55 protein-coding genes (2 of these 55 cut by a window edge) are annotated in these 57,671 nt (G+C 46.3%); 42 read left to right on the forward strand and 13 right to left on the reverse strand.

What is annotated here, in order from left to right:
• A protein-coding gene (pucR, locus tag BLL41_RS08600) for a purine catabolism transcriptional regulator PucR (RefSeq protein ID WP_071577515.1) crosses the window boundary here: on the reverse strand, positions 1-1,547 show its 5' portion. It extends 49 nt beyond the left edge of the window; only the first 1,547 of its 1,596 coding nucleotides appear in the window; the start codon lies at positions 1,545-1,547; the stop codon falls past the left edge of the window.
• Positions 1,548-1,721: 174 nt separating this feature from the next.
• Between pucR and BLL41_RS08605 the strand changes: the two genes are divergently transcribed.
• From BLL41_RS08605 to yunB, 7 genes are all read left to right on the forward strand, one after another.
• Entirely contained in the window at positions 1,722-3,062 is a 1,341-nt protein-coding gene (locus BLL41_RS08605) for an allantoinase (RefSeq protein WP_071577516.1), read from the forward strand.
• A 96-nt stretch (positions 3,063-3,158) separates the two neighbouring features.
• Positions 3,159-3,506: a YunG family protein gene (locus BLL41_RS08610; protein WP_071577517.1), complete on the forward strand. Its 348-nt coding sequence runs from the start codon at positions 3,159-3,161 to the stop codon at positions 3,504-3,506.
• Between the two features lie 37 nt (positions 3,507-3,543).
• On the forward strand, positions 3,544-4,392 hold the full coding sequence (locus BLL41_RS08615; RefSeq protein ID WP_071577575.1) for a DUF72 domain-containing protein: 849 nt from the start codon (positions 3,544-3,546) through the stop codon (positions 4,390-4,392).
• 17 nt (positions 4,393-4,409) lie between these two features.
• Positions 4,410-5,237, forward strand: coding sequence for a sulfite exporter TauE/SafE family protein (locus tag BLL41_RS08620; protein WP_071577518.1), 828 nt, complete (start codon positions 4,410-4,412; stop codon positions 5,235-5,237).
• A gap of 11 nt (positions 5,238-5,248) precedes the next feature.
• Positions 5,249-6,637 carry a bifunctional metallophosphatase/5'-nucleotidase gene (locus BLL41_RS08625; protein WP_071577519.1) on the forward strand — a complete coding sequence of 463 codons (1,389 nt, stop codon included), beginning with the start codon at positions 5,249-5,251 and terminating at the stop codon, positions 6,635-6,637.
• Between the two features lie 64 nt (positions 6,638-6,701).
• A complete protein-coding gene (locus BLL41_RS08630; protein ID WP_015251300.1) occupies positions 6,702-7,007 on the forward strand; it encodes a YunC family protein in 306 nt (101 codons plus the stop codon).
• Positions 7,008-7,079: 72 nt separating this feature from the next.
• Entirely contained in the window at positions 7,080-7,847 is a 768-nt protein-coding gene (yunB, locus tag BLL41_RS08635) for a sporulation protein YunB (RefSeq protein WP_071577520.1), read from the forward strand.
• Positions 7,848-7,874: 27 nt separating this feature from the next.
• On the opposite strand, the gene lytH is transcribed toward yunB, so the two are convergent.
• Positions 7,875-8,855, reverse strand: a complete 981-nt coding sequence (gene lytH, locus BLL41_RS08640) for an L-Ala--D-Glu endopeptidase (protein ID WP_071577521.1) — start codon at positions 8,853-8,855, stop codon at positions 7,875-7,877.
• A 235-nt stretch (positions 8,856-9,090) separates the two neighbouring features.
• Between lytH and lipA the strand changes: the two genes are divergently transcribed.
• Positions 9,091-9,987, forward strand: a complete 897-nt coding sequence (gene lipA, locus BLL41_RS08645; protein WP_003222888.1) for a lipoyl synthase — start codon at positions 9,091-9,093, stop codon at positions 9,985-9,987.
• 15 nt (positions 9,988-10,002) lie between these two features.
• On the opposite strand, the gene BLL41_RS08650 is transcribed toward lipA, so the two are convergent.
• The gene (locus tag BLL41_RS08650) at positions 10,003-10,635 is read right to left on the reverse strand and encodes a YhcN/YlaJ family sporulation lipoprotein (protein ID WP_071577522.1); all 633 of its coding nucleotides are present in this window, start codon (positions 10,633-10,635) and stop codon (positions 10,003-10,005) included.
• Between the two features lie 113 nt (positions 10,636-10,748).
• Here BLL41_RS08650 and BLL41_RS08655 point away from each other — a divergent pair, with 113 nt between their 5' ends.
• Genes BLL41_RS08655 through nucF form a run of 3 tightly spaced genes read left to right on the forward strand, consistent with a single transcriptional unit; the run spans position 10,749 to position 12,281 of the window.
• The gene (locus BLL41_RS08655; protein WP_003228682.1) at positions 10,749-11,024 is read left to right on the forward strand and encodes a YutD family protein; all 276 of its coding nucleotides are present in this window, start codon (positions 10,749-10,751) and stop codon (positions 11,022-11,024) included.
• A 23-nt stretch (positions 11,025-11,047) separates the two neighbouring features.
• A complete protein-coding gene (locus BLL41_RS08660; protein WP_071577523.1) occupies positions 11,048-11,482 on the forward strand; it encodes a DUF86 domain-containing protein in 435 nt (144 codons plus the stop codon).
• A 28-nt stretch (positions 11,483-11,510) separates the two neighbouring features.
• Positions 11,511-12,281 (forward strand): 5' nucleotidase NucF, encoded by a 771-nt coding sequence (gene nucF, locus BLL41_RS08665; RefSeq protein WP_071577524.1) that lies wholly within the window; start codon positions 11,511-11,513, stop codon positions 12,279-12,281.
• Between the two features lie 26 nt (positions 12,282-12,307).
• Here the strand turns inward: nucF and BLL41_RS08670 are convergent, their stop codons facing one another.
• Positions 12,308-12,808 (reverse strand): phosphatidylglycerophosphatase A family protein, encoded by a 501-nt coding sequence (locus BLL41_RS08670; RefSeq protein WP_071577525.1) that lies wholly within the window; start codon positions 12,806-12,808, stop codon positions 12,308-12,310.
• Positions 12,809-12,960: 152 nt separating this feature from the next.
• On the opposite strand from BLL41_RS08670, the gene cotNH reads away from it, so the two are divergent.
• The 5 genes from cotNH to BLL41_RS08695 all read left to right on the forward strand — a co-directional run bounded on the left by cotNH (position 12,961) and on the right by BLL41_RS08695 (position 19,547).
• Positions 12,961-13,980 carry a spore coat-associated protein CotNH gene (gene cotNH / locus BLL41_RS08675; RefSeq protein WP_071577526.1) on the forward strand — a complete coding sequence of 340 codons (1,020 nt, stop codon included), beginning with the start codon at positions 12,961-12,963 and terminating at the stop codon, positions 13,978-13,980.
• 200 nt (positions 13,981-14,180) lie between these two features.
• On the forward strand, positions 14,181-15,482 hold the full coding sequence (locus BLL41_RS08680; RefSeq protein ID WP_014477878.1) for a homoserine dehydrogenase: 1,302 nt from the start codon (positions 14,181-14,183) through the stop codon (positions 15,480-15,482).
• Positions 15,482-16,540, forward strand: a complete 1,059-nt coding sequence (gene thrC / locus BLL41_RS08685; RefSeq protein ID WP_071577576.1) for a threonine synthase — start codon at positions 15,482-15,484, stop codon at positions 16,538-16,540. The genes BLL41_RS08680 and thrC overlap by 1 nt, the downstream gene beginning before the upstream one ends.
• A complete protein-coding gene (gene thrB / locus BLL41_RS08690; RefSeq protein ID WP_071577527.1) occupies positions 16,537-17,466 on the forward strand; it encodes a homoserine kinase in 930 nt (309 codons plus the stop codon). The genes thrC and thrB overlap by 4 nt, the downstream gene beginning before the upstream one ends.
• 107 nt (positions 17,467-17,573) lie before the next feature.
• A complete protein-coding gene (locus BLL41_RS08695) occupies positions 17,574-19,547 on the forward strand; it encodes a S9 family peptidase (RefSeq protein WP_071577528.1) in 1,974 nt (657 codons plus the stop codon).
• A gap of 42 nt (positions 19,548-19,589) precedes the next feature.
• On the opposite strand, the gene BLL41_RS08700 is transcribed toward BLL41_RS08695, so the two are convergent.
• Entirely contained in the window at positions 19,590-19,925 is a 336-nt protein-coding gene (locus tag BLL41_RS08700; RefSeq protein WP_010886606.1) for a NifU family protein, read from the reverse strand.
• Positions 19,926-20,022: 97 nt separating this feature from the next.
• On the opposite strand from BLL41_RS08700, the gene BLL41_RS08705 reads away from it, so the two are divergent.
• Complete coding sequence (locus BLL41_RS08705) at positions 20,023-20,349, forward strand: YuzD family protein (protein ID WP_021480530.1); 327 nt, start codon at positions 20,023-20,025, stop codon at positions 20,347-20,349.
• Between the two features lie 223 nt (positions 20,350-20,572).
• Here BLL41_RS08705 and BLL41_RS08715 read toward each other — a convergent pair whose 3' ends face one another.
• Positions 20,573-21,640: an NAD(P)/FAD-dependent oxidoreductase gene (locus BLL41_RS08715; RefSeq protein ID WP_014665237.1), complete on the reverse strand. Its 1,068-nt coding sequence runs from the start codon at positions 21,638-21,640 to the stop codon at positions 20,573-20,575.
• 262 nt (positions 21,641-21,902) lie between these two features.
• Here BLL41_RS08715 and BLL41_RS08720 point away from each other — a divergent pair, with 262 nt between their 5' ends.
• The 6 genes from BLL41_RS08720 to paiB all read left to right on the forward strand — a co-directional run bounded on the left by BLL41_RS08720 (position 21,903) and on the right by paiB (position 26,368).
• Positions 21,903-22,139, forward strand: a complete 237-nt coding sequence (locus BLL41_RS08720; protein WP_003222913.1) for a YuzB family protein — start codon at positions 21,903-21,905, stop codon at positions 22,137-22,139.
• A gap of 135 nt (positions 22,140-22,274) precedes the next feature.
• Entirely contained in the window at positions 22,275-23,489 is a 1,215-nt protein-coding gene (locus BLL41_RS08725; RefSeq protein WP_071577529.1) for a NupC/NupG family nucleoside CNT transporter, read from the forward strand.
• 126 nt (positions 23,490-23,615) lie between these two features.
• On the forward strand, positions 23,616-24,470 hold the full coding sequence (gene dapF, locus BLL41_RS08730; protein WP_071577530.1) for a diaminopimelate epimerase: 855 nt from the start codon (positions 23,616-23,618) through the stop codon (positions 24,468-24,470).
• 78 nt (positions 24,471-24,548) lie between these two features.
• On the forward strand, positions 24,549-24,911 hold the full coding sequence (locus tag BLL41_RS08735; RefSeq protein ID WP_071577577.1) for a HesB/IscA family protein: 363 nt from the start codon (positions 24,549-24,551) through the stop codon (positions 24,909-24,911).
• A gap of 291 nt (positions 24,912-25,202) precedes the next feature.
• Complete coding sequence (gene paiA, locus BLL41_RS08740) at positions 25,203-25,721, forward strand: spermidine/spermine N(1)-acetyltransferase (RefSeq protein ID WP_071577531.1); 519 nt, start codon at positions 25,203-25,205, stop codon at positions 25,719-25,721.
• 23 nt (positions 25,722-25,744) lie between these two features.
• Positions 25,745-26,368, forward strand: coding sequence for a protease synthase/sporulation negative transcriptional regulator PaiB (paiB, locus tag BLL41_RS08745; protein ID WP_071577532.1), 624 nt, complete (start codon positions 25,745-25,747; stop codon positions 26,366-26,368).
• Between the two features lie 73 nt (positions 26,369-26,441).
• On the opposite strand, the gene guaC is transcribed toward paiB, so the two are convergent.
• A complete protein-coding gene (guaC, locus tag BLL41_RS08750; RefSeq protein ID WP_071577533.1) occupies positions 26,442-27,422 on the reverse strand; it encodes a GMP reductase in 981 nt (326 codons plus the stop codon).
• Positions 27,423-27,700: 278 nt separating this feature from the next.
• On the opposite strand from guaC, the gene BLL41_RS08755 reads away from it, so the two are divergent.
• Complete coding sequence (locus BLL41_RS08755) at positions 27,701-27,841, forward strand: hypothetical protein (RefSeq protein ID WP_003228723.1); 141 nt, start codon at positions 27,701-27,703, stop codon at positions 27,839-27,841.
• Positions 27,842-27,879: 38 nt separating this feature from the next.
• On the opposite strand, the gene yumC is transcribed toward BLL41_RS08755, so the two are convergent.
• Positions 27,880-28,878, reverse strand: a complete 999-nt coding sequence (yumC, locus tag BLL41_RS08760; protein ID WP_071577534.1) for a ferredoxin--NADP reductase 2 — start codon at positions 28,876-28,878, stop codon at positions 27,880-27,882.
• Positions 28,879-29,209: 331 nt separating this feature from the next.
• Here yumC and BLL41_RS08765 point away from each other — a divergent pair, with 331 nt between their 5' ends.
• From BLL41_RS08765 to spsC, 4 genes are all read left to right on the forward strand, one after another.
• Positions 29,210-30,430 carry an NAD(P)/FAD-dependent oxidoreductase gene (locus BLL41_RS08765; RefSeq protein WP_071577578.1) on the forward strand — a complete coding sequence of 407 codons (1,221 nt, stop codon included), beginning with the start codon at positions 29,210-29,212 and terminating at the stop codon, positions 30,428-30,430.
• Between the two features lie 172 nt (positions 30,431-30,602).
• Positions 30,603-30,746, forward strand: coding sequence for a YuiA family protein (locus BLL41_RS08770; protein WP_071577535.1), 144 nt, complete (start codon positions 30,603-30,605; stop codon positions 30,744-30,746).
• Between the two features lie 53 nt (positions 30,747-30,799).
• Positions 30,800-31,120 carry a YuiB family protein gene (locus tag BLL41_RS08775; RefSeq protein WP_071577536.1) on the forward strand — a complete coding sequence of 107 codons (321 nt, stop codon included), beginning with the start codon at positions 30,800-30,802 and terminating at the stop codon, positions 31,118-31,120.
• A 102-nt stretch (positions 31,121-31,222) separates the two neighbouring features.
• The gene (gene spsC / locus BLL41_RS08780) at positions 31,223-31,879 is read left to right on the forward strand and encodes a stationary phase survival protein SpsC (protein ID WP_080488032.1); all 657 of its coding nucleotides are present in this window, start codon (positions 31,223-31,225) and stop codon (positions 31,877-31,879) included.
• 29 nt (positions 31,880-31,908) lie between these two features.
• On the opposite strand, the gene BLL41_RS08785 is transcribed toward spsC, so the two are convergent.
• The gene (locus BLL41_RS08785) at positions 31,909-32,385 is read right to left on the reverse strand and encodes a divergent PAP2 family protein (protein ID WP_071577538.1); all 477 of its coding nucleotides are present in this window, start codon (positions 32,383-32,385) and stop codon (positions 31,909-31,911) included.
• A gap of 157 nt (positions 32,386-32,542) precedes the next feature.
• Between BLL41_RS08785 and BLL41_RS08790 the strand changes: the two genes are divergently transcribed.
• Positions 32,543-34,045, forward strand: a complete 1,503-nt coding sequence (locus tag BLL41_RS08790; RefSeq protein ID WP_071577539.1) for a leucyl aminopeptidase — start codon at positions 32,543-32,545, stop codon at positions 34,043-34,045.
• Positions 34,046-34,188: 143 nt separating this feature from the next.
• The gene (locus BLL41_RS08795) at positions 34,189-35,517 is read left to right on the forward strand and encodes a Na+/H+ antiporter family protein (RefSeq protein WP_071577540.1); all 1,329 of its coding nucleotides are present in this window, start codon (positions 34,189-34,191) and stop codon (positions 35,515-35,517) included.
• A 70-nt stretch (positions 35,518-35,587) separates the two neighbouring features.
• Here the strand turns inward: BLL41_RS08795 and BLL41_RS08800 are convergent, their stop codons facing one another.
• The gene (locus tag BLL41_RS08800; RefSeq protein WP_071577541.1) at positions 35,588-36,190 is read right to left on the reverse strand and encodes a biotin transporter BioY; all 603 of its coding nucleotides are present in this window, start codon (positions 36,188-36,190) and stop codon (positions 35,588-35,590) included.
• 101 nt (positions 36,191-36,291) lie between these two features.
• Here BLL41_RS08800 and BLL41_RS08805 point away from each other — a divergent pair, with 101 nt between their 5' ends.
• The 8 genes from BLL41_RS08805 (at position 36,292) to BLL41_RS08840 (ending at position 50,167) form a co-directional block, all read left to right on the forward strand.
• Positions 36,292-36,888: a sulfite oxidase-like oxidoreductase gene (locus BLL41_RS08805; protein ID WP_071577542.1), complete on the forward strand. Its 597-nt coding sequence runs from the start codon at positions 36,292-36,294 to the stop codon at positions 36,886-36,888.
• A 213-nt stretch (positions 36,889-37,101) separates the two neighbouring features.
• Positions 37,102-37,971, forward strand: coding sequence for a ferri-bacillibactin esterase BesA (gene besA / locus BLL41_RS08810; protein ID WP_071577543.1), 870 nt, complete (start codon positions 37,102-37,104; stop codon positions 37,969-37,971).
• Between the two features lie 192 nt (positions 37,972-38,163).
• A complete protein-coding gene (locus BLL41_RS08815) occupies positions 38,164-38,949 on the forward strand; it encodes a 2,3-dihydro-2,3-dihydroxybenzoate dehydrogenase (protein ID WP_071577544.1) in 786 nt (261 codons plus the stop codon).
• 25 nt (positions 38,950-38,974) lie between these two features.
• Positions 38,975-40,171, forward strand: coding sequence for an isochorismate synthase DhbC (gene dhbC, locus BLL41_RS08820; protein WP_071577545.1), 1,197 nt, complete (start codon positions 38,975-38,977; stop codon positions 40,169-40,171).
• 31 nt (positions 40,172-40,202) lie between these two features.
• A complete protein-coding gene (locus BLL41_RS08825) occupies positions 40,203-41,834 on the forward strand; it encodes a (2,3-dihydroxybenzoyl)adenylate synthase (protein ID WP_071577546.1) in 1,632 nt (543 codons plus the stop codon).
• A gap of 14 nt (positions 41,835-41,848) precedes the next feature.
• Positions 41,849-42,787 (forward strand): isochorismatase, encoded by a 939-nt coding sequence (locus tag BLL41_RS08830; protein WP_071577547.1) that lies wholly within the window; start codon positions 41,849-41,851, stop codon positions 42,785-42,787.
• Positions 42,788-42,806: 19 nt separating this feature from the next.
• Complete coding sequence (gene dhbF / locus BLL41_RS08835; protein ID WP_071577548.1) at positions 42,807-49,943, forward strand: non-ribosomal peptide synthetase DhbF; 7,137 nt, start codon at positions 42,807-42,809, stop codon at positions 49,941-49,943.
• 14 nt (positions 49,944-49,957) lie between these two features.
• On the forward strand, positions 49,958-50,167 hold the full coding sequence (locus BLL41_RS08840) for an MbtH family protein (RefSeq protein ID WP_071577549.1): 210 nt from the start codon (positions 49,958-49,960) through the stop codon (positions 50,165-50,167).
• Between the two features lie 42 nt (positions 50,168-50,209).
• On the opposite strand, the gene BLL41_RS08845 is transcribed toward BLL41_RS08840, so the two are convergent.
• The 3 genes from BLL41_RS08845 to adeR all read right to left on the reverse strand — a co-directional run bounded on the left by BLL41_RS08845 (position 50,210) and on the right by adeR (position 53,507).
• Positions 50,210-50,887: a YukJ family protein gene (locus tag BLL41_RS08845; RefSeq protein WP_071577550.1), complete on the reverse strand. Its 678-nt coding sequence runs from the start codon at positions 50,885-50,887 to the stop codon at positions 50,210-50,212.
• A 113-nt stretch (positions 50,888-51,000) separates the two neighbouring features.
• Positions 51,001-52,137, reverse strand: a complete 1,137-nt coding sequence (gene ald / locus BLL41_RS08850; RefSeq protein ID WP_071577551.1) for an alanine dehydrogenase — start codon at positions 52,135-52,137, stop codon at positions 51,001-51,003.
• A 101-nt stretch (positions 52,138-52,238) separates the two neighbouring features.
• Complete coding sequence (gene adeR / locus BLL41_RS08855) at positions 52,239-53,507, reverse strand: sporulation transcriptional activator AdeR (RefSeq protein ID WP_083427964.1); 1,269 nt, start codon at positions 53,505-53,507, stop codon at positions 52,239-52,241.
• Between the two features lie 509 nt (positions 53,508-54,016).
• On the opposite strand from adeR, the gene BLL41_RS08865 reads away from it, so the two are divergent.
• The 4 genes from BLL41_RS08865 to essC form a co-directional block, all read left to right on the forward strand.
• Positions 54,017-54,310, forward strand: coding sequence for a WXG100 family type VII secretion target (locus BLL41_RS08865; RefSeq protein ID WP_003220661.1), 294 nt, complete (start codon positions 54,017-54,019; stop codon positions 54,308-54,310).
• A gap of 69 nt (positions 54,311-54,379) precedes the next feature.
• The gene (yukD, locus tag BLL41_RS08870) at positions 54,380-54,619 is read left to right on the forward strand and encodes an ESX secretion system protein YukD (protein ID WP_071577553.1); all 240 of its coding nucleotides are present in this window, start codon (positions 54,380-54,382) and stop codon (positions 54,617-54,619) included.
• Between the two features lie 14 nt (positions 54,620-54,633).
• The gene (gene essB / locus BLL41_RS08875) at positions 54,634-55,977 is read left to right on the forward strand and encodes a type VII secretion protein EssB (protein ID WP_071577554.1); all 1,344 of its coding nucleotides are present in this window, start codon (positions 54,634-54,636) and stop codon (positions 55,975-55,977) included.
• Between the two features lie 60 nt (positions 55,978-56,037).
• Positions 56,038-57,671 carry the 5' end (the start) of a type VII secretion protein EssC gene (essC, locus tag BLL41_RS08880; RefSeq protein ID WP_071577555.1) on the forward strand. It continues 2,854 nt past the right edge of the window, so 1,634 of the gene's 4,488 nt are visible here — the first part of the coding sequence; its start codon is at positions 56,038-56,040; its stop codon lies beyond the right edge, outside the window.

Genomic DNA, 57,671 nt, shown 5'->3' on the forward strand with positions numbered 1-57,671 from the left:
GTTTCAGGATCTTTTAAGCTTTTCCCCAGTAGCTCTTCGCATTTTTCAAGACGGTAGATGACCGTATTGCGATGAACGTACAGACGCTTTGCCGTCTCTGAAATTTGGCAGTGTGTCTCTAAATAGACGGAAAGCGTATGAAGCAGGCTTTGATCCTCCTGCTGTTTTTCAGCGAGGCTCTGAAGCGTAGAGTTGTAAAATTTCTTCAAATCCTCAACCGGGAGCAAGCGCAGAAGCTCAGGCACATCTTTGGCGTGATACACCTGGATAAATGCGGTGCTTCTTGACAAATGCCCCGATTGCAGAGCATCAGAAGCTTCTGTGAAAGCGTCGGGAACATCAATGAGCTTTTGGCAGATATTGCTGATGCCAAAGGACACGGTTCGTTTAAATTGAGTGCTGACCTGTGTTTGGAACTGTTCTAAAAAGCTGATCACCGAGGCGTGCATTTCACTCCAGCTGTCTGTTGCCTCGATGAGAATAATGCCGACATTTCCTTTCATAAAGAAGTGAGGCGGAAACGGGAAGGCCGATAATTCACCTTCGAGAAATTCGAATACGCTGTCGGAAGCGAGCTGATTTTCTGTAAAGCTGATTGATTCGTCATTCCGATCGAGTTTGCCGGCAATGCACATGTATTTTTGATCCCAGCGCAGCTTGAATTCTTTTGCCCGATTTTTGATTTCGTCGTTTGAAGAAAATGACCGCTCAATAAAATTGTTAAAAAACTCATTGCGCGCCCGCCGGCTGAACTGCTTCAGCGCATTTTCCTTCAGCAGTTCAAAGGAAATGACGTTGGCCGCTTGTTCAATTGTGAGGATCAATCCTTTGTCGCCGGCCTGCACCATGTTGGGTATCAGCAGGTATCCGCAGTTTTTTTCGTGGTTATAAATGGGCAGGACAGAGTATGTTTTCTGATCTGAGATTGTAGAGAAACAAGTGAAAAACGGCCCGGATACGGTATTCAGGGTGCCTTTCAGCTTTTCGGTTTCAACTGAAATTTGATGAGACGCTGACAGCATTTTAGCATGCTGGTCTAGAAGCAGCACGGGAAGCTGAAGGAGGTCTGACACCTTTTTGAGCAGAGATTGCAGTCCCTTTCCGCTCATAATGTGGTTTGTGAATTTTTTGTGCGCGTAAATGGCTTGCTCCAGCTCGTTAGAACGCATATCAAGAATATGGCTGAGTGTGGCATTCACAATATCGCCGAGGCGGATGTGTTCCGGAAGTTCAATGATCGGAAACGCATATGAATCGGCCAGTTCGATGATTTCCTTCGGGATATCTTCCAGATAGCGCTTTGTTTTAATGCCGAGGCCCGCGCAGCCGCGTTTTGCCATTTGCCGAATCAGTTCAGATAATTGATGCGGGTGATCCTTCAGGTGATAGGCGGTGGTGACGAGCAATTCATTCTTATGCAAAAAGTCTGCGATATCCGGAGCGTCCATCATGTTGACATGCTGAATCTCTCTTTCTCCTCCTGCTTTTCCAGCGATTAAATTGGCGTTTTCAAAAGCCGGTATTTTCATCACATCAAAAATATTCATAGCGCATTCTCCTTTTCTATAAAAACATTGGTTAAGATGAATAATTTTCAATAGGAATTCTAGCGGTTTTGCTGATGTAATACGATCATAGTAGCAGTAAACTGTTGAAAATAGAACTGGTTGTGTGACATAAACTGACATGAAAAATCGTCATCCTTACATGGGGGGATCAATATGGCTTACGATATGGTGATAAAAGGTGCGAAGGCAGTTACGCCAGATGGCGTTATAGAAGCTGATATTGCAGTTCAAAACGGTGTCATTGCCAAGATAGGTTCTGACATTGAAGCAAGTGGGACGGAAATAATCCAGGCAGACGGGACATACGTGTTTCCTGGCGTGATAGACTGCCATGTTCACTTTAATGAACCGGGCAGGGAGGATTGGGAGGGGTTTGAAACAGGTTCTCAAATGATGGCCGCAGGCGGCTGCACCACCTATTTTGATATGCCGCTCAACTGCATTCCATCAACCGTGACGGCAGAGCATCTAGTTGCAAAAGCTGAGCTGGGCAGGCAAAAATCAGCCGTGGATTTTGCGCTATGGGGCGGTCTTGTGCCAGGCCATATCGAGGACATCCGCCCAATGGCTGCAGCGGGAGCGATCGGGTTTAAAGCGTTTTTATCAAAGTCAGGCACTGATGAGTTCCACTCTGTTGACGAACGGACATTGCTCAAAGGCATGGCGGAAGTCGCAGGTGCAGGAAAAATCCTTGCTCTTCACGCAGAAAGCGACGCGATCACAAGCTATTTGCAGATGGTTTTGGCCAATAAAGGAAAGGTGGATGCGGATGCGTACGCTGCCTCCCGCCCGGAGGAAGCCGAAGCTGAAGCGGTGTATCGCACCATTCAGTATGCGAAGGTGACAGGCTGTCCGGTTCATTTTGTCCATATCAGCACGGCGAAAGCGGTCCGGCTGATCAGAGAGGCGAAACAGGAAGGGCTTGATGTTTCGGTCGAGACATGCCCACATTATGTCTTGTTCAGCCATGAAGATTTACGGGAAAAGGGCTCTGTTGCAAAATGCGCGCCTCCGCTCCGGTCACCGCAATCAAAAGAGACGCTGATCGAGGCGCTCATTGCCGGGGACATTGACATGGTTTCCTCAGACCATTCCCCATGCCGTCCATCCTTAAAACGGGAGGACAATCTGTTTTTATCATGGGGCGGAATCAGCGGAGGGCAGTTCACTTTATTAGGCATGCTGGAACTGGCGCTTGAGCATCAGATTCCGTTTGAAACCATCGCAGAATGGACAGCGGCTGCCCCTGCAAAACGATTTGGCCTTCAGAAAAAAGGACGGCTCGAGGCGGGGTGTGATGCGGATTTCGTCCTCGTCAGCATGGAGCCGTACACTGTTACAAGAGAATCGATGTTTGCAAAGCATAAAAAAAGCATTTACGAAGGACATACATTTCCCTGCAGCATTTCGGCCACTTACAGTAAAGGCCGGTGCGTGTACAATGATGGGGAGAAAGTCAGCGGAATTGACGGAGCGCTGGTCGTTCCTTCGTAAGCCCGGCGGATTTTACCGCCGGGTTTTTTGATTTCTGCCGTTCTTGTTTTTAAAATTTCATCAACGTGGTATCTTTTTTTAAAGGAGGGGGAGGCAGTGGAGCATGTCAAATACATACTTAAGCAATCTTGGTCGCGCCATACGAGCTCTAAATGGACGGAAGAAAGCCCGTCATGCGGCCAATGCGGTGTGACGGCACTGGTGATTCAGGATCAATTCGGCGGCGCCATTCTGAAAACAAAAGTTGGTGAGAGCTGGCATTTTTATAACAGCATCAATGGTGTGATGTACGATTTTACGAGTGAGCAGTTTCAGGCGCCTATTGAATATCAGCATATTCCTTCCTCCAGAGAAGAGGCGTTTTTAGATACGAATGAGGAACAATATCAGCATCTTCGTTCGGCATTTTCCCGCCATATGAACAGCATTTCCGAGGAAACCTGAAAACACGTGTGATAAACTGGAAGAGAGGTGAATGAGTGTGATTTATATCGGACTGACGGGATGGGGGGATCATGACAGTATCTATCCGCCGAAGACGGCCAGCCAGAAAAAATTGCAGGCCTATTCCTCCCATTTCCCGATCGTGGAATTAGACGCGAGCTTTTACGCGATTCAGCCGGCTCGCAATAATGAAAAGTGGGTCAAGGAAACACCCGAAACCTTCCAATTTATCGTGAAAGCATACCAGGGCATGACAGGGCACCAGCGCGGTGAAATTCCCTTTGACTCAAAAGAGGAGATGTTTGATGCGTTTAAGGTGTCTTTAACGCCATATTTACATAGCAACAAGCTCGCCATGGTGCTGTTTCAATTTCCGCCGTGGTTTGACTGCAAGAAGGAGAATGTCGCCTATTTGAGATGGTGCAAGCACCAAATGGGAGATATTCCTTGTGCGCTTGAATTCAGAAACCGTTCCTGGTTCTCGCCGCCGTTTTATGAGCAGACGCTTTCCTTTATGAAAGCGGAAGGCTGGATTCACAGTGTCTGTGATGAACCGCAAATCGGAGAAGGCAGCGTTCCGACTGTGCTGCGCGCAACCGATGAAAACAAAACGCTCGTCAGGTTTCACGGACGCAACAAGCAGGGCTGGATGAAGCCTGATGGAGGGAAAAACTGGCGCGAGGTCAGGTACTTATACCGCTACAACCAACAGGAGCTGGAGGATTGGAAAAAGCACCTGAATGAATTGCAGCAGCAATGTAAGGATGTTTTTGTCCTGTTCAACAATAATTCCGGCGGTGACGCCGCGGATAACGGCAAGCAGATGCTTGAAATGCTTGATATCGAGTACAGCGGACTTGCTCCGAGACAGCTCGATTTATTTTAGAAAAGAGGTTTTTACTGATGGCGTTTGTGATTTTGGTCGTCCTGGGATTAATCGCAGGTACGGTAGGAAGTCTGATCGGGCTTGGCGGCGGAATTGTCATTGTGCCGTCTCTGATGTTTTTAAGCACAGTGACGCAGCTGTTTCAGGATGTGACGCCGCAGGTTGCGATTGGAACTTCGCTTTTGGTCATTATTTTTACGGGTCTTTCTTCAACTTTGGCTTATATTAAATATAAAACCGTTGATTATAAGAGCGGGCTCATTTTCTTTATCGGTTCAGGTCCCGGCAGCATTATCGGGGCTTACGTGTCAAAGCTGTTCAATTCAAACTCGTTTTCCGTTTGGTTTGGCATTTTTATGATTCTGATTTCATTATCCTTAATGCTGAAAGCGAAAGCCCGGCCAATCAACAAAGCGCACAGAGGAATTATCCGGACATTTCAGGATGATGCTGGTGAGCCTTATACGTACTCATATCAGGCCCCTGTCGGTATTGCTATTGCCTTTGTTGTCGGTTTTTTAGGCGGGCTTTTCGGAATAGGCGGCGGATCACTGATGGTTCCGGCGATGATGCTGTTATTTTTGTTTCCGCCGAAGGTTGCGGTGGCAACATCCATGTTTATTATTTTCCTGTCTTCTATGACAGGGTCTGTTTCACATATTATTTCCGGGCACGTCAATTGGCTGTACGCCCTCGCGCTTGTGCCCGGCGCTTGGTTCGGCGGAAAGCTTGGCGCCGCCATCAACAGAAAAATGCAGACGAAAACGATCGTTATGATCATGCGGATCGTATTGATTTTGATCGGCTGCCAGCTCATTTATGAAGGCATTTTCAGCAACGATTAGGGAGAGATATTATGAAGGAGAAGCTCCGCTTATATCATACAAATGATTTGCACAGCCATTTTGAAAACTGGCCGAAAATTGTAGATTATATCGAGCAGAAAAGAAAAGAGCATCAATCAGACAGCGAAGAGACGCTCGTATTTGATATTGGCGATCATCTTGATCGTTTTCAATTCGTGACAGAGGCGACATTCGGAAAAGCGAATGTCGATCTCTTAAACCGCCTTCACATTGATGGAGCGGCGATCGGAAATAACGAAGGGATTACGCTTCCGCATGAAGAGCTTGCTGCTTTATATGATCATGCTGAATTTCCTGTTATCGTCTCCAACCTGTTTGATAAAAACGGAAACCGTCCGTCCTGGGCGGTGCCTTACCATATCAAATCATTGAAAAACGGTATGTCCATTGCTTTCTTAGGCGTAACTGTGCCGTATTATCCCGTTTATGACAAGCTGGGATGGACAGTAACGGATGCCCTTGAAAGCATAAAGGAAACCATTCAGGAAGTGAAAGGGCAGGCTGATATCATCGTCCTTTTGTCGCATTTAGGCATTCTTGATGATCAGGCAGTGGCTGAAGCGGTACCTGAGATTGATGTCATTCTCGAATCGCACACCCATCATTTGCTTGAAGACGGACAAGTGGTGAACGGGGTATTGCTTGCCAGCGCTGAGAAATACGGGCATTATGTCGGCTGTGTAGAAATCACGGTAGACAGTGTACAGCGAAGCATCATCAGCAAAACAGCGTCTGTGCAGAATATGGCGGAATGGACAGGAGAATCCGCAGAAACAAAAGCGTTTCTCAATGAAAAAGAACGTGAAGCCGAGGCGAAGCTCTCCGATGCTGTTGCGGAGCTTGCACAAGATGCTGAGGTGAAGTGGTTTGAAGAATCAGAGCTGCCTTTGCTTTTGGCGTACGCCTTAAAGGAATGGTGCGAGACGGACATCAGTATGGTCAATTCAGGTGTCATTCTCGGTCCGCTGAAAGCAGGTCCTGTGACAAAGCTGGATCTGCATCGCATCTGTCCGCATCCGATCAACCCTGTGGCTGTCCGCCTGACGGGAGAAGAACTGAAGGAAACCATTGTGCATGCCGCTTCCGAACAAATGGAGCAGCTTCGGATCAAAGGGCTCGGCTTCCGCGGAGAAGTGATGGGGAAAATGGTGTATGCCGGCGTTGAGGTAGAAACGAAACGGCTCGATGACGGGATCTCGCATGTCACCCGCATCACGTTGAACGGGGAAGATATTGAAAAACATAAACAATACTCCGTTGCGGTGCTTGATATGTTTACGCTCGGCAAACTGTTTCCGTTGATTCGCGACGCTGCAGAAAAAGAATATTTCATGCCTGAATTTTTGCGGGATCTGCTTGCTTGGAAGCTTGCGCAATAAGGAAGTCAGCCCACAACAAGCTGTGCCCTTCATCATAAAGTGATGAATGAAGGGAGTGGTTGACGTGGTAAATCTGACACCGATCATGATAGAAGGACAGCCTTTTACAGCTGTGACAGTAAAGCTTCCCAAAACGAATTTTATGGCCGTCGCCAATGATCACGGATACATTATGTGCGGCGCGCTTGATGTGGCGCTGCTGAATGAAAAATTAAAGGAGCGCGGCATCGTGGCGGGGCGGGCAGTTGGTGTCCGCACCATTGACCAGCTGTTAGACGCACCTTTAGAATCCGTCACGTACGCTGCGGAAGATCTTGGCATTCAAGTCGGCATGAGCGGCAGAGAAGCGCTGTTAAAAATGGTGAAATAAAATAAATTGGCCCCGGCTATTACTATGTCCCCTCTTACAAGCATACATTGTGATATGTAAGGGGGGATTTTCTTGCCAAGATATCGCGGCCCTTTTCGCAAGAGAGGACCTTTGCCTTTCCGTTACGTGATGCTCCTGTCAGTTGTCTTTTTTATCCTGTCAACAACGGTCAGCCTTTGGATGATCAATGGCTCGATCAAACCTGTTTTAATGGACATCGGCGAGATGGAAACGAAGCGTATAGCGACAGAGGTGATCCAGGATTCGATTGAGGACTATATGTCTGACAGTGAAAATATGAAAGATATGTTTCAAATGAATTCTGATGAAAACGGAAACTTAACGACAATCGATTTTAATACACAGGTTGTAAACAGTGTAAAAACAAAAGTGACAAAGCAGCTTCAGGCTCATCTGAAAGAGATGGAAACCCATACCGGACACAGCGGCGCCAGTGAAAACATTATGATCAATATTCCGCTGGGACAGGTAACCGGCAATAGCCTTCTTGGAAACCTCGGGCCGAAAATCCCGGTCCGGTTCAATTTAATCGGTGACGCTTTTACAGATGTCAAAACCAAAATCAAGCCTTATGGCATAAATAACGCACTTATTGATATCAGCATCTTTGTCGAAATTAAAGTGAAGGTCATCATTCCATTTGCCAGCAAAACCGCTGTCGTCACAAATAATGTTCCTGTATCGATTAAAGCAGTGCAGGGCGAAGTGCCGCAGTTTTATAACGGAAGCGGCGCCTCGGGTGTCACGCCTTCTGTCCAGCTTCCGAGCAGCAAAGAAGAAGACGGTGCCGATTCAAAAAAAGAAAAAAGCAGCAAATAAGCCGCCTGTCGAAGAGGCGGCTTTTTGTTACTTCTTTTTTTGGTATTCATATCGCTCCCACGCCCTCAAATGCGGGTATGGATCAAATGACCATTCGGTTCTTCCGTTGTCTTTGTACATGCCATAGTGCAGATGCGGCGGGAACTTCCCGGCGGTTCCCGGAGGGCCGTATCCGGAGCTTCCGACTGATCCGATCACTTGGCCGGGCTCAACGATTTGACCGGTTTTAATCCCTTTGGCAAACCCATTGAGGTGGGCAAAATAATGATACGTATTGTTAATGTCCCTGATGCCGATTCTCCATCCTCCGAAGCGGTTCCAGCCCTTCATTTCGACAACGCCGTAACATGTGGATTTGACAGGAAGGCCGTAATGGGCAAAGATATCCGTACCTTCATGGATCCGTCTTCCTCCGAAGCCGCGGGCATCTCCCCACGTGCTTCGATAGCTGTAATCGGTTCTGATCGGAAGCGGGAATGCATGCTCGCCCAGATCAATATGGCCGTAGGCTTTAAACAGCTTCATGAATTCAGATATGATCCCCACTGTCTGATCGCGCCGGTAATAATGCCAAAGCCCGATGCGGATGTTGTCCTCATCTGTGCCGTACGACAGCAAGTATTGGCTGAACGTATACAAAATATCTTCATCGTTGCTGACCTCTGCCTTCCCGTCTCCATCGCCATCCATTCCGATTCCGTCAAACACTTTAATGCTTAACGGCGCATCGTCTTTCGGATTTGGGTTTTCAGGACCGCTCCAGATTTCATCGGGTATATGGATGCTGATGATTCCCGCCTTGTCGGGCAGATCTTTCCGGTTGCTCCTCACATTTTCCTCGTATTGATCAATAGCGGCGAGCGCATACCAAGGGATCTGCGTCACAGCCTCGATTTTATGATATAATTCCATCCGTTTCGACAGCACTGGATCTGAAAGCTTTTTTCCAGACGCAGAAGGCTCAAATGCAAACAAAAGGAGAAGAAGAGCGGATAACAAAACTTTCACAAAATAATCTCCTTTCAAATTGAATACACATAGTTTGCAGCAACCCGGCTTAAAAATGTCAGTAATCATCTTCCCTTGTCGAGAAATTTTTCCTATGTTAAAGTGTCTAAAGAAAAGACTTTCTTTAGTTAGAAAAACATTATTTTTGTTGCAGAAATTAAAACCTGCACCTTTCTCGTTTTCAGAATGTTTCGTGTCAGAAATTGAGTATATTGGATATTGGAGATGATGGGAATTGGCAAAGAAAGACGAACACCTCAGAAAGCCCGAATGGCTCAAAATCAAATTAAATACAAATGAAAACTATACAGGGCTCAAAAAACTCATGCGGGAAAACAACCTGCATACCGTATGCGAAGAAGCAAAATGTCCGAATATTCATGAATGCTGGGCGGTCAGACGTACAGCGACATTTATGATTTTAGGTTCTGTTTGTACAAGAGCATGCCGTTTCTGTGCTGTCAAAACAGGCCTTCCAACTGAGCTTGATCTGCAAGAGCCGGAACGCGTAGCGGATTCAGTCGCGCTTATGAATCTAAAGCACGCGGTCATTACGGCTGTTGCGCGTGACGATCAGAAAGACGGCGGGGCAGGCATTTTCGCGGAAACCGTCCGTGCAATTCGCAGAAAAAGCCCGTTCACAACAATTGAGGTGCTGCCGTCTGATATGGGCGGAAACTACGATAACCTAAAAACCTTGATGGATACACGCCCAGACATCCTGAATCACAATATCGAAACGGTTCGCCGCCTGACGCCAAGAGTCCGCGCGCGTGCGACGTACGATCGTTCATTGGAATTTTTGCGCCGTGCGAAGGAAATGCAGCCTGACATTCCGACGAAATCAAGTATCATGATCGGACTTGGCGAAACCAAAGAAGAGATTATTGAAGTAATGGACGACCTCTTGGCGAACAACGTGGATATTATGGCAATCGGCCAATATCTGCAGCCGACGAAAAAACACTTGAAAGTCCAAAAATATTATCACCCTGATGAATTTGCAGAGTTAAAGGAAATCGCGATGCAAAAAGGCTTCAGCCATTGCGAAGCCGGTCCGCTTGTCCGCTCCTCTTACCATGCGGATGAACAGGTAAACGAAGCATCTAAAAAGCGTCAAGCACAAGCGTAATGCCAAAACGCCAGATCATCTGGCGTTTTTGTCATTCCTATCGAGTTTCATGTCCTGATGTGTTTCTCCGTTGGCATTTTCATCCTCTGAGACGGGGCTTCCTTGCGGGGAGGTTTTCATTTCTTGAATCGTCCCCGACATGATCTCTCTAATATCTCTGGAACCAGAGCCGAGATTGCTGTAATTTTCGATGGACTGCATATGGTTTGGATTATCGGAAATATACACATGATAGTATCGCGGTATGACAGAAGCCGCCGTTTTTTTGACCTGATCGGCGGTCAGCTCGCGGTTTTTAGTATCGGTTTTGTATACGACAAGCGCTTCTCGGTCAGTCACCAATGTCGCAGCATCTTGAATATGGGGGAGCTGAACCGTTAAACTTGTTATCATGTGAGCGGTTTCTTCCCGGTTCATCACCGGCGTTTTCTGCTGTCCGCCGTCAAATTTTTCTTTTTGATAGCGGACATAGCCAAATTGTTCGTTTTCATCATGCCTGTTAAAAGCCTCGTTGCGATCCGACACATGAATGGGTTTGGTTTGATTCTGTGTCTGATAGCGGACATTCTGGGCATGATCCAATCCTGCGCCTCCGCATCCGGATAAAAGCCCGGTCAGCAGGCAGAGGCTGATGGCAGTTCGTTTCATTTATCAATCCCTCCTCATGTGTAGGGTAGCCAAATCGCATGATTTATTCTTTAGCAATTGATGGGGACGGGGCAATGAATTATGATAGGAATGAGTGAAAAAGAGGTGAAATCATGATTCTTATTCAAAATGCCGAATTTGAATTGGTGCACAATTTCAAAGACGGCTTCAACGAAGAGGCTTTTAAAGCTCGCTACTCAGATATATTAAATAAATACGATTATATTGTGGGAGACTGGGGATACGGTCAGCTTAGGCTCAAGGGCTTCTTTGACGACCAGAATCAAAAGGCAACCTTCGAAACGAAAATCAGCACATTAGATGAATATATTTACGAATACTGCAATTTCGGCTGTGCGTATTTTGTCTTGAAACGGATCAGAAAATAAATATACACAAAGGGGATGCTGTCATGTATTTTGTTGACAGAAACAAAATAGAGAAAACACTGGGGTTCTTCGAGCACCAGCTGGCGCTATTTAACTCACAAACAGACTGGCAGTCTGAAATCGGGGCACTGGCGCTTCAGCGTATAGGCCATCTGTTGATCGAATGCATTCTTGATACAGGCAATGATATGATTGATGGTTTTATTATGCGGGACCCGGGCAGCTATGATGACATTATGGATATACTTGTTGATGAAAAAGTTGTCACTGAAAAAGAGGGAACTGAGCTCAAGAAATTGATCGCCTACCGCAAAACATTGGTTCAACAGTACCTGCTCGCTGACAGCGACGAGCTTTACAGTCTGATCAAGGCGCATCAAACAGCTCTTCAAGACTTCCCGAAACGGATCAGAAGCTATTTGGAAACAGAGCTAGGACCTGTTTCCGCGTTTAAATAACAACTGGAAAGCCACAGGAGTGTAGATAATGAAAACATATAAAGGGTATTTAATTGATTTAGACGGAACGATGTACAATGGCACGGAAAAAATCGAGGAAGCGTGTGAATTTGTCAGAACACTGAAAGATCGCGGCGTTCCTTATCTTTTCGTGACAAACAACTCTTCTCGCACACCGAAGCAAGTGGCGGACAAGCTCATGTCTTTTGATATTCCGGCAACAGAAGAGCAGGTCTTCACGACAAGTATGGCTACTGCCCAGCATATTGCCCAGCAGAAAAAAGACGCTTCTGTATATGTGATTGGGGAGGAGGGAATCCGCCAGGCGATTGAGGAAAACGGCCTGACATTTGGCGGAGAAAACGCGGACTTTGTCGTTGTTGGTATCGACCGTTCCATTACATACGAAAAATTTGCTGTCGGCTGCCTGGCAATCAGAAATGGCGCCCGCTTTATTTCCACTAACGGAGATATTGCGATTCCGACTGAAAGAGGGCTTCTGCCTGGAAACGGCTCACTGACATCTGTGTTAACTGTATCTACAGGTGTACAGCCTGTATTTATCGGCAAGCCGGAATCAATCATTATGGAGCAGGCGATGCGCGTTCTCGGCACAGATGTGTCTGAAACACTCATGGTCGGCGACAACTACGCGACTGATATTATGGCCGGCATTAACGCGGGTATGGATACGCTGCTCGTTCACACGGGTGTAACGAAAAGAGAGCATATGACAGACGAGATGGAAAAACCGACTTACGCCATTGACTCTCTCACCGAATGGATTCCATACATTTGAAAAAAGGGCGCCCCAAAAGGGTGCCCTTATTCTGTGTGCCGCGCGCGGTGTGCGAGCCTGCTTGAGGCCGCGGCGGAAATCGCGCCGACGATGTCATCCAGAAAGGTATGGCATTCGCCGGTTGATTTATCATTTAATCGTTTAAGGATTCCGGGTTTTTCTTTGTCGATGTAACCGTAGTTCGTAAACCCGATCGATCCGTAAATGTTTACAATGGAAAATGCCAGAACTTCATCTACTCCATATAGGCTTTCATCTATTTCCAGCATCGTTTGCAGCGGTTCAGACAGTTTTTTCTGCTCAGCAAGAACATCCAATTCAATGCCCGTTAAAATCGCATTTTGCACCTCGCGTTTTGCGAGAACACGATTGACGTTCAGCGTGCATTCATCAATGGTCAAATCCGGATGATATTTTTTCTGCAGAAAAAAGACAAGCTCAGCAATGTCTGATACCTCAACGCCGCGCTCCTTCATCCGTGCTCTTGCTTTAGCTTCCATCTGACTGATTTGTTCGTTTTCTGACATCAGCTTCACCCAATCTTTTTTACTAGTTTATACAAAATGTTTGAGAAGTTTACGACTTTTTCTTGCGCCTTGTTCGGATTAAAATATGTATTCATAATTCCGGCTGTGTATGACTACGATGTGAGGAGCCCTAATTCAACAGGCAGGTGATCATGGTGAAAGGTACAATAAAAGAAAAATACGGCATTCACATCAGGCAGCTCTCCATGTACCAGCACACATATCAATGCTTTCAGACGCCTAATTCATTCTTTCTGATTATCCCCGTTTCCCAATTCTCAGATACAGAGCTGGCGGAGCTTTATTACATGAGTCAGTATTTACAAGAACAAAGTGACCCATACGTTTCGGTTTTTATCTTTACAAAAGAAGGCGAGCTGACATTTGAACATGAAGGAAAAACGTACGCTCTGCTGAAGGCGGCCCCCCCTTATTCAAACAGGGCGTTCTCCATTGGAGCGGAGCTGGCGGAATTTCACCGAAAAGGCCGAGGGTATCCGTATGAGGTGAAGGCAGCCGGAAGAATCGGCCAGTGGAAGGATCTGTGGGGAAAACGCATTGATCAGCTGGAGGCGTTTTGGCAGCGAAAGGTTCATAGCCCTCCTCACGAGCCATTCGATAAAAAAATGATCGAGTCATTTCCATATTATTTAGGACTGTCAGAAAACGCGATCCAATATTTAGTGGACACTGAGCTGGATGACAAGCCCCAAGCCGCTGATTCAGGAACGATATGCCATCAGCGGATGGAAAGGCATACATGGTCACCCGAATCACTGATCAGAATTCCGGCGGATTGGGTGTTTGACCACGCTTCCCGTGATATGGCTGAATATATGAGGCATACGTTTTTGCATCACAGACAAGATTTTCAACAGCAGGGGTTTCTCTTTTTGCAGGAATACGAGCAAGTCACACCGCTGTCTTCGTTTTCGAAACGCCTTTTATACAGCCGTCTGCTTTTTCCGCTTCATTATTTTGAAATCGTGGAAAGCTATTACATGTCTTCAGAATCAGAAAGGCATTATTTTGAAGAACAGCTTGACTTTATTCTTAATGACTGTAGACGTTATGAACAATTTCTCAATACAGCGCAGGAATTCATGAATATGCGGGCGCAGAAGCTGTTTGTTCCCCGCGTCAGCTGGCTCGGCAAAGGCAGCTCAGAGTAAGGAGAAAATCTGACAAAAATAATTAGAAAATAAAGAATCTTGTCATATCAACATGTTAAGCGTTTACATTCGCAAAATTCAGCCTAATGCTGTCTTGTCAAAACAGGAGCGGGCTTATATAATGTTTGTAACTTATATGTCTGTGTTGGGTTAACAATTGTCTTTTTCAAGAGGACAATCAAAAGAAAGGTGGAGTTTTTTTGAAAGCAATTCGTGTAGGGCTTTTAGGTTTAGGTACCGTCGGAAGCGGTGTCGTTAAAATTATTCAAGATCATCAGGATAAGCTTATGCATCAGGTCGGCTGTCCGGTTACGATAAAAAAAGTGCTTGTAAAAGATATTGAGAAAAAGAGAGAAGTAGATTTGCCGAAGGAAGTGCTTACGACAGAAGTATATGATGTCATTGATGATCCAGATGTTGATGTCGTCATCGAGGTGATCGGCGGAGTTGAGCAGACAAAACAATATTTGGTCGACGCGCTGAGATCGAAAAAGCATGTTGTCACAGCAAACAAGGACTTAATGGCGGTGTACGGCTCCGAGCTGCTTGCGGAAGCGAAGGAAAATGGGTGCGATATCTACTTTGAAGCCAGTGTTGCCGGCGGGATTCCGATTCTGCGCACATTAGAGGAAGGCCTCTCATCAGACCGAATTACAAAAATGATGGGAATTGTGAACGGCACAACAAACTTTATCTTAACAAAAATGATCAAAGAAAAAAGCCCTTACGAGGAAGTGCTCAAGGAAGCGCAAGATCTTGGTTTTGCCGAAGCTGATCCGACTTCAGACGTGGAAGGGCTTGACGCCGCACGGAAAATGGCGATATTGGCGCGCCTCGGCTTCTCGATGAACGTGGATCTGGAAGACGTTAAGGTAAAGGGGATCTCCCAGATTACAGACGAGGACATCAGCTTTAGCAAACGTCTTGGCTATACAATGAAGCTGATCGGGATTGCCCAGCGTGACGGCAGCAAAATCGAAGTCAGCGTACAGCCGACACTGCTTCCTGACCACCATCCGCTTTCTGCTGTTCATAATGAGTTTAACGCCGTTTATGTATACGGCGAGGCTGTCGGTGAGACGATGTTCTACGGGCCGGGAGCCGGAAGCATGCCGACAGCGACATCCGTTGTTTCTGACCTTGTCGCTGTCATGAAAAATATGCGCCTCGGTGTAACCGGCAACAGCTTTGTCGGGCCGCAATATGAGAAAAACATGAAATCGCCGTCTGACATTTATGCACAGCAGTTTTTAAGAATTCATGTAAAAGATGAGGTTGGTTCATTCTCGAAAATTACGTCTGTGTTCTCAGAACGGGGCGTGAGCTTTGAAAAAATCCTTCAGCTGCCAATTAAAGGCCATGATGAGTTAGCAGAAATCGTAATTGTCACACATCATACATCAGAAGCTGATTTTAGCGATATCCTGCAAAACCTAAATGATTTGGAAGTCGTTCAAGAAGTCAAAAGCACATATCGTGTAGAAGGGAACGGTTGGAGCTAATGTGGAAAGGACTTATCCATCAATATAAAGAATTTTTACCTGTAACAGATCAAACACCGACGCTTACTTTACATGAAGGAAACACGCCTCTTATTCACCTGCCGAAGCTGTCTGAGCAGCTCGGAATTGAGCTTCATGTCAAAACGGAGGGCGTCAATCCTACGGGATCATTTAAAGATCGCGGAATGGTTATGGCTGTGGCGAAGGCAAAAGAAGAAGGCAATGACACGATTATGTGCGCGTCAACAGGTAACACTTCCGCTGCTGCGGCAGCATATGCAGCCCGCGCTAACATGAAATGCATCGTCATCATCCCGAACGGAAAAATTGCGTTTGGAAAACTCGCTCAAGCAGTCATGTACGGAGCCGAGATTATCGCAATTGACGGAAACTTTGACGACGCGCTTAAAATTGTCCGTTCCATCTGTGAGAAATCACCGATTGCCCTTGTCAACTCAGTCAACCCTTACCGCATTGAAGGCCAAAAAACTGCTGCCTTCGAAGTGTGCGAACAGCTGGGGGAAGCGCCGGATTTGTTAGCTATCCCAGTTGGAAACGCGGGAAATATCACTGCGTACTGGAAGGGCTTCAAGGAATATCATGAGAAAAAAGGCACAGGCCTTCCAAAAATGCGCGGCTTTGAAGCGGAGGGCGCTGCGGCAATCGTGCGCAATGAAGTGATTAAAAATCCGGAAACAATAGCGACGGCCATTCGGATTGGAAACCCGGCAAGCTGGGACAAAGCGGTAAAGGCAGCCGAGGAATCCAATGGGAAAATTGACGAAGTCACTGATGGTGAAATCCTTCACGCCTACCAGCTGATTGCCCGTGAAGAAGGCGTGTTTGCAGAACCAGGTTCTTGCGCGTCTATCGCAGGAGTACTGAAACAGGTGAAATCCGGAGACATTCCGAAAGGCAGCAAGGTTGTCGCTGTTTTAACAGGAAACGGACTGAAAGACCCGAACACAGCTGTCGACATTTCAGAAATCAAGCCCGTCACATTGCCGACTGATGAAGAAAGCATCCTTGAATATATAAAAGGAGCGGCCCGTGTATGAACGAAGCCGACATGCTGTTCTCTGTCACTGTTCCCGGAAGTACGGCTAACCTAGGCCCCGGCTTTGATTCAGTCGGAATGGCGCTCAGCAGATATTTGAAGCTGACCGTCTTTGAAAGCGACAAATGGTCATTTGAAGCTGAAACAGAAACAGTCGCCGGAATTCCGGCGGGTACAGATAACCTGATCTATCAAGTGGCTAAACGGACCGCAGATTTGTATGGAAAAGAAATGCCCCCAGTCCATGTGAAGGTGTGGAGCGACATCCCTCTTGCACGCGGTCTTGGCAGCAGCGCTGCGGCGATTGTAGCGGCCATTGAACTGGCTGATGAATTATGCGGCCTAAAGCTGTCTGAAGCGGACAAGCTGCATGTAGCCAGTCTAGAAGAAGGACACCCGGACAATGCTGGCGCGTCTCTCGTTGGCGGACTTGTGATCGGCCTGCATGAGGATGACGAGACCCAAATGATCCGCGTCCCGGATGCTGACATTGACGTTGTCGTTGTCATTCCTTTTTACGAAGTGCTGACAAGAGACGCAAGAGACGTGCTTCCGAAGGAGTTTCCATATGCCGACGCCGTAAAAGCAAGTGCTGTCAGCAATATACTCATTGCTGCGATCATGTCCAAGGATTGGCCGCTCGTCGGGAAAATGATGAAAAAGGATATATTCCATCAGCCGTACCGGGCGATGCTAGTTCCTGAGCTGTCTAAAGTGGAACACGTCGCCGAGATGAAGGGTGCATATGGAACGGCGCTCAGCGGGGCAGGCCCGACGATTCTCGTCATGACCGAAAAAGGAAAGGGAGAAGAGCTGAAGGAACAGCTTGCGCTTCATTTTCCTCATTGTGAAGTTGACGCTTTGACGGTTCCGAAAGAGGGAAGTATAATAGAACGAAATCCTTTATATCAAGTAAAAAGTGTATAGATCATGCCAAGCGTCTCTCAGCGTAGCTGAGGGCGCTTTTTTTGCTGGAGATAAAGGAGTTTTTATTTAGGAAAACGAAATACATGTAAAAAGGAGGAGATATGAATATGAAAAAGCTGATAACCGCAGAAGACATTACAGAGATTGTCTCTGTGACCGATCCTCAATACGCCCCAGACGGCACCCGTGCCGCATTTGTGAAGTCACAAGTAAACCAAGAGAAAGATTCGTATACATCAAATATATGGATCTATGAAACGAAAACAGGCGGGTCTGTTCCTTGGACACATGGAGACAAGCGAAGCACCGACCCAAGATGGTCTCCGGACGGGCGCACGCTTGCTTTTATTTCTGATCGTGAAGGGGATGCAGCACAGCTGTATATCATGAGCACTGAAGGTGGAGAAGCAAGAAAACTGACTGATATCCCATATGGCGTGTCAAAGCCGCTATGGTCCCCGGACGGTGAATCGATTCTTGTCACTGTCAATTTGGGAGATGGAGAAAGTGTTAATGATCAAGAAAAAATGGAGCAGGACAGCTATGAACCAGTTGAAGTTCATGGTCTTTCCTATAAACGGGACGGCAAATGGCTGACGAGAGGTGCGTATGCCCAGCTTGTGCTTGTTAGCGTTAAGTCTGGCGAGATGAAGGAGCTGACAAATCACAAAGCCGATCATGGCGATCCTGCTTTTTCTCCTGACGGCAAATGGATTGTTTTCTCAGCTAATTTAACTGAAACGGATGATGCCAGCAAGCCGCATGATGTTTACATGATGTCACTGGATTCTGGAGATCTTAAGCAGGTTACACCTCATCGTGGCTCATTCGGATCTAGTTCATTTTCACCAGACGGAAGGTATCTTGCTTTGCTTGGAAATGAAAAGGAATATAAGAATGCAACGCTCTCAAAGGCGTGGCTCTATGATATCGAACAAGGCCGCCTAACATGTCTGACTGAGATGCTGGACGTTCATTTAGCGGACGCGCTGATTGGAGATTCATTGATCGGAGGTGCCGAACAGCGCCCGATTTGGACGAAAGACTGCCAAGGGTTTTATGTTATCGGCACAGATCAAGGAAGCACGGGAATCTATTATATTTCGATTGAAGGCCTTGTGTATCCGATTCGTCTGGAAAAGGAGTACATCAATAGCTTTTCTCTTTCACCTGATGAACAGCACTTTATGGCCAGTGTGACAAAGCCGGACAGACCAAGTGAGCTTTACAGTATCCCACTTGGACAGGAAGAAAAACAGCTGACTGGCGTGAATGACAAGTTTGTCAGTGAGCATGCGATTTCAATACCTGAAGAGATTCAATATGTCACAGAAGACGGCGCGACGGTGAACGGCTGGCTGATGAAGCCTGCACAAATGGAAGGTGAAACAACATATCCACTTATTCTCAACATACACGGCGGTCCGCACATGATGTACGGGCATACATATTTTCATGAATTTCAAGTGCTGGCGGCGAAAGGGTACGCAGTGGTGTATGTCAATCCGAGAGGAAGCCATGGCTACGGACAGGAATTTGTGAATGCAGTCAGAGGAGATTATGGGGGAAAGGATTATGACGATGTGATGCAGGCTGTGGATGAGGCTATCAAACGAGATCCGCATATTGATCCTAAGCGGCTCGGCGTCACGGGCGGAAGCTACGGAGGTTTTATGACCAACTGGATCATCGGGCAGACGAACCGCTTTAAAGCTGCCGTCACCCAGCGATCGATATCAAATTGGATCAGCTTTCACGGTGTCAGTGATATCGGCTATTTCTTTACAGACTGGCAGCTTGAGCATGACTTGTTTGAGGACACAGAAAAGCTCTGGGACCGGTCTCCTTTAAAATACGCAGCAAACGTTGAGACACCGCTTTTAATTCTGCATGGCGAGCGGGATGACCGATGCCCGATCGAGCAGGCGGAGCAGCTGTTTATCGCTCTGAAAAAAATGGGCAAGGAAACGATGCTTGTCCGTTTTCCAAAAGCTTCGCACAATTTGTCACGCACCGGACACCCAAGACAGCGGATCAAGCGCCTGAATTATATCAGCTCATGGTTTGACCAATATCTCTAATAAAAAAAGCCAGGCTGATTAAATATCAGCCTGGCTGCTTTATTAAAAGACTTGTTCTACTTCAACGACACCCGGCACTTCTTCTAGAAGAGCGCGCTCAATTCCGGCTTTCAGCGTAATTGTTGAACTTGGGCAGCTGCCGCATGCGCCTAGAAGACGAAGCTTAACGATACCTTCATCTACGTCTACAAGCTCACAGTCACCGCCGTCACGAAGTAAAAACGGACGAAGTTTGTCCAGTACTTCCTGCACCTGTTCTTTCATTTCAACTTCAGTCATGACATTCGCTCCTTTCGTCGTCATAAAACCATTATATTCAGTGTAACAATAAAAATCTATTGTTTGGTTTGCAAAGTTGCTTTCCCTATTATAGCACATTCAGACTTCAACACAAAAATGGTTTTTTCTATAAAAACGTCCTTTGGCTCTGTATACTTAAAGAAAGGACTTACCTAGGAGAAGGGGGCGTTTACAAGTGATGAAACCAGTCATGCTCAGCGTGTACGGGGCAGAAACCGTTTGTGCGAGCTGTGTCAATATGCCGACAGCCAAGGATACATACGAGTGGCTTGAGGCTGCGCTGAAAAGAAAATATCCGAATCAGCCTTTTGAGATGCAATATATCGATATTCATGAGCCGCCTGACAATGAACATGCGAAAGAGCTTGCGGAAAAAATCAGAAATGACGAGTATTTTTATCCGCTTGTGCTCGTAGAAGACAAAATTGTCGGTGAAGGCAATCCAAAATTAAAAGACGTTTATGAGGAAATGGAGAAGCATGGGTATACAGAAAACCGCTGACTTGATCAGCGGTTCCAGCGTGTGGACAAACCCTCGCATTCGTTGTCAAGCCTGTGCGTTGGTGCTCACGAATTAAAACATTCGCTCCGCTCCAATGCTCGCCTTTCCTAGACTTCAAGGGTTTTCAAACACGCTGAAAAGATGAAAACGGCTAAAACTAAAACCGTTTTAGCCGTTTGTAATCATTTAAACCGCTGACTTGATCAGCGGTTCTTCTCTATCATTAACCGTTATGGTGTTTGTACATCCACAGCAAGCCGGATTTCAGCATACGTGGAACACGGCCGATCAGCGGACGGTCAGCAACAAGCCCGAAACCGGCTTTTTTTCCAAGTGAACCGAGGACGCCTTTCAGCTTAAACTGCGGCATTGATTCAGGCAGGGCTTCTCCATTCCAGCGTTTTTGCAAGATTTGGACAATCTGCTCTGCTTGAGCCTCTGCCAGCTGGGCGCTCGGTGCATGAGGAAGGCTGGCGCAATCACCGACAACGTACAGATGTTCATCACCAGGAAGATTGTGATGAGGCGTTAATACAATACGCCCTTGTGCGTCCTTCTCCACATCTAAGTCTCTGACGACTTTGTTTGGCTGTATTCCGGCAGTCCACACGATGGCGTCTGCAGAAATCGGATCATCGTGGTTATACACAACGCCTTCTTCTACTTTTGTGATATTTGCCCTGTTAATGATGCGGACACCGTGCTCTTCGAACCATTTTTGCACATATTTGCTCAAACGCTCGGGAAAGCTTGATAAAATGAGATTGCCGCGGTCGAACAAAATAATGTTCAGGTCATCACGGCTTTCTCTCAATTCACTTGCAAGCTCAACGCCGCTTAAGCCCGCTCCGACAATGGCGACGGTGGCATTAGCGCTCAGGTTATTCAGCTTTTGGTAGGTTTCGCGGGACTGATCGATGGTTTGAATGCTGTAGGTGAATTCAGGCGCTCCCGGCACGTTGTGATATTTATCCTCACAGCCGAGCCCGATGACGGCGTCATCGTAAGAAATCGGTTCACGATCTTGGAACAGCACTTGTTTTTGTGCAATATCAATTGATGTGATATCACCGTATTGGACATCCAGGCGAGGGTGCTCTGGGAATGACACTCTGATATGATGGTCAGAAATTGTGCCTGCAGCAAGGGCATAATATTCTGTTTTCAAGCAGTGATAAGGATTTCTGTCAATTAACGTGATTGAAACATCATCAGGCAGCTGGTTTGGCAATAAGCGATGAAGAACACGCATGTTCCCGTAACCTCCGCCGATCAAGACCAATTTTTTCATTTGAATTCCCCTTTAATCCGAAGAGTATGATAGACACATTGAAGAAAATACGAACTATGTAAAATAACATCTAGAATTATATCGAATTTGATCTAAAATCACAATAATAGTTTCAAAATAACCTACAATTTAGCCTGAAAGTGCAAATTAGTAAAACGTTTTACAAGGAATGATATGTTACGATAATAAATTTTGAACAGTCCGTTGTCTTTGACGAATCGTTAAAAATTCGCGATAATGGATGTATGTGAGGTGAAACCGCATGAATCCAATGATTGAATTTTGTGTCAGCAATCTGGCTCACGGCTCTCAGGAAGCCCGGGCGATTTTGGAGAAGGATCCCAACCTGGATGTCCTTGAATACGGCTGCTTAAGCTACTGCGGGACATGTATGGAATCGCTTTTCGCTCTGGTAAACGGAGAAGTCGTCATGGGTGAAACGCCTGCTGAGCTTGTTGAGAATATATATACCTTTATTGAAGAAAATCCAATGTTTTAAAGAAAAGGGCCTGGACAGGCCCTTTTTTATTTTGTCGTACAAAAGAACTAAAAAAATGTGTAGACATCAAAAAATATTATTGTTATCGTATAAAAGATATTTTTTAAATAAAATTTAAGAGGTGTACGAGTACTCATGAATGTTCTGTGGGGACTGCTGGGCGCAGTTGCGATCATTGCTATCGCGTTTTTATTTTCAGAAAAGAAAAGCAATATTAAGATAAGAACCGTCATCGTGGGTTTATGCACACAGGTGGTGTTTGGATACATCGTGTTGAAATGGGAAGCGGGACGCGCTGTTTTTTTATGGTTTTCAAGCCGTGTACAGCTTCTGATTGACTATGCGAATGAAGGAATCAGTTTTATTTTTGGACCGCTTTTAAAGGTCGGCGACAGTCCGGCATTTGCATTAAGTGTACTGCCCGTTATCATTTTCTTCTCAGCACTGATTGCAGTTTTATATCATTTGAAAATCATGCAGCTCGTTTTCCGTGTCATTGGCGGAGGATTGTCGAAGCTCCTTGGAACAAGCAAAACGGAATCTCTGGCGGCGGCTGCCAATATTTTTGTAGGACAATCAGAATCTCCATTAGTGATCAAACCCCTGATTGCCGGGCTGACGCGCTCTGAGTTGTTTACGATTATGACGAGCGGTCTATCGGCTGTTGCGGGATCCACCTTGTTTGGGTACGCGCTTCTCGGTATTCCGATTGAATACTTGCTGGCGGCCAGCTTTATGGCTGCTCCAGCTGGACTTGTCTTTGGTAAATTGATTATACCCGAAACAGAAAAAACGCAAACCGTAAAAAGCGATTTCAAAATGGATGAAGGCGAAGGCGCAGCCAATGTCATTGACGCAGCTGCAAAGGGAGCGTCAACAGGACTGCAAATTGCGTTAAACGTTGGGGCGATGCTGCTTGCGTTTGTTGCGTTAATCGCCGTAGTAAACGGTATTCTGGGCGGGGCTTTCGGCTTGTTCGGCTTAAAAGGCGTTACATTAGAATCCATTCTCGGCTATGTGTTTTCTCCTATCGCCTTTTTGATTGGCGTGCCTTGGCATGAAGCATTGCAGGCGGGAAGCTATATCGGCCAGAAATTGGTGCTGAATGAGTTTGTCGCTTATTCTAACTTCGGTCCGCACATCGGCGAGTTTTCTAAGAAAACTGCTACCATTATCAGTTTCGCGTTATGCGGATTCGCCAATTTTTCATCAATTGCGATTATGCTTGGTACGCTTGGCGGATTAGCGCCCAGCCGCCGTTCAGATATCGCACGTCTCGGCCTGAAGGCTGTTCTTGCAGGAACATTAGCCAATCTGCTCAGCGCGGCTATTGCCGGCATGTTTATATAAACAATAAAAGCTCCTTGCGTCAGTGCATGCAAGGAGCTTTTATGTATGAAAAACGGGGGATAATTGTATTGTGTCCGCTTATAATAGCTTTTATACTAAGAAAAAGAAAAAAAGTTGGAGGCACCTATGAACTCATTTCGATTTACCAAAATGCACGGCTTGGGTAACAATTATATTTATGTGAATCAATTTGAAGAACAGCTTCCAGAAGAAAAACTGTCAGAGATTGCAATTCAGGTTTCTTCTGTTTATACAGGGATCGGTTCTGACGGAATGATCCTGATATGCCCATCAGACCAAGCGCCTGTTAAAATGCGGATTTTTAATAATGACGGGTCTGAAGGGAAAAACTGCGGCAACGGCCTGCGCTGCGTCGCAAAATACGCATATGAGCATAAGCTGGTTGAGGAAACATCTTTTCTGATTGAAACCCTCTCCGGGCTTGTGAAAGCGGAGGTTCAAGTTGAAAATGGAGAAGTGAATGTGGTCACTGTCGATATGGGCGAACCGCGCTTATTAAAATCCGAGCTCCCGATGCTTGACGGCGGGGAAGAACACACAATCAATGAAACCATGGCATTTGGTGAAGTTGAGCTAACAGGCACTGCCATTTCAATGGGAAATCCGCATATCGTTTTTCCGATCGCTGACATTGAACAGGCACCCTTAACGACACTGGGGCCGGTGATTGAGAAAGATCCGAGATTTCCGGAAGGCATCAATGTGGAATTCGTTGAAACCGTGAATGAACAAGAATTGCATTTCCGCGTCTGGGAACGGGGATCAGGGATTACTCAGGCATGCGGGACAGGGGCATGTGCAGCGGCAGTCGCATCTGTGTTGAACGGCGTATCAAAACGAAATCAAGACATCACGGTGCATTTAGCAGGCGGTGATTTAGTAATTAACTGGAAAGATAACGGCCATGTGATGATGACAGGGCCGGCCGAAACCGTTTGTGAGGGTGTCTATTTCTTGTAAAACACCTTGTTTGAGAATTGGGACGATCATGTTTATAATAAAAGACAGCAACCGGTTTTTAAAAGGAGGTTCACAATGATGAGCAACCCGGTAACAATTACAGAAGCAGCAGCTTTGCATATAAAAGATATGATGAAAGAGCATGAAGAAGAAAACGCGTTTCTGCGCGTAGGCGTCAAAGGCGGCGGCTGCAGCGGACTTTCTTACGGAATGGGCTTTGAGCATGAAAAGGGTGATTCAGACAGTGTGTTTGATCAGCACGGCATTACTGTTCTAGTTGACAAAGAAAGTCTCGACATCATGAACGACACCGTGATTGATTATAAGCAATCCATGCTCGGCGGCGGCTTCACCATCGACAATCCAAACGCCATCGCTTCATGCGGCTGCGGTTCTTCCTTTAGAACAGCAACGAATGCAGGCAAGCCTGAAGAGTGCTAAGCACTAAAAATGGATAGCAACTATTACTGACGCTTTTCTTAGCGATAAATCATCGTTAAGGGAGGCGTTTTTATTATGCTCTTCATTCTAAAAATGAAGCAGAGTTCCGACCTCTTACTTATGTGTTTTGTTGTAAATACAGCAAAGTTAAGGTATATTTAATACAGGGTATTTTATTGCAATTGCAACAAAAACAATATTAAGGAGTTGATGATGGAGAAGATTTTTGGTGGAATGGTAACAAGGTCAGTATCTGTTCCGTGATTTTATATAAAGGAGCTAAATCCGAACATGAGTGTAAACATTAAAAAATGCAGACGAGAAGATTTACAAGTACTCCAACAATTGAGTATTGAAACATTCAATGACACTTTTAAAGATCAGAATTCACCTGAAAATATGAAAGCCTATTTAGAAAGGGCATTTAACATGAAGCAGTTGGAAAAGGAATTATCCAATACGTCTTCGGAATTCTTTTTTGTTTACTTTGATCATGAAGTCGCTGGATATGTAAAGGTCAATATCGATGATGCTCAGTCTGAAGAAATGGGTGCTGAATCACTTGAAATCGAGAGAATTTATATAAAGAACAACTTTCAAAAGCATGGGCTTGGCAGACATCTGCTGAATAAAGCGATAGAAATTGCGCTGGAACGTAATAAAAAGAACATTTGGCTAGGTGTGTGGGAAAAAAATGAAAATGCCATTGCCTTTTATAAGAAAATGGGGTTTGTTCAGACCGGCGCCCACTCTTTTTATATGGGTGATGAAGAGCAAACGGATTTAATCATGGCTAAAACACTCATATAACATTTTTCGAAGGGTGGATGTTGATGTATATTCCAAAATATTTTAAGGTCACAAATGCTGAAGACATTTGGAATTTTGTACAAGAAAACGCCTTTGGTACGATTGTCACAACAGAACAAGGAAAACCAATTGCCACACATTTGCCGTTAGGATTCAATAAAAAAGATGATCATTACTATATTACGGGACATTTAGCTTATGGAAATCCTCAGTGGAGAACGTTTGAAGCCTGTGAAGATGTGCTTGTCATGTTTCAGGGACCGCACGCTTATATTTCATCTTCCTGGTATTCGCGCGAAAATGTTCCGACGTGGAATTATCAGGCTGTCCACATGTATGGAAAAGCAAGTATGTTAGAGAAAGAAGAATTAGCAGAAGAATTAACAATCATGCTGGAGAAATACGAAAAACATCGTGATAATCCTGTGTTATGGGATAAGCTTTCTCCAAAACTCTTAGAACGTGAATTGAAAGGTATTGTAGGATTCAAAATTAAGGTGGAAGACATTCAAGCGGCATATAAATTAAGCCAGAATCGAAATGAAACGGATTATATGAACATCATTGAACAGTTGCAAAAAGAAGAAAATCCAAATGCAAAACAAATGGCAGAACTGATGGAAAATAAATTCAAAAAGCAAATATAGGCTTACTTTGCTGAAGTAGTAGCTGAAAACGCCAACTCAAGCGGAGAACCGCTGACTTGGCGTTTTTTTATGATTAATATTTATCCCCATTAAAAATGGAATTCTTCACAATCACATAATCCACATTGCGGATGGCGTCAAGCTTTGTTCCGCCTGCATAAGAAATAGAAGATTGAAGATCCTGCTCCATTTCAATCAGTGTATCCTTGATTGAGCCTTTATGCGCCACGTGCATTTTTTTGCCTTCGACATTTTTCTTTTCGCCTTTTTGGAATTCAGAGGCTGAGCCGAAGTACTCTTTGTAAAGCTTTCCGTCTTTTTCGATCGTTTGGCCTGGCGATTCTTCGTGTCCGGCAAATAGTGAACCGATCATGACCATCGTTGCGCCGAATCGGATTGATTTTGCGATGTCGCCATGGGTGCGGATGCCGCCATCAGCGATAATCGGTTTGCTGGCAGCCTTGGCACACCAGCGCAGCGCCGCTAATTGCCAGCCGCCTGTGCCGAAGCCGGTTTTGATTTTCGTAATACATACTTTTCCCGGTCCGATGCCGACTTTAGTGGCATCCGCTCCCGCATTTTCAAGCTCTCTGACTGCTTCCGGCGTTCCGACGTTGCCAGCAATCACAAAGCTGTCTGGCAAATGGTTTTTAAGGTGCTGGATCATTTCAATGACAGCATTTGAGTGACCGTGAGCAATGTCAATTGTCACGTATTCAGGAGATAAATTTTCTTCTGCCAGCTGGCGGACAAATTCATACTCCTCCTCTTTAACGCCCACGCTGATAGAAGAGAATAAACCGCGTGCGTTCATATCTTTAATAAAATCAATTCGTGTCTCAGGCTCAAATCGGTGCATGACATAAAAGTAGCCATTTTCGGCTAGTTGAATCGCCAGCTTTTCATCTATAATCGTCTGCATATTGGCAGGGACGACGGGTAATTTAAATGTACGTCCGCCTAAACGTACGGATGTATCACATTCTGAACGGCTATTTACAATGCATTTTGCAGGAATTAGCTGAATATCTTCGTAATCAAATACGTTTTCCATGGTTTTCACTCCTAAAAACGAATATTTAAAAATATATTATATGAAATGTTCGCCTTCTATAATGTACTCTGTTTTATTTAGGATGTCAAACATTATTATTTTCTGGCAGGTGTGGTGCAAGTGCCGAAGCTTGTCATGCAGGGTGAGTTTAGGTATCATAGTTTTAACGAATGGTCTTAGAGAGCGGATCAAAACGCGAATGATATACGTTCAGCAAAGCTTGGTCGTTCAGCACCAGGCTTTCTTTATGGCATGAACATGTGAAAGGAGCGAAAAAGATGGCCCAAAACGAAGAAAAAACACCGAAGTCCCAAAAGATTCAAGACCGCATTATTATGGCAATGATCTGGGTAGTCGCAGCTCTTGTGATTGCGCTGGTTGTAGGAACTGCATTGAATTATATAAATATTTTCAAATGAAAAAGGAGCTGTGTCGCAGACACAAGCTCCTTTTTTTATTATTTATTTTCAAAAAGACTTGTTGAGTGAAGAGGCTGTACGCGGGCTTTCGGGTCCATGAAAGCCTTGGCGTTGTTCACTGCTGTCGGTGCCTCACCGAAGCCGCTGGCAATCAGGTTGACTTTTCCTTCGTATGTACAAATGTCACCTGCTGCAAAGAAACCTTCGATATTTGTTTCCATTGTTGATTTTACGACAATGGAATTTTTCTCGATGTCCAGACCCCAGTTTTTGATCGGCCCAAGAGATGAAACGAAACCGTAGTTGACGATTAAGTCATCAATTTCTAAAATTTCTTTGCGGTCGCCTTTCACTTCTTCAAGCACAAGCTGTTCAATTTTGTCTTCGCCGATCAGCTCCGCAGGGACGAATGGTGTCAGGACATTAACCTTCGACGCATGAAGGTTTTCCACACTGTGCTCGTGCGCACGGAATTTGTCGCGGCGGTGAATGATCGATACTTCTTTTGCGATCGGCTCAAGCATAAGCGCCCAGTCAACCGCGGAATCTCCACCGCCAAGGATCGCAACGCGTCTGCCAGCGAATTTTTGCAAGTCGTCAACGAAGTAGTGAAGGTTTTTGCCTTCATACTGCTCGGCATTTTCAAGTTCCAGCTTTCTCGGTTTGAAGGCGCCGTTTCCTGCAGTAATGATGACTGTTTTAGAGTAGTGAGTTTCTTCATTTGTTACAAGCTTAAACACGCCATCCGCTTGTTTTTCAACTGATTCAACCGCTTGCTCCAGACAAATGGTTTGGTCGAATTTCGCCATTTGCTCTTTAAGGTTATTGATAAGCTCTTGCGCGCGGATTTTCGGGAATCCCGCTACATCATATATATACTTTTCAGGGTATAGGGCGCTAAGCTGTCCGCCGAGCTGAGGCAGGCTTTCGATAATTTTGACGCTTGCCTGTCTCATCCCACCGTAAAAAGCGGTGAATAAGCCGACCGGTCCCCCGCCTATAATTGTAATATCATAAACCTTTGTATCCTCTCGCATACGAAATTTGCCTCCTAAATGAAAATTGTTATTAATTATACCATATTGCCGTTCGAATTGACGAGTGAGCTGAAAAAATCGTAAGGATATAACGTGCCCATCCATTCTTGAAAATATTTCCGCCGGCCGCTACGATAATAACCAAATGAAATGATCTTTTTCTGAATGTTTCTTGAGCAAGCCGGATAAACATGGTAGTAGTGCTATGGATGAGGACTTCACAAAAAACTTTTCAATATACTTCATAAAATCCCGCCAATAAGCTGAAGCTAACACAAATGATGATTTTATTATGGGTCTAACAAAAGCAAAAAAAGAGAAGGTGGATGTGATGGCATTGAATAAGCCCAAAATCGTGATTTTAGGTGCAGGATATGGCGGATTGATGACGGTGACAAGGCTGACGAAGTATGTCGGGCCGAATGATGCTGAAATTACGCTTGTAAATAAACACAATTATCATTATGAAACGACATGGATGCATGAAGCGAGCGCGGGTACGCTCCATCATGACCGGTGCCGTTATCAGATAAAAGATGTAATCAACCAGTCACGGGTCAATTTTGTACAGGATACCGTAAAGGCAATCAAAATTGATGAGAAAAAAGTTGTGCTTGCGAATGGAGAATTGCAGTACGATTATTTAGTCATCGGGCTCGGCGCCGTGCCTGAAACATTCGGCATTAAAGGCTTGAAAGAATATGCGTTTCCGATCGCCAACATCAACACGTCGCGCCTGCTTCGGGAACATATTGAGCTGCAGTTTGCGACTTACAATACGGAAGCGGAAAAAAGGCCGGACAGGTTAACGATCGTTGTTGGCGGCGCCGGATTTACGGGCATTGAATTCCTGGGCGAGCTGGCGGCTCGCGTGCCAGAGCTCTGTAAGGAGTATGATGTTGACAGAAGCCTTGTCCGCATCATTTGTGTGGAAGCAGCGCCAACCGTTTTGCCGGGCTTTGATCCGGAACTTGTTGACTATGCCGTACATTATCTTGAGGAAAACGGAGTTGAGTTCAAGATCGGCACGGCTGTACAAGAATGTACACCAGAAGGAGTCAGAGTCGGCAAAAAGGATGAGGAACCAGAGCAGATCAAATCGCAAACCGTTGTATGGGCGGCAGGTGTCCGCGGCCATCCGATTGTAGAGGAGGCCGGTTTTGAAAATATGCGCGGCCGGGTGAAAGTCAACCCTGATCTTCGCGCCCCAGGACATGACAATGTCTTTATTCTTGGTGACAGCTCGCTGTTTATGAATGAAGATACAGAGCGCCCGTATCCGCCAACTGCGCAAATTGCAATGCAGCAGGGCGTAACGGTCGCTAAAAACCTTGGCAGGCTTATTAAAGGCGGAGAGCTTGAGGAATTCAAGCCGGATATTAAGGGAACAGTGGCTTCTCTTGGCGAGCATAACGCGGTTGGGGTTGTTTATGGCAGAAAGCTGAAAGGTACGCCGGCCTCGTTTATGAAAAAAGTCATTGATAACCGCTCGCTGTTTATGATTGGCGGACTCGGACTGACACTGAAAAAAGGCAAGTTCAAGTTTTTCTAAAAACCCGCGGAAGCGGGTTTTCTTTATTAAAAAACGCCAAAATAAAAAGAGAACGAGAGGAAAATAAGTATGTTTCCGCTTACATCAAAAGATTTGTCACATGATCTGACTTTATTGTTGACAGCCTGATATGTTATATTATCAGAAAATTGAGAAAAAGGGTGATGATTAGATGAAAGCTGCAACGACAACCGCTTCACATGCATGCCCATTTTGTTCAGGAAAAGGATATTTTCAATTGATTCTCGGCGGTTCAGAGACTTGTCCGTCTTGCCAGGGGACAGGAAAAGACAGTCATTCTTTTTCCAGCCGTTGACTTTATTTCCACCCCCGCGTTACACTAAAAACAACGCAGGGGGGTGGAATAGGTTGATTAGTCTGCCAGTCGTAATCATCTCAATTGTTTTGTTTTTTGTTTTGTTTTTTGGAATCGGTTTCTTATTAAACATGCTGCTGAGAATGTCTTGGATTATGGCTGTGATTTATCCGGTTGTATGCCTTTTCATTATCAGCAAAGAAAAGTTGATCAGCTATGTCCAGTCACCGGGAGAATCCTTTTCCAGCCTGTTTCATCGTGTCTTATCATTAGCGGCTGCCGATGTGCTGATTTTAGCCAGCGGTTTGGCCGGCGCCATTGTGTCAGGGATAGCGATCAATATGCTCAGAAAAAGAGGATATCAAATGTTTTAACTTCCGCTTTCTTCTATAGAAAGCTTTTTTGTATGTTCAGCTCATTCATCATTTTGAATAATGCTCTCTCCGCTTGGGAACAATGATTCGGAGGAGAGGTGAATGATGTTGAATATGATCAGACGTTTGCTGATGACCTGTTTATTTCTGCTTGCATTTGGCACGACATTTTTATCAGTGTCAGGAATTGAAGCGAAGGACTTGTCAAAATGGGTGCAGGAACATCAAGAAAAGCACTTGAAGCATGCAGGACTGACATTAAAAGCATTGCAGCAGAAACAAACACAAACGACGTCCGCGGCTAAGGATAAAACAAAACCGTTAGAAGAAGCATTTGACTGGGATGAGTATCCGGTCCAAAGAGTAACAGCAACTGGCTACACTGCAGGAGCTGAGTCGACGGGGAAAAATCCCGGTGATCCATTATATGGGCTTACATATTCAGGTGTGAAGGTGAAACGGGATCTGTATTCCACGGTTGCTGCCGACCCGTCGGTTTTCCCGATCGGCACGATTTTATTCATTCCGAATTACGGTCTCGGAGTTGTAGCTGACACAGGATCGGCTATTAAGGGAAACCGCCTTGATTTGTACTTTGAAACCGTCAAAGATGTATACAATGAATGGGGCAAAAAAACCCTTGATGTATATGTGATTAAAAAGGGAACGGGAAAGATTACCGAGGATGAGCTTGAGAAGCTCAATGAAACAAAATCTTTGCAAGTGTTCAGAAATCAATATAAAACTGTGAAAGAATAAAAACGCTCCAGCGAAAGCAGGAGCGTTTTTTACATGAAAAAGTAAGCGAGTGCCAATGTCAGTAAAATACCTGTTAGGCCTCCGAAAAAGACTTCGATCGGCTGATGTCCGAGAAGCTCTTTCAGCTTTTTTTGCTTTTCTTTTTCTTCAGCTTTAGGGAAGTCTTTTGCTTCATTAACAAAACGGTTAAAATCAATGACAAGCTTATTAATGACTGTTGCCTGCTCACCGGCGTGACGTCTGACGCCAGTTGCGTCAAACATGGTTATGACGGCGAAAATGGCAGAAACCGCAAAGAGTGAGGAGCCTAATCCATGTTCCAAGGCTACGCCTGTAGAAAGCGCTGTGACCGCTGCGGAGTGAGAGCTCGGCATGCCGCCTGTGCTTGTAACCAGCGACCAGTCCAGTTTTCTGGACACGATAAACTGTATGGGCACTTTGATGACCTGAGCAAAAATAATTGCGGCCAGGCTTGATAATAAAGGAAAATTCGTTAAAATTTCCATCGGCGACATCCTTTCTATTTGAAAAATCCTTCGTGTTTCAAAAGAAAAAAGCAAGTCTTTGACTGTTGTTTGATAAAATAAGTGTAGTGGAAAGAATGTTTTTCCTATTATACCATTGTTCATTACAAATACCCATTACGTTAGGAGTGTAAGCCTCATGTTTTATGCGGTTCAGCAATTAGAGCATACAGAAACCCTTGTGGTCGGGCTTTTTCAAAAAAGCCAGCTGACAGGAAAAGCGTTGGAAATTGATGAAATGCTTGAAGGCCATCTGACACAGCTTTTAAAAGATGGTGATGTCTCTGCGAAACCGAATCAAGTATCAAAAGTATTCCCCCCATCTTCTGCGGGTATGAAACGAATTTATTTCGTTGGTCTGGGTAGAGAAGCAAATTTTACGTTTGAACAGGCGAAGGAACGTTTTGCTCATGTTTTTCAAGCTATTCATAAAGACCGAAAACAAGAAGCAGCTGTCCTGCTTGATACGTTTATTTCGGAAGATGTGCCTCCAGCCGATGCCGCTCATGCATTAGCTGAGAGCTGCCTGCTTGCTTCCTATGAGGTACAGGATTATAAGCACAAATCAAATGAGCCTGACAAACAAATTGAAGCCGTGTATGTTGTAACAGATGAAGATACCCAGGAAGTGCAGGCGGGGCTTCGCGTCGGCCAGGCATACGGACAAGGGACAAATTCGGCTAGAACGCTTGTGAATATGCCGGGAAACATGCTGACAGCGACTGACCTCGCTTCGTATGCTGAAGAGCTTGCGGCGAAATATGATTTTGAGTGTGAGATATTGGAGAAATCAGAGATGGAAGAGCTCGGTATGGGCGGAATACTTGCGGTAAACCAAGGCTCTGCCGAACCCCCGAAAATGATTGTGCTGAAATATCAGGGCAAAAAGGAATGGGAAGATGTCGTCGGACTTGTCGGGAAAGGGATTACCTTCGACACAGGCGGCTACTCCATTAAAACGAAATCTGGAATTGTCGGCATGAAATCAGATATGGGGGGAGCTGCTGCGGTTCTCGGTGCTATGGAAACGATCGGAGAGCTTCGTCCCGAGCAAAACGTGCTGGCTGTTATTCCGTCAACCGATAATATGATCTCTGGCGGGGCGATGAAGCCTGATGACGTGATCGTATCATTAAGCGGAAAAACAATTGAAATCCTCAATACAGATGCTGAAGGAAGGCTAGTGCTTGCAGATGGCATTACATACGCGAAACAGCATGGCGCATCAGTTCTTGTTGATGTGGCTACGCTTACCGGCGGCGTCGTTGTGGCATTAGGAACTGAAACAACCGGCGCAATGACAAATGATCAAAGCTTTTACCAGCAGGTGGCTGATGCTGCACAAGAGTGCGGCGAGGCGATCTGGCAGCTGCCGATAACAGAGAAGGATAAAAAGCGCGTAAAAAGCAGCCAAATGGCGGATCTCAGCAATTCGCCGGGGCGTGAAGGACATGCGATTATGGCAGGAACGTTTCTTGGAGAATTTGCTGAGTCAACACCTTGGGTTCATCTTGATATTGCGGGCACAGCGACTGCCAATAAACCGACCTGCTTCGGACCGTCAGGGGCTACCGGCGTTATGGCAAGAACACTGGCTACACTTGCGGAGCGATTTGCATTGGAAGAAGAGAAAAGCGAATAATGATGAATCCCTGCTGCATCATGCGGCAGGGATTTTTTCTACCAAAATCTTTAGTTGACTAAAGTAGATCGGTTATGATACGATACGTTCGTACTTTATTTATCTACTACATTAGCAAACTAAAGGATTTTTGGAGGGGTATCATGAATGCAGTCGTCATCGCAGTCCTGCTTATGCTTGTATTAAGCCTGCTGCGTGTCAATATTGTTATCGCATTAATTATAGGCGCCTTAGCCGGCGGGTTAACAGGCGGGCTCGGTCTTGGCGAAACGGTTAAAGCTTTCACAGACGGTCTCGGCGGAAATGCCACCGTTGCAGTCAGCTACGCCATGCTTGGCGCGTTTGCCGCCGCTTTGACGAAAACGGGTCTTCCGGACGCAATGGTGGAAGCCTCCGTTAAATTAATCGGAAATAAAGAAGATTCTCGCAAAAAAGCGCTGTCTAAGGTGCTGATTGTGCTGATTATTTTAATTGTATCTTGTTTTTCTCAAAACGTCGTTCCGGTTCACATCGCGTTTATCCCGGTGCTGATTCCGCCGCTTTTGAAAATCTTTAATGAACTTGAAATGGACCGCCGTTTGATTGCGTGTGTGATCACTTTTGGTTTAACGGCGCCTTATATTGTGCTGCCGGTAGGTTTCGGCCAAATCTTCCAGGGAATGCTTAAGGATAATATGGCAGATGCCGGATTAAACGTATCTCTCGCTGATATTCCTTATGCCTTAATGATTCCCGTAGCAGGTATGGTTGTAGGTCTGATTTTATCAATTATCGTATTCCGTAAACCGAAAACATATGAAACAAAAGAAATATCTGGTACGAACGCTTCTCCATATACGAAAAAAAGCCTGGCTATCGCGGTGCTTGCCATCGTTGTGTCACTCGGCGTCCAGCTTTACTTATCTCAGACTTTGGGAGTAGAAGGGATGATTATGGGGGCGCTGGCAGGTCTGGTTATTCTGTTTGTCAGTGGTGTGATGAAGCGTGATGAAGCGGACTCGCTGATTACTGACGGAATGGTCTTAATGGCCTTTATCGGCTTTGTCATGCTTGTTGCAGCCGGGTTTTCAAACGTGTTGACGAAAACCGGAGATGTCGAATCACTGGTTAAAACAGCAGCTGGCATCATGGGGCACAGTCAGTTAGTGGGTGCATTGCTGATGCTCATTGTCGGCTTGTTCATTACAATGGGAATCGGATCTTCTTTTGCGACGATTCCTGTTATCACAACGATCTTTGTGCCTCTTTGCCTGCAGCTTGGATTCAGCCCGATGGCAACGGTTGCGATTATCGGGGCAGCTGCTGCGCTTGGTGATGCCGGTTCACCTGCCAGCGACAGTACGCTTGGGCCGACTTCAGGTTTAAGTGCGGACGGCCAGCATCACCACATTTGGGACACTTGTGTGCCGACATTTATATTTTATAATATCCCGCTTATTATCTTTGGATGGATTGCAGCGCTTGTTTTATAAGGAAAAAGGCTCCCCTTTACTGGGGAGCCTTTTCTCGTTATCATAAAAAAACCCTCCAATAGAACGGTTTTTACATGGACGATATGTGATTTCTGTTAAAGCCGGTTGCTTTATGAATAGACCGGTAGATGCCTGGTGCGATAAACGCCAGTATGACAGCTAGCGCCGTGTCTTTTACCATAAACCAAGTCATAAAGCCCCAAGTTGTGCCGTAGCTTACCGGCGTATGAATCCACAGCTTCAGTGCAAGATACATATAGGTAGTGCCGATGATATACATGATTGCCGTTCCGATAAGTGAAGCAATGAGAAATCGAATTTTACTTGGCTGAATTTTTCGTTCTAAAAACCATCCCGCTGCAAATGCTGCCGGGATGTATGAGATAATAAACCCGCCGCTTTTCCCTGCAAACGGTGCGAAGCCTGCAGAAAATTGAGCAAACACAGGCGCTCCGGCCAATCCGACAAGTGCATATACAATCATGGCAATCGCTGCTCGTTTGCTGCCGAGAAGCATGGCTGCCAAGAGACAGAAAAACGGCTGCATCGAAAGCGGAATGCCGGCAACTTGTAAAAAGGGTGCTACTGATGTAAGGTTGGCCCCGACAGCCATAAGTGCGGCGAACATGCCGATCAGCGCCATATCGGCCGCGCGAAGTTTACGTTGTTTCATAGTTGTCCCCCTTAGGTTATATATACACAATCATAGAGTAATATTGAACGGAAAGATTGTCAACATAAATCAAAACGAGGTTAACAAAAGGAGGGTTCCATATGTATTTTGGAAAAACAAAACAGTCCGATCAATCTGGAAGAGTGCCCCCAAATCAAAACGTCACCACTTCATTTCCTGTGCTTCATACGGGAAATGTCCCATATTACGAAGATATGACGAGATGGAATCTTCAAGTATACGGTTTGGTTGACCATCCGATGCTGCTGAGCTTTGAAGATGTCAAAGCCTTTCCGAAGTACGAATCGAAAAATGACATTCATTGTGTCACAGGCTGGTCGAGGCTTGATAATGTGTGGCAAGGCGTGCGTGCTCGTGATATAGCGGAAAAAGCGGGGGTGAAAGAAGAAGCTGGCTACGTTATTTTACATGCGGAAGAAGGCTGGACGACCAATCTGCCGATCGATGATTTCTTAGCGGAAACTTCCCTTCTGGCTTATGCGCATAATAGCGAGCCTTTAACGCCTGAACACGGCTTCCCGCTGCGGGGTGTATTTCCGCATCTGTATTTTTGGAAAAGCGCCAAGTGGCTGCGCGGCATCCAATTTACGAAAGAAAACCATCCGGGCTTTTGGGAGCGGAATGGCTATCACATGAGAGGGGATCCTTGGCAAAATCAAAGATTTACATGGGATTAAGGTTCTATTTCAAACGGGACCATCCGCATCTTTATCAGGTTTTTATTTCCATATTGATAGTCTGCAGGTACCTTATTTGATACAGGTGCCTTTTTTATTCGGGAAAAAGTTGACTTTCTTTGGAAGAAAACCTATTATTTGAGTTGTCTAGTTGATAGTGAAAATCATTATCATACATTGCGGTTTAGTTTAAGGAGAGGAATGTCGTACTGCATGAAAGAGCAAACAACAGACCGGACGAAAAGCGGAACACCAAACGCATATACGATTCCTGGTACGGAAGTGCGTATGATGTCTTCTCGCATTGAAAACCGTACCTATCATATTTTTATCTCGAAACCGGATACGCCGCCGCCATCCGCTGGTTATCCTGTGATTTATCTGCTGGATGCCAATTCTGTCTTTGGAACGATGACGGAAGCCGTTCGAATACAGGGGCGCCGACCTGAAAAAACAGGGGTAATTCCTGCAGTGATCGTCGGCATTGGCTATGAGACAGCGGAGCCGTTTTCCTCAGCGCGTCACCGGGATTTTACAATGCCGACAGCCCAATCGAAGCTGCCGGAAAGGCCCGACGGCAAAGAATGGCCGGAGCATGGCGGAGCAGAGAGCTTTATCAGGTTTATTGAGGAGGAGCTGAAACCGGAGATAGAACGAGATTACCAGATTGATAAAAACAGACAAACAATCTTTGGCCACTCGCTTGGCGGGCTTTTCGTGCTGCAAGTGCTGTTAACAAAGCCGGATGCGTTTCAAACCTATATTGCGGGAAGTCCGTCCATTCATTGGAATAAACCGTTTATTCTCGAGAAAGCGGACCATTTCGCCTCCCTCACTAAGAAGAACAATCAGCCTATCAATATCCTGCTTGCCGCAGGGGAATTGGAGCAGCATCATAAAAGCCGGATGAACGATAATGCGAGGGAGCTTTACGAGCGGCTGGCCGTTTTATCTGAACAAGGCATACGGGCAGAATTTTGTGAGTTTTCAGGAGAAGGGCATATTTCGGTTCTTCCTGTTTTGGTCAGCCGGGCGCTGCGTTTTGCGCTTCATCCTGACGGGCCGCATCTTTCAATGGGCTGAGACATACTCAGCCTTGCTTCTAAAAAATATTTGTCACTGAAATTATATTTGACTGTCACATGACATTTGGATATGATTATTTTTACAATTGATAATGATAATCATTATCAATAAATTGCGCTTTTCAAAGTGCAGCAGTCTTTTTCTCTGGATGTCTGTTCGGCATCTAGAGTGAAGAAAGGAATTGATGATATGAATGTAACGGATATAAAGGGCAAAATTGCTTTTATAACAGGGGCAGCTCAAGGGATAGGTGAAGCTGTTGCGCGGACGCTTGCCGGTCAAGGCGCACATATTGCGGCAGTTGATTATAATCCTGAAAAGCTGGAAAAGGTTGTGAACAGCCTCAAAGCGGAAGGGCACCATGCGGAAGCTTTTCCTGCGGATGTGAGAGACAGCGCGGCGATTGACGAGATCACGGCGCGCATCGAACGCGAGATGGGGCCGATTGATATTTTGGTGAATGTAGCGGGTGTCCTTCGCCCGGGTCTCATTCATTCGCTTAGCGATGAGGAATGGGAAGCGACGTTCTCAGTGAATTCGACTGGCGTATTTAACGCCTCACGTTCAGTCAGCAAATATATGATGGACCGGAGATCTGGTTCGATTGTAACGGTCGGATCAAATGCTGCGGGTGTGCCAAGAACATCTATGGCGGCATATGCCTCTTCAAAGGCTGCGGCTGTGATGTTTACGAAATGCCTTGGCCTTGAGCTTGCAGAATACAATATTCGCTGCAACATCGTGTCTCCCGGATCAACGGAAACAGACATGCAGTGGTCATTATGGGCCGATGAGAATGGAGCGGAGCAAGTCATAAAAGGATCACTTGAGACATTTAAAACAGGGATCCCGCTCAAAAAATTAGCCCGGCCTTCGGATATTGCGGATGCGGTGCTCTTTTTGGTTTCTGGCCAGGCAGGGCATATTACGATGCATAATTTATGCGTAGATGGCGGCGCGACGTTAGGCGTGTAACTGAATTTAAAGGAGGTTCATGAGAATGTTGGAACAAAACGTTATACCAGAAACAAAAGCGGAGCATTTGCTTTATGAGTATCAGCCGGGTGCCTTTTTCTTAGCTTCTCCTCATCGCGTACTGTTAGCGAAAGGCATATGTGAAATCGTACCGGGGGCAGACGGGCAAAATCAAATGGAAACCCTTTCCGTCCGTATTGCAGAGGCGCTGCGTCAGGCAAAGCGATCGGGGCAAAGCCGTCCGCTTGTAGTCGGGGCCGTTCCTTTTGATCAAGTAAAAGCATCGCGGCTCGTTGTTCCTGAAGAAGTTAGCTGGTCAGGACCGCTTCAATTTGACCATGCGGAGAAGGAACAGCAATGTGAGCATACATACCACATAGAGCCTGTTCCGGCACCGGAGGATTACAAAAATGGTGTGGAACAAGGACTGGCGCGCATTGCCGATGGAACACTCAGCAAAATCGTTCTGTCCAGGTCGCTGCAGCTGACATCGCCTGAACCGATTCAGACGGATGAGCTGCTTCGCCATCTGGCTCAGCATAACACACATGGCTACACATTTGCCGCGGACGTGTCCAGTCAGACGGAAACATCTCCCCGCCGAACATTGCTCGGTGCAAGTCCGGAGCTTCTCGTTTCAAGGATGGGAACTCAGGTCGTTTCCAATCCATTAGCCGGTTCTAGGCCGCGCAGTGATGATCCTGTTGAAGACCAGCGCCGGGCAGATGAATTGCTTGCTTCCGCAAAGGATCTTCATGAGCACGCAGTTGTGGCTGACGCAGTTGCGGCAGCGCTAAGGCCTTTCTGCCGGACGCTGGATGTTCCGGAAAAGCCCTCACTGATCAAAACGGAGACAATGTGGCACCTGTCCAGCGTGATTAAGGGAGAGCTTTCCGATCCATCTGTAACCGCGCTTGAATTGGCGGCGGCGCTTCACCCGACGCCGGCGGTCTGCGGAACACCGACTGATCTTGCAAGAGAAGCGATTCTAAGCATTGAGCCGTTCGACCGCGGTTTCTTTACCGGCATGGTCGGCTGGTGTGACGATGCGGGTGACGGAGAATGGATCGTGACGATCCGTTGTGCAGAGGCAGAAGATCGTTCACTCCGCCTGTATGCGGGAGCTGGTGTTGTTGCCGGATCAAAGCCCGAGGACGAGCTTCAGGAGACATCCGCAAAGTTTCGGACAATGCTGCGGGCAATGGGCGTGGATCACATATGAAGAACAGAATGGATTGCTGGAGGGATGCAACATGCTGAAAGGATTTACTCCTTGGCCTGATGAGTTAGCTGAGATCTATCGAAAGAATGGCTGCTGGGCCGGCGAGACGTTTGGAGATTTGTTAAGAGACCGGGCAGCCAAATATGGCGATCGCATTGCGATTACATGCGGGAACACCCATTGGAGCTATCGAGAGCTTGACACAAGGGCTGATCGCCTGGCTGCCGGATTTCAAAAGCTCGGCATTCAACAGATGGATCGTGTCGTGGTGCAGCTGCCAAATATCAAAGAGTTTTTTGAAGTCATTTTCGCGCTTTTCCGCCTGGGGGCGCTTCCAGTCTTTGCACTGCCTTCTCATCGAAGCAGTGAGATTACATATTTTTGCGAGTTTGCTGAAGCGGCTGCATATATCATTCCCGATTCTTATTCTGGTTTTGACTACCGTTCACTTGCCAGACAGGTTCAAAGCAAGCTGCCGACGTTGAAACACGTCATTGTCGCAGGTGAGGCAGAGGAATTTTTGCCGCTGAATGATTTGCATACTGAACCTGTAAAACTGCCTGAAGTCAAATCTTCAGATGTGGCGTTCCTCCAGCTTTCTGGCGGGAGCACCGGGCTATCGAAACTGATTCCGAGGACTCACGACGACTACATTTACAGTCTGAAGCGGAGTGTCGAGGTCTGCTGGCTCGACCACAGCACGGTGTACTTGGCTGCGCTGCCGATGGCGCACAATTATCCGCTGAGCTCACCGGGGGTTCTCGGCGTATTATACGCTGGAGGAAGAGTGGTTTTATCTCCTTCTCCAAGTCCAGATGACGCGTTTCCTTTGATTGAACGCGAAAAGGTCACGATAACCGCTCTTGTTCCGCCTCTTGCGATGGTATGGATGGATGCGGCATCCTCACGCCGGGACGATTTATCCAGCCTTCAAGTGCTGCAGGTCGGCGGTGCCAAGTTCAGTGCTGAAGCCGCGCGAAGGGTAAAAGCTGTTTTCGGCTGCACGCTGCAGCAGGTGTTCGGAATGGCAGAGGGTCTTGTCAATTATACGAGATTGGATGACCCTGAGGAGATCATTGTCAGCACCCAAGGAAAACCGATGTCCCCATATGATGAAGTGCGTGTTTGGGATGATCAGGATCGCGACGTAAAACCTGGTGAAACAGGCCACTTGCTAACGCGGGGACCGTATACAATTCGAGGTTACTATAAGGCGGAAGAGCATAACGCTGCTTCATTTACTGAGGACGGTTTTTACCGTACGGGTGATATCGTCAGGCTGACACCAGACGGCTATATTATCGTTGAAGGCCGTGCGAAGGATCAAATTAACCGTGGAGGAGAAAAGGTTGCGGCTGAAGAGGTAGAAAATCATTTGCTGGCGCATCCGGATGTCCATGATGCGGCAATGGTCTCCATGCCTGATCAATTTCTTGGCGAAAGATCGTGTGTGTTCATTATTCCCCGGGATGAAGCCCCGAAATCCGCAGAGCTCAAAGCTTTTTTGAGAGAGCGCGGACTGGCGGCATATAAAATTCCCGACCGTATAGAATTTGTCGAATCCTTCCCGCAGACAGGGGTAGGAAAGGTAAGCAAAAAGGCCCTTCGTGAAGCCATTGCTGAGAAGCTTTTTGCAGGAGCAAAAAATAAAACAACAATTTGAGAGGAAGTGTTCAAATGGCTATACCTGCCATTCAGCCGTATCAAATGCCGACAGCATCTGATATGCCGCAAAACAAAGTATCATGGGTGCCTGATCCAAATCGGGCTGTCTTGTTAATACACGATATGCAAAACTATTTTGTCGATGCTTTCACAGCTGGGGCGTCTCCGGTAACAGAGCTTTCAGCGAATATAAGAAAGCTGAAAGATCAATGTGTTCAGCTTGGGATTCCTGTTGTCTATACCGCGCAGCCGGGAAGCCAAAATCCGGCTGACCGGGCGCTGCTGACAGATTTTTGGGGCCCGGGATTAAACAGCGGTCCTTATGAGGAGAAAATTATACCCGAGCTGGCACCGGAGAATGATGATCTTGTGCTGACAAAATGGAGATACAGCGCGTTTAAGAGAACGAATCTGCTCGAAATGATGCGCAAAGAGGGACGCGATCAGCTGATCATTACCGGAATTTACGCCCATATTGGGTGTCTCGTTACAGCATGTGAAGCATTTATGGAGGATATGAAAGCCTTTTTTGTGGGAGACGCAGTTGCTGATTTTTCATTAGAAAAACATCAAATGGCGCTGGACTATGCGGCTGGACGCTGTGCATTTACCGTGATGACTGACAGTCTTCTTGATCAGCTGCAGAATGCGCCGGCAGACGTTCAAAAAACGTCAGCAAACACCGGCAAAAAAGAAGTGTTTACATGTGAGAATATCCGTAAACAAATTGCTGAGCTTTTACAAGAAACACCGGAAGACATCACAGATCAAGAGGATTTGCTCGATCGTGGTCTAGATTCGGTAAGGATCATGACATTGGTGGAACAATGGCGCCGTGAAGGGGCAGAGGTGACTTTCGTGGAATTGGCTGAACGCCCAACGATTGAAGAATGGCAGAAATTGCTTACAACCCGCAGCCAGCAAGTGCTGCCAAACGCGGATTATTTATAAAAGGAGGGTAAACAAACGGATGCCTGATACAAAAGATCTTCAATATTCTTTGACCGGGGCGCAAACTGGCATATGGTTTGCTCAGCAGCTTGATCCGGACAATCCAATCTACAATACGGCGGAATATATAGAAATTAATGGACCTATCAATATTGCTCTTTTTGAAGAAGCTTTGCGGCACGTGATCAAGGAAGCGGAATCGCTGCATGTCCGCTTCGGTGAAAATATGGACGGGCCATGGCAGATGATAAACCCGTCTCCGGATGTACAGCTGCCCGTCATTGACGTCAGCTCTCAGCCAGATCCGGAAAAAACAGCATTAAACTGGATGAAAGCAGATTTGGCAAAACCGGTTGATTTAGGAGATGACCCTTTGTTCAATGAAGCTCTGTTTATTGCCGGGCCTGATCGTTTCTTTTGGTATCAGCGCATTCACCATATAGCGATCGACGGCTTCGGTTTTTCCCTGATAGCCCAGCGTGTGGCAAGTACATATACCAAGCTTATAAAAGGACAAACAGCTAAAGATCGTTCCTTTGGGTCTCTCCAAGCCATTTTGGAGGAGGATACAGATTATCGCGGTTCGGAGCGGTATGAGAAGGATCGTCAATTCTGGCTGGATCGTTTTGCAGATGCACCCGAAGTTGTGAGCTTGGCTGATCGGGCGCCAAGAACATCTAACAGTTTTCTTCGTCATACGGCATATCTGCCTCCGTCTGATGTAACTGCGTTAAAAGAAGCTGCGCGCTATTTCTCAGGAAGCTGGCATGAAGTCATGATTGCGGTATCAGCTGTTTATGTGCACCGTATGACCGGCTCTGAGGATGTTGTGCTCGGCCTGCCCATGATGGGAAGGATAGGGTCCGCATCACTGAATGTACCGGCTATGGTGATGAACCTTCTCCCGCTTCGGTTGACTGTCAGCTCTTCGATGAGCTTTTCTGAACTGATTCAGCAAATTTCCCGGGAAATCCGCAGTATTCGGAGACATCATAAGTATCGCCATGAAGAGCTTCGGCGTGATCTGAAATTGATAGGAGAAAATCATAGATTATTTGGCCCTCAAATCAATCTCATGCCGTTTGATTACGGTCTCGACTTTGCCGGGGCCCGGGGCATAACGCATAATCTTTCAGCCGGTCCTGTTGATGATCTATCAATCAATGTATATGACAGAACAGACGGCAGCGGGCTGCGAATTGATGTTGATGCGAATCCCGAGGTATACAACGAGTCTGATATCAAGCTTCATCAGCAACGTATCCTGCAGCTGCTGCAAGCGGCTTCAGCCGGGGAGGACATGCTGATCGGGCAGATGGAGCTTCTGTTGCCAGAGGAGAAAGAAAAAGTCATTTCTAAATGGAATGAGACGGCAAAATCCGAGAAGCTGGTCAGCCTTCAGGACATGTTCGAAAAGCAGGTAGTTCTTACGCCAGAACGTATCGCTCTTATGTGTGATGACGTTCAAGTCAGCTATCGAAAGCTCAATGAAGAGGCAAACCGCCTCGCGCGTCTGTTGATCGAAAAAGGGATTGGTCCGGAGCAATTTGTAGCTTTGGCGCTGCCGCGTTCCCCTGAGATGGTGGCCTCAATGCTTGGTGTGCTCAAGACTGGTGCGGCGTATCTCCCCCTTGATCCGGAGTTTCCTGCTGACCGCATTTCTTACATGCTGGAGGATGCGAAACCTTCATGCATCATAACGACTGAGGAAATAGCAGCCAGTCTGCCTGATGACCTGGCTGTACCGGAGCTTGTGCTTGATCAGGCTGTTACACAGGAGATTATAAAACGCTATTCGCCGGAAAATCCGAATGTATCGGTTTCTCTTGACCATCCTGCGTATATCATCTATACATCAGGATCAACAGGAAGACCGAAGGGTGTCGTTGTGACACGGAAAAGCTTAAGCAATTTTCTGCTGTCCATGCAGGAGGCATTTTCTCTAGGAGAAGAAGACAGGCTGTTGGCTGTGACGACTGTCGCTTTTGATATTTCAGCATTGGAGTTATATCTTCCGCTGATTAGCGGAGCGCAAATCGTGATCGCAAAGAAAGAAACGATCCGTGAGCCGCAGGCATTAGCTGAAATGATTGAAAATTTCGATATCAGTATCATGCAGGCAACACCGACACTATGGCATGCTTTGGTGACGAGTGAACCTGAGAATCTTCGGGGGCTTAGAGTGCTTGTCGGAGGCGAGGCGCTGCCGAGCGGTCTTTTGCAGGCGCTTCAAGACCTTCATTGTTCAGTCACAAATTTATACGGTCCGACTGAAACAACGATTTGGTCTGCAGCAGCTTTTCTTGATGAAGGGCTGAAGGGCGTTCCGCCGATTGGCAAACCGATTTGGAATACCCGGGTGTATGTGCTTGATAACGGTTTGCAGCCAGTGCCGCCGGGGGTGGTCGGTGAACTTTATATCGCAGGAACCGGCTTGGCCAGAGGTTATTTTCACCGCCCTGATTTAACGGCCGAGCGTTTTGTTGCAGATCCATACGGACCGCCGGGGACTCGGATGTATCGGACTGGAGACCAGGCTCGCTGGCGATCTGATGGGACTTTGGATTATATCGGGCGGGCGGATCATCAAATCAAAATTCGCGGATTCCGAATTGAACTTGGAGAAATTGATGCCGTGCTTGCTAAGCACCCGCACATTGAACAGGCCGCGGTTGTCGTACGGGAAGATCAGCCGGGAGACAAACGATTGGCGGCTTATGTAGTCGCTGATTCTGCAATCGATACTGCCGAGCTTCGCCGTTATATGGGGGCCAGTCTTCCTGATTACATGGTGCCGGCGGCGTTTGTAGAGATGGACGAGCTTCCGTTAACACCTAATGGCAAGCTTGATCGGAAAGCACTGCCGGCGCCAGATTTCAGCACATCTGTCAGTGATCGGGCCCCGCGGACTCCTCAGGAAGAGATATTGTGTGACTTGTTTGCAGAGGTTCTCGGTTTGGCACGTGTCGGTATCGATGACAGTTTCTTCGAGCTTGGCGGTCATTCTCTTCTCGCAGCCCGTCTGATGAGCCGCATTCGCGAGGTAATGGGAGCCGAACTTGGTATCGCTAAGCTCTTTGACGAACCGACAGTAGCCGGTCTCGCAGCCCATCTTAATCAGGCGCAGAGTGCACGTCCCGCTTTGCAAAGAGCTGAGCGGCCTGAAAAAATCCCGCTATCTTTTGCCCAGCGCCGGCTATGGTTCCTCCACTGTCTGGAAGGGCCGAGCCCTACTTATAATATTCCGGTTGCTGTCCGTTTGTCGGGCGAACTGGACAAGGAAGTGCTGCGAGCTGCTCTTTATGACCTCGTCTGCCGTCATGAAAGCCTGCGGACGATCTTCCCTGAATCGCAGGGGACATCCTATCAGCATATTTTAGATGCCGATCAAGCCCGGCCTGAGTTACATGTTACCGAAATTGCTGAGAAGGAGCTTTCTGATCGGCTTGCTGAAGCTGTGCGCTACAGCTTTGATCTTGCAGCCGAGCCTGCTTTCCGTGCCGAGCTATTTGTAATCGGTCCTGACAATTGCGTGCTGCTTCTTCTCGTCCATCATATTGTCGGGGACGGCTGGTCCTTAACGCCGCTTACCCGAGATCTTGGAACGGCTTATGCGTCTCGCTGCCAAGGACAAGCTCCCGAATGGGTGCCTCTGGCTGTGCAGTATGCGGACTATGCGCTGTGGCAGCAAGAACTGCTTGGAAACGAGGATGATCCAAATAGCTTGATTGCCGGACAGCTTGCTTTCTGGAAAGAAACCTTGAAGAACCTGCCTGACCAGCTTGAACTGCCAACTGATTATTCACGTCCGGCTGAGCCGAGTCATGATGGGGATACGATTCATTTTCGTATTGAGCCCGACCTTCACAAGCGCTTGCAGGAGCTGGCTCGCGCAAATAGGGTGAGCCTATTTATGGTGCTTCAATCCGGTCTCGCCGCTTTATTGACACGGCTCGGGGCGGGCACCGACATTCCGATCGGCAGTCCGATCGCGGGACGGAATGATGATGCGCTGGGCGATCTTGTAGGGCTGTTCATTAATACATTGGTGCTCCGAACCGATACGTCCGGTGATCCAAGCTTCCGTGAGCTTCTTGACAGAGTACGGGAAGTGAATCTGGCAGCTTATGAAAATCAGGATCTGCCGTTTGAGAGACTTGTAGAGGTGCTTAATCCGGCTCGTTCGCGTGCGACGCATCCTTTATTCCAAATCATGCTTGCGTTCCAAAACACACCGGACGCTGAACTGCAACTTCCTGACATGGAGAGCAGCCTGCGAATCCACAGTGTCGGTTCTGCCAAGTTTGATTTAACGCTGGAAATCAGTGAAGATCGTCTTGCTGACGGGACACCAAACGGGATGGAAGGATTGCTTGAATACAGCACTGATCTTTTCAAGCGGGAAACTGCTCAGGCTCTTACTGACCGATTGATGCGCCTGTTGGAGGCTGCCGAGTCTGATCCTGACGAGCAAATCGGAAATCTGGATATTCTTGCTCCAGAGGAACGCAGCAGCATGGTGACAGATTGGCAAGGTGTATCTGAAAAGATTCCGCACGCATGTTTACCGGAGCAGTTTGAGAAACAGGCTGCTTTACGTCCTGATGCCATTGCCGTTGTTTATGAAGATCAGGCACTGAGCTATGCAGAGCTGAATGAAAGAGCAAATCGGCTTGCCCGCATGCTGATTAGTGAAGGTGTCGGGCCGGAGCAATTTGTGGCATTGGCACTGCCCCGATCATTAGAAATGGCTGTCGGGCTACTGGCGGTGCTGAAAACCGGAGCAGCTTATCTGCCTCTTGATCCGGATTATCCGGCTGATCGAATTGCTTTTATGCTAAAAGATGCACAGCCCGCGTTTATCATGACGAACACTAAAGCTGCAGAACACATTCCGCCAGCGGACAACGTGCCGAAAATCGTACTGGATGATCTCGAACTGGAAAAGAAACTAAACACATACCCAGCTGATAATCCGGATAATACGGATCGGATCCAGCCGCTTACGCCTTTGAATACGGCGTATGTCATTTATACATCCGGCTCAACTGGTGTTCCAAAAGGTGTGATGATTCCTCACCAAAACGTAACGCGTTTATTTGCAGCGACCGAGCACTGGTTCCATTTCAGCTCAGACGATATCTGGACCATGTTCCATTCCTACGCGTTTGACTTTTCAGTGTGGGAGATTTGGGGTCCTCTGCTGCATGGCGGGCGTCTCGTGATCGTGCCTCACCACGTCAGCAGATCGCCAGAAGCATTTCTGCGCCTGCTTGTCAAAGAGGGTGTGACCGTTCTAAATCAGACACCGTCCGCTTTCTATCAGTTTATGCAGGCGGAACGGGAACAGCCGGATCTCGGACAGGCGCTCAGCCTGCGCTATGTCATTTTTGGCGGAGAAGCGCTTGAACTCAGCCGTTTAGAGGATTGGTATAACCGCCACCCTGAAAATAGCCCGCAGCTTATCAATATGTATGGTATTACAGAAACAACCGTGCATGTGAGCTATATCGAATTAGACCGAAGCATGGCAGCTTTACGGGCAAACAGCTTGATCGGCTGCGGCATTCCCGATCTTGGTGTATATGTGCTGGATGAGCGCTTGCAGCCGGTGCCGCCTGGTGTTGCCGGAGAGCTGTATGTATCAGGAGCAGGGTTAGCACGAGGTTATCTAGGCCGGCCTGGTTTAACATCTGAACGCTTCATAGCTGATCCGTTCGGTCCTCCAGGCACTAGGATGTACCGCACTGGGGATGTAGCCCGCCTCCGCGCTGATGGTTCTCTTGACTATGTCGGCCGTGCCGATCATCAGGTGAAAATCCGGGGATTCCGGATTGAATTGGGAGAAATTGAAGCCGCGCTTGTTCAGCATCCGCAGCTTGAAGATGCGGCAGTGATCGTTCGTGAGGATCAGCCGGGAGATAAACGGTTGGCAGCTTATGTCATCCCTTCGGAAGAAACATTTGATACGGCGGAACTGCGCAGGTATGCTGCTGAGAGATTGCCGGATTACATGGTGCCTGCTGCCTTTGTGACGATGAAAGAATTGCCGCTGACACCGAATGGAAAGCTTGATCGTAAAGCGCTGCCCACTCCGGATTTCGCAGGGGCAGTGACAGGACGCGGACCGAGAACGCCGCAGGAAGAAATTCTCTGTGACTTGTTTATGGAGGTGCTTCACTTGCCGCGTGTCGGCATTGATGATCGTTTCTTTGATTTAGGCGGACATTCCTTGCTTGCTGTACAGCTCATGAGCCGCATCCGCGAATCCCTCGGCGTTGAACTCAGCATCGGCAACCTATTCGAAGCGCCGACTGTTGCCGGACTTGCTGAAAGACTTGAAATGGGATCAAGCCAAAGCGCTCTTGATGTTCTGCTGCCGCTCCGAACAAGCGGAGACAAGCTTCCTTTATTCTGTGTTCATCCGGCTGGGGGGCTCAGCTGGTGCTATGCCGGTTTGATGACGAATATAGGAACGGATTATCCGATCTATGGCTTGCAGGCACGGGGAATCGGGCAGCGCGAGGAGCTTCCGAAAACACTTGATGACATGGCTGCCGATTACATTAAACAAATACGAACGGTCCAGCCGAAAGGCCCGTACCATCTGCTGGGCTGGTCCCTGGGCGGGAATGTCGTTCATGCGATGGCCACCCAGCTGCAAAATCAAGGAGAAGAAGTTTCCCTACTGGTGATGCTGGATGCCTATCCAAACCACTTCCTTCCTATAAAAGAGGCGCCTGATGATGAGGAAGCACTTATTGCCCTTCTGGCGTTAGGCGGGTACGATCCAGACAGCTTAGGGGACAAACCGCTAGATTTTGAAGCAGCGATTGAGATTCTTCGCAGTGACGGCAGTGCGCTTGCGAGCTTGGATGAAACGGTCATTTTAAATCTGAAAAATACGTATGTCAATTCAGTCGGCATTTTAGGCTCCTATAAGCCGAAAACCTTCCGTGGAAATGTTTTGTTTTTCAGATCAACAATCATTCCTGAATGGTTTGACCCGATTGAACCTGACTCGTGGAAGCCTTACATTAACGGACAGATTGAACAAATTGACATCGACTGCCGTCATAAAGATTTATGTCAGCCGGAACCGCTGGCTCAAATCGGCAAGGTTCTCGCTGTCAAACTGAAAGAGTTAAATCAATAAGGGAGGAGAAATAGATGGCAAATCCATTTGAAAATGCGGATGGCACCTATTTGGTGCTGATTAACGAAGAAGGCCAATATTCCCTATGGCCCGGTTTTATAGATGTGCCGAGCGGCTGGACAGTCGTTCATGAACAAAAAGGGCGTGAAGCTTGTCTGGACTATATCCAATCAAATTGGAGCGACATGAGGCCAAACAGCCTAAAAACTGTTGAAAATGTGTAATCGCATAAAAAGAGACTGCGGCAAGCAGTCTCTTTTCCTATCTTACGCAGACGTTTGGGTATGGTCACAATCTCTGACCGGGTTTCCATTTTCATCCGTACACCAAGATTGGGATAAAAACGCTAAAAACACAGCGGCCCACTGATCTGCAAACTGAATCAGGATGCCTCCGTCATGCCAAGAGCCGTTGTCTTTTTTCCAGCGGGTATCCATTGCATTCCCTTGATTCATATGGATATTGTGCATGCCGTTGGTCGGGGTAAAGCCGAATATTTTATCTGCAGCCTGTTCAGGTCCGAATTTGGAACCGAATATATAAACCGGCGCTTTCTCATCTTGCGCTTTCTTCATATACGTTTCAATAAAATCATTTAAATCATTGTCAGGTCCCGTGATTTCATGCGGCAAAGGCTTCATTTCTCCCGGGTCAAACAAATTGCCCCGCACGTAATCAAGGGCCACTTCACGGTTTGCCTCATTGATCCTTGTATATCCATACGGCATGTTCGGAAGGATGGTAATCGAGCTCGAATCAAACTGATCGTCAGCCAAATACAATACTTCAGATTCTTCAGAACTGGACATCACATTGATGGCGCACCTGTAATACGTATTCTCTTCACCGAGCATTTTGACTTGGAAATGAGGACTGTCATCATCGGTTTCACGCTTCATGTCTAAGACAATGCCTTTTAACACGCCATATTGCTGAACAGCCATATGAATCCTCCTTTATGATCAACTTCATAGTCATAATTCGTGAAATGATCTCTTTTTTCCTTTTAAAAGATAAAAAAAGCCTGCAGAAAATCTTTCTGCAAGCTCAATGTGAATTAAGCGCCCGCCACAGATGATTCATCCTGTAAAGCTTTCTCGGCAGGAACATACTCATAGCCTAGATCTCTCGCTACAGCTTCATAAGTCACGTGTCCGTTTGCGGTGTTTAAACCCGCTCTCAGTGCCGCATTGTCTGCAAGCGCTTTTACTGCCCCTTTGTTCGCGATTTGCAGTGCGTATGGAACTGTAACATTAGTCAGAGCGATTGTTGATGTACGAGGAACAGCGCCCGGCATGTTCGCTACAGCATAATGCACAACACCGTGTTTTTCATATGTCGGCTGGTCATGTGTAGTGATATGGTCGACCGTTTCGACGATGCCGCCCTGGTCGATTGCTACATCGACAATGACTGAACCAGGTTTCATTTGTTTTACCATTTCCTCAGTCACAAGAGTCGGAGCTTTAGCACCCGGAATTAATACTGCGCAAATGAGAAGATCCGCTTCCGCCACAGCATCAGCAATATTGACCGGATTAGAAATTAACGTTTTAATTTGATGGCCGAAGATGTCATCAAGCTGGCGCAGGCGGTCTGCGTTTAAGTCAATAATCGTCACATCTGCACCGAGTCCGACAGCCATTTTCGCCGCGTTTGTCCCGACCACGCCTCCTCCGATAATCGTTACTTTTCCGCGAGAAACGCCCGGCACCCCGGCAAGCAAAATGCCTTTTCCGCCTTTAGGTTTTTCTAAGAATTGAGCTCCGATTTGCGCTGCCATTCTGCCCGCAACCTCTGACATTGGCGTGAGAAGAGGCAATGTCCGGCCTTCACTAACCGTTTCATATGCGATGGCAGTTACTCCTTTATCCTTCAAGGCTTGTGCAAGCTTAGGCTCAGCTGCTAAATGAAGATACGTAAACAGCACAAGACCTTTGCGGAAATAAACATATTCTTCCGGCAGCGGTTCTTTTACCTTCATGACCATTTCGGCGTCCCAAACCTGTTTCGGATCAGCAATGATTTCGGCTCCTGCTGATTCATAGGCTTCATTTTCAAATCCGCTTCCAAGGCCCGCGCCTGTTTCAACCAGCACCCGGTGGCCGTTTGAAATGAGCTGTGAAACGCCCCCAGGTGTTAAAGCGACACGGTTTTCATTGTTTTTTATCTCTTTAGGAACCCCTATGATCATATCTGTCTCCTCCTGTATCTGTGATATTTTTAGTGTAGCTTGATATTTTGGAAAATTCTTTGTTTGAATAAGAAAATAAAAAAACATGGATTTGTGAAATTTCACAAATCCATGTGCCGAAGTTTGATATCTAAATAGATGGTGAATTTTTGATTCACATTTTTTAAATCAATTTCAGCGATCTGGCTGATTCGTTTGAGACGGTAATTCAGCGTATTAACGTGTATATTTAACAGCTTGGAAGCCGTATTCACGTTGCTGTCTGCTTCAATAAAGCGCTCTAGCGTCTCTACCAGATTTGACTGGTGATCCCGGTCATATTGTTCCAGTTTGGAAAGCGAGTAATTATCATAGCCCGCCTGTTTCCGTTTTTCAGATAAGACATCTAAGTATTGATAAATGCCTAACTCAGAAAAGCTGAAAAGATGTTTGGTCTCTTCTGCGAACCGTTCCTTCGCTTTTAAGACGGACAATGCTTCCTGATAGGAGCGGGAGACAAAAGAAATAGAGCTGTATATTCCGCCAAAAGCGATAGAAACGTCTTCTATTTTATACCGCTCCTTCAGCTGTTTTTGCGTACTGAAAGCAAACTGTTTTAAATCTTGAAAAGGATGATCTGTTTTGGGTGCGGTTAATATAATAAGTTCATTAGAATCTACGGTCGCCAGCAACACGTAAACCTGCTGGGTCGTTTCCTGTAAATATTGCAGCTGCTGTTCGATTTTTTCAGTCAGCTCACCGTTTATGCGGATGATCATAACGGAAAATTCTGAAGGAACGGCCATTCCAAGCTTATGGAACCCATCCGCCATGTCGTCCTCCTGATAGATGTGTCCGGTCAGCATTTTCCAGAAAAATTCTTGGCTGCGTTCTTCATTTTTTGTTTTTCTGATTTGAAGTTTAAGAAGCTTGTTTCTCACTGCTTTTGCTGCCATTTGCAATGTCATCAGGTCATCATCAGACAATGTTTTTTGGATCTCAAGCGCCCATATGAAGCCAAGCACTTGGTTGTTTTTCCAAATCGAAATAGCGACGCGATTGCTCAGCCCGACTTCATCGATTTGCTTGACTCTGATCGGCTGGTCCGTTTTTAAGAGAGCAGGAATTGTCCCGTCTTTCCACAGCTTGTTAATCACCTTCTCCGGTACCCTTCTGCCAATAATGGTAGACGTCCGGGCAGGGTCTGTGCAGTCGCTGTGTGTACTGTAGGCAAGCAGCTTGTGGTTAACATCCTCTATGGTGATCGGGCACCGCAGAACGTCGCTGATATGATCAGCCACATCTTCAAGTCTGTCAAAACTATATTTAAACGGATCATTCGGCATGGTCATAAATCTCCCTACTTTTCGTGCTTGATTTCTCTTTGACATCTCATCCCCTTCCTTTTATTATGATTGTTGTTGTTTGTGAAAATCAACAACAAAGAAAAACACTTACATGAGAGAAACGTTCTATATACATGTGGCGGTGAATCGCCTTTTAGAAGTACAGTTGTATGCCTTATACGATACGAAAGCTTATCCTATTAATCTTCTAAGAGAGTCATCGGAGGCGGGACTGATTAAGGAAAGAAAAAACTGAACCTTTCAGAAATGGTGCTGTAGCATCAAATATTCTGAAAGGTTTTTTTTGGGAGTTGGAGAATCATTTGGGTCTTTTGGATTATTCGGAGGATGAAAAGGAGATTAAGAAAATAAACCTATTTACTTTACAATATATGTTATTTTTAAGTGATTCGAGGTAAACCATTGGACTCATTTTGTAAAATTAAAACATATTTGTTTGACTATGCCGAAAAACTGTTTTTATAATAATGACGTTCTAAAAATAAGTGAATTAGCCCATATTTAGGCTGATGGCACAGGAGGTAATGAGGAATATGGCAGGATTAATTCGTGTCACACCCGAAGAGCTAAGAGCGATGGCGAAGCAATACGGCGTTGAAAGCCAAGAAGTATTAAATCAGGTTGATCGTTTAAACCGAATGATCTCTGATTTGAAAAGCATGTGGGAAGGTGCTTCAAGCGAAGCGTTCGCAGATCAATACGAGCAGCTCAAACCTTCATTTATCAAAATGTCAGATTTGCTTCAAGATGTAAATCAGCAGCTTGATCAAACAGCAAATACACTTGAGTCTACTGACCAAGACATCGCAAATCAAATCCGCGGATAACAGTATGAAAGGGAAGGAGCGCCTGATTCAAAAGAAGACGGCGCTCTTTCTATGTAAGGGTGATCCTAAATGTATATTGATATTACTATAGATTTGAAACATTATAACGGCAGTGTCTTTGATCTCAGATTGTCAGATTACCACCCGGTGAAAAAAGTAATTGATATTGCTTGGCAGGCCCAAAGCGTATCTATGCCTCCGCGCGAAGGGCACTGGATCAGAGTGGTGAACAAGGATAAGGTGTTCTCCGGAGAAAGCAAGCTGTCTGATTGCGGCATTACAAACGGAGACCGGCTTGAAATATTATGAAAGGATCTGGTTGAATGTCAGGTAAACAAAAATCATATTTAGAAAACCAATTAGAAGCCGTTGCCGAGAAAACAGATGCCGGCTATACATTTACCTTTCAACGGGAAAAAATAAAGCTTCTCGACGGTCTTGAAGCTAACGTGATCAAAGATGTAAATCCATTTTTTCATAAAGAGATCGACGTGACAGATGATGAGGTCATCATCACAATCCAACCTCCCTCCTCCTATAAAGCATTCCGCTTCATGAAAGCTAAGGATAAAAAAAGCAAATGGCAGTTTGCCTATCAGCTTGTTCAAGCCGTGCAGCAGCATAATTTGTCGAGGCTGAATGTGATTATCGCTCCGGAAAACATTGTATTCGATAAAGGGCTGACGCCTTATTTTCTCCATTATGGGGTAAAAGAAAGCATTCCTCCTTACGAGCATGATGAGGAAAGAGTGTGGCGGGAGCTGAAAGCGGCAGCGGCTTTGGCAGTTGACGGCGCTTTTGCGTTTGAAGACTATCTGAAATTCAATGAAACGCTGACGTTCTCCGCAGAGGCTAAAGCGATATTGGATGCGGAATCCTATGATGACCTGCTTGAGCTGATTCAAACCCATATTGATGAGCTCGAAGCCAAAGCAAAAACATACATACATATCCCGAGAAAGAAGTGGAACATCCAGCGATATATCGGCCTGGGGCTCATTGTTTTGCTTGTACCGGCCCTTATTTATTCGATGTACGCCTTATTTTTCGCGCAGCCAAAGCACCAGGCAATAGTGGACAGCAACCGCGCTTTCTTAAACAAGCAGTACAGTGAAGTCATCAGCACACTGTCCAAGTACGATGCGGAAAGCCTGCCTGAATCAGTGCAGTATCAGCTGGCGACGTCTTATGTTGAGGTCGAAAATCTGGGGAGTGCAAAAACTAAAAATATAGAAAATAATTTAGTCACCCTTCAATCAGACCCTCAGCATTTCTTGTACTGGATTGATTATGGTCGAGGAGAATACAAAGAAGCGATCAGTATCGGCCGTAAACTTGAATACAATGATTATATTTACTTTGCCCTAGCTAAATATAAACAGCAGCTTTTATCTGAGGATACAAATGATGAAGACATACAAAAAGAACTTGACTCAGTGAATAGTGAGCTTGAAAAAGCCCAAAAAGAACGTCAAGAAAATAAACAGTCTAATTCTGAAACATCGTTAGTCGATACAAGCGAAGAACAGACACAAACAGACGAAGAAAAACAAGCAGAAGAGAAAGCTGCAGCAGAGGAAAAAGCGAAAAAAGAAGAACAAGAGAAAAAAGAAGAACAAGGGAAAAAAGAAACAGAAAAGAAAGATGAGAAAAAAGATGACAAATAACGTTAGACATGAAGCGCAGGTCATCGCATGTTGCTATTCGGCCGTTAGGGGGTTCGCCATTTGAGTCTATTATGGGTTTTTTACCGAAATAACGTTCAAAAATTAAATCTGTCTAACCTCCCGTCGTCTCATCCGGTGACCATTGGGCCTGATGTGAAAGATTCCGTTACGATCAGCGCCATTCCATTTAATAGCGGAGTCATTTCTCTTCAAAGAAAGGAATCCGGCGGCCAATACGAAGTTTTCCTGGGAAATGATTCTCTCGGCACGATTGAGACGGATACATCATTTACTCTCCAAACGGATCAGCAGGATATACGCTTGATATTGACGGGCAGTGAACCTAAGAAATCCGTTTATTTTACGGGAAACCGGGATGAAATTGTATGTTCCTCAGAAAAAACGAATGCAGATATTTATCTGAATCCGCAAGATTTTGCATTTGCAGAACAAAGCACGTTTTCTTTGCTTCGTGCCGGCGGCAGCTGGTCGATTCGCCCTGAAAGCGGAACGATCTTCTTGAACGGAGAGAAGATCAACGCTAATACGCCGATCAAGCCGGGGGATGAAATATTCTGGAACTTCACGCAAATGAGTGTGACGGAACAAGACCTTTTAGAGATTGTTCATTTTGCCCATTTTGAAACAGCGTTAACAGAAACAGTCAAACCTAGTACAGAGATGCAGAAAAAATATCCGCAGTACAGAAGAACGCCCCGGATGGTGTACGATCTGCCGGATGACCGCGTTTCCTTTAGTTTTCCCTCTCAGGAGAGCGATCAAACCAACAGAGGGCTGTGGCTCGTCATCCTGCCTCCGCTTGTGATGCTGATCGTGATGGGCGTAGTCGCCATCATCCAGCCGCGAGGCATATTTATACTTGTTTCTTTGGCGATGTTTATGATGACTCTTATTACCTCGACAGTGCAATATTTCCGGGATAAGAACCAGCGGAAAAAACGCGAGGAAAAACGGGAGCGTGTATACAAGCTTTACTTAGACAATAAACGGAAAGAGCTTCAGGCACTTGCTGAGAAGCAAAAGCAGGTTCTTGAATTTCACTTTCCTTCATTTGAAAAAATGAAATACTTAACAAGTGAAATCAGTGACCGGATCTGGGAAAAATCACTTGAAAGCAAGGATTATCTCCAGCTGCGGCTTGGGACGGGGACAGTCCCATCAAGCTATGAAATCAATATGAGCGGCGGAGACTTGGCGAATCGTGATATCGATGACCTCATGGAGAAGTCGCAGCACATGCAGCGCGTCTATAAGGACATCCGAAATGCACCGGTTACGGTCGATTTGGCAGAAGGTCCGATGGGGCTTGTCGGTAAATCGCAAATTGTAAAAAATGAGATTCACCAGCTGATCGGACAGCTGTCGTTCTTTAACAGCTATCACGATTTGCGTTTCGTTTTTATTTTTCATGAAGAAGAGTATAAAGACTGGGAGTGGATGAAGTGGCTTCCGCAATTTCAAATGCCCCATATTTATGCAAAAGGATTTATTTATAATGAGCAAACGCGAGATCAGCTCCTGTCTTCACTTTACGAATTGATCAGAGAGCGCGATCTTGAAGATGACAAAGAAAAACTGCAGTTCAAACCGCATTTTGTATTTGTCATCACGAATCAGCAGCTGATCTCTGAGCATGTCATTCTCGAATATTTAGAAGGACAGCATGAGCATCT

This window comes from Bacillus sp. FMQ74 (assembly GCF_001875785.1).
Lineage (GTDB): Bacteria > Bacillota > Bacilli > Bacillales > Bacillaceae > Bacillus > Bacillus stercoris.

What these genes read in the sequence shown, in the direction of transcription:
- BLL41_RS08605 (WP_071577516.1), top strand. Translation starts at nt 1,722, where the DNA reads ATGGCTTACGATATGGTGATAAAAGGTGCGAAGGCAGTTACGCCAGAT.
- BLL41_RS08620 (WP_071577518.1), top strand. Translation starts at nt 4,410, where the DNA reads ATGGCGTTTGTGATTTTGGTCGTCCTGGGATTAATCGCAGGTACGGTA.
- BLL41_RS08625 (WP_071577519.1), top strand. Translation starts at nt 5,249, where the DNA reads ATGAAGGAGAAGCTCCGCTTATATCATACAAATGATTTGCACAGCCAT.
- BLL41_RS08650 (WP_071577522.1), bottom strand. Translation starts at nt 10,635, where the DNA reads ATGAAACGAACTGCCATCAGCCTCTGCCTGCTGACCGGGCTTTTATCC.
- BLL41_RS08655 (WP_003228682.1), top strand. Translation starts at nt 10,749, where the DNA reads ATGATTCTTATTCAAAATGCCGAATTTGAATTGGTGCACAATTTCAAA.
- BLL41_RS08660 (WP_071577523.1), top strand. Translation starts at nt 11,048, where the DNA reads ATGTATTTTGTTGACAGAAACAAAATAGAGAAAACACTGGGGTTCTTC.
- nucF (WP_071577524.1), top strand. Translation starts at nt 11,511, where the DNA reads ATGAAAACATATAAAGGGTATTTAATTGATTTAGACGGAACGATGTAC.
- BLL41_RS08670 (WP_071577525.1), bottom strand. Translation starts at nt 12,808, where the DNA reads ATGTCAGAAAACGAACAAATCAGTCAGATGGAAGCTAAAGCAAGAGCA.
- cotNH (WP_071577526.1), top strand. Translation starts at nt 12,961, where the DNA reads ATGGTGAAAGGTACAATAAAAGAAAAATACGGCATTCACATCAGGCAG.
- thrC (WP_071577576.1), top strand. Translation starts at nt 15,482, where the DNA reads ATGTGGAAAGGACTTATCCATCAATATAAAGAATTTTTACCTGTAACA.
- thrB (WP_071577527.1), top strand. Translation starts at nt 16,537, where the DNA reads ATGAACGAAGCCGACATGCTGTTCTCTGTCACTGTTCCCGGAAGTACG.
- BLL41_RS08695 (WP_071577528.1), top strand. Translation starts at nt 17,574, where the DNA reads ATGAAAAAGCTGATAACCGCAGAAGACATTACAGAGATTGTCTCTGTG.
- BLL41_RS08700 (WP_010886606.1), bottom strand. Translation starts at nt 19,925, where the DNA reads ATGTGCTATAATAGGGAAAGCAACTTTGCAAACCAAACAATAGATTTT.
- BLL41_RS08715 (WP_014665237.1), bottom strand. Translation starts at nt 21,640, where the DNA reads ATGAAAAAATTGGTCTTGATCGGCGGAGGTTACGGGAACATGCGTGTT.
- BLL41_RS08720 (WP_003222913.1), top strand. Translation starts at nt 21,903, where the DNA reads ATGAATCCAATGATTGAATTTTGTGTCAGCAATCTGGCTCACGGCTCT.
- BLL41_RS08725 (WP_071577529.1), top strand. Translation starts at nt 22,275, where the DNA reads ATGAATGTTCTGTGGGGACTGCTGGGCGCAGTTGCGATCATTGCTATC.
- dapF (WP_071577530.1), top strand. Translation starts at nt 23,616, where the DNA reads ATGAACTCATTTCGATTTACCAAAATGCACGGCTTGGGTAACAATTAT.
- BLL41_RS08735 (WP_071577577.1), top strand. Translation starts at nt 24,549, where the DNA reads ATGAGCAACCCGGTAACAATTACAGAAGCAGCAGCTTTGCATATAAAA.
- paiA (WP_071577531.1), top strand. Translation starts at nt 25,203, where the DNA reads ATGAGTGTAAACATTAAAAAATGCAGACGAGAAGATTTACAAGTACTC.
- paiB (WP_071577532.1), top strand. Translation starts at nt 25,745, where the DNA reads ATGTATATTCCAAAATATTTTAAGGTCACAAATGCTGAAGACATTTGG.
- guaC (WP_071577533.1), bottom strand. Translation starts at nt 27,422, where the DNA reads ATGGAAAACGTATTTGATTACGAAGATATTCAGCTAATTCCTGCAAAA.
- BLL41_RS08755 (WP_003228723.1), top strand. Translation starts at nt 27,701, where the DNA reads ATGGCCCAAAACGAAGAAAAAACACCGAAGTCCCAAAAGATTCAAGAC.
- yumC (WP_071577534.1), bottom strand. Translation starts at nt 28,878, where the DNA reads ATGCGAGAGGATACAAAGGTTTATGATATTACAATTATAGGCGGGGGA.
- BLL41_RS08765 (WP_071577578.1), top strand. Translation starts at nt 29,210, where the DNA reads ATGGCATTGAATAAGCCCAAAATCGTGATTTTAGGTGCAGGATATGGC.
- BLL41_RS08770 (WP_071577535.1), top strand. Translation starts at nt 30,603, where the DNA reads ATGAAAGCTGCAACGACAACCGCTTCACATGCATGCCCATTTTGTTCA.
- spsC (WP_080488032.1), top strand. Translation starts at nt 31,223, where the DNA reads ATGATGTTGAATATGATCAGACGTTTGCTGATGACCTGTTTATTTCTG.
- BLL41_RS08785 (WP_071577538.1), bottom strand. Translation starts at nt 32,385, where the DNA reads ATGGAAATTTTAACGAATTTTCCTTTATTATCAAGCCTGGCCGCAATT.
- BLL41_RS08790 (WP_071577539.1), top strand. Translation starts at nt 32,543, where the DNA reads ATGTTTTATGCGGTTCAGCAATTAGAGCATACAGAAACCCTTGTGGTC.
- BLL41_RS08795 (WP_071577540.1), top strand. Translation starts at nt 34,189, where the DNA reads ATGAATGCAGTCGTCATCGCAGTCCTGCTTATGCTTGTATTAAGCCTG.
- BLL41_RS08800 (WP_071577541.1), bottom strand. Translation starts at nt 36,190, where the DNA reads ATGAAACAACGTAAACTTCGCGCGGCCGATATGGCGCTGATCGGCATG.
- BLL41_RS08805 (WP_071577542.1), top strand. Translation starts at nt 36,292, where the DNA reads ATGTATTTTGGAAAAACAAAACAGTCCGATCAATCTGGAAGAGTGCCC.
- besA (WP_071577543.1), top strand. Translation starts at nt 37,102, where the DNA reads ATGAAAGAGCAAACAACAGACCGGACGAAAAGCGGAACACCAAACGCA.
- BLL41_RS08815 (WP_071577544.1), top strand. Translation starts at nt 38,164, where the DNA reads ATGAATGTAACGGATATAAAGGGCAAAATTGCTTTTATAACAGGGGCA.
- dhbC (WP_071577545.1), top strand. Translation starts at nt 38,975, where the DNA reads ATGTTGGAACAAAACGTTATACCAGAAACAAAAGCGGAGCATTTGCTT.
- BLL41_RS08825 (WP_071577546.1), top strand. Translation starts at nt 40,203, where the DNA reads ATGCTGAAAGGATTTACTCCTTGGCCTGATGAGTTAGCTGAGATCTAT.
- BLL41_RS08830 (WP_071577547.1), top strand. Translation starts at nt 41,849, where the DNA reads ATGGCTATACCTGCCATTCAGCCGTATCAAATGCCGACAGCATCTGAT.
- dhbF (WP_071577548.1), top strand. Translation starts at nt 42,807, where the DNA reads ATGCCTGATACAAAAGATCTTCAATATTCTTTGACCGGGGCGCAAACT.
- BLL41_RS08840 (WP_071577549.1), top strand. Translation starts at nt 49,958, where the DNA reads ATGGCAAATCCATTTGAAAATGCGGATGGCACCTATTTGGTGCTGATT.
- BLL41_RS08845 (WP_071577550.1), bottom strand. Translation starts at nt 50,887, where the DNA reads ATGGCTGTTCAGCAATATGGCGTGTTAAAAGGCATTGTCTTAGACATG.
- ald (WP_071577551.1), bottom strand. Translation starts at nt 52,137, where the DNA reads ATGATCATAGGGGTTCCTAAAGAGATAAAAAACAATGAAAACCGTGTC.
- adeR (WP_083427964.1), bottom strand. Translation starts at nt 53,507, where the DNA reads ATGTCAAAGAGAAATCAAGCACGAAAAGTAGGGAGATTTATGACCATG.
- BLL41_RS08865 (WP_003220661.1), top strand. Translation starts at nt 54,017, where the DNA reads ATGGCAGGATTAATTCGTGTCACACCCGAAGAGCTAAGAGCGATGGCG.
- yukD (WP_071577553.1), top strand. Translation starts at nt 54,380, where the DNA reads ATGTATATTGATATTACTATAGATTTGAAACATTATAACGGCAGTGTC.
- essB (WP_071577554.1), top strand. Translation starts at nt 54,634, where the DNA reads ATGTCAGGTAAACAAAAATCATATTTAGAAAACCAATTAGAAGCCGTT.